Consider the following 57,017-nt stretch of genomic DNA (forward strand, 5'->3'; position numbering starts at 1 on the left):
GGGGGGTGGGGGGGCGCGGGGGGGGGGGGGGGGGGGGGGGGGGGGGCGGCCGCCCCCCCCCCCCCCCCCCCCCCCCCCCACGTCCGCACCCCCGGTCGGGCGTAACCCGGCCCGCCCCGGCCCGTCATGCACGGTGTGTGCACCACCCTTCCGCCCGTCCCCTCCGCCGAGGACGTCTTCCTCGCCGAACGCCGCCGCCGCGTGGTCCGCGAGACCGTGGCCGGCCTGCCGGGCCGCTGCCCCGAGCTGGTCGCCGCCCTCGCCGAGGACCCGCCGCCGACCTACCGGGAGCTCTCCGAACGCCTCGGCATGCCGCGCGGCTCGATCGGGCCCACCCGCTCCCGCTGCCTCGCCTGCCTACGGGTCCTCCTCCACGCCGAGCGGTACCCGTGAGCAGGCGGTGAAGCTCCCCGCACCGATCACCCCGGTGGCGGCTCCGCCCGGGTGACGCTCCTCACGCCCGGCCGCCGCCACCCGCCCCCGTCCCCGCCCGCGCCCCCGCGTGACCCTCGCCACGTCGAACCCCCCGAAGGTTGAGAGCAGCTGACACGCGGGTAGAGCGCTGGCGAACGTAGCTCTTGACGGTGCCGCGATCGCTCGGATACTGAGCGTGAGCGCGTCGCCGTCGACCCGGTCACTTCCGGGCCGCGCGGCTGGTACGTTCGTGCGCCACCCCCGGTCAGGGCAGATCCCCGGCCGGGACATCTCCGGCAGGGCATCCGGTGCGGCACCCTCACGTTTGCGCGCCGGGCACGACGATGGGGAGGCCCCAGCACATGGGCATGAGCGTGATCATCTCGGCGGCGGACGCCGAGGACGCGGAGCAGATCCTCAAGCTCCAGTACCTCGGTTACCAGCCCGAGGCGGAGCTGTACGGCGACTGGGCGATCGAGCCCCTGACGCAGACCCTGGAGAGCCTGCGCGCCGAACTGTCCGGGCAGTACGTGCTGGTCGCCCGCCTGGGCGACGAGGTGGTCGGCACCATCCGAGGTCACGTCGACGCCGAGGGCGTCGGCCGGATAGGGCGCCTGGTCGTCCACCCGAGGATGCAGCGGCACGGCCTGGGCGGCCGGCTGCTGGACGCGCTGGAGCGCCGCCTCGCCGAGGACGGCCGCCCGGTGACCTCCTACCGCCTGTTCACCGGCCACCGCAGCCTCGGCAACCTGCGCCTGTACACCCGCCTGGGCTACCGGCAGTCCGCGGTCGAGCCGGTCAGCGACCGACTCAGCCTGGTGCACCTGGAGAAGCCCGCCGTGGTGTCGCTCGCCGCGACCGCCTGAGCACCCCGCCCGTTTCGGCCCGTACGGCGCCGCCACCATCCGGACATCCGGTGGCGGCGCCGAACCGTATCGTCGCTGGTGGCGGCGTCGGATGTCCGCATTGCGGACATCACATCCAAGTAATTGGGTCCAAATCGACCCATCTGATTTACTGGCTCCCATGACTGCGACGACGAAATGGACCCCCACCGGCACCCTGCCGGCAGGTGAGCGCGCCATGTGCCGTCGAATGTGTCACCGCTGAGGGCCACCGCCCCCGGCACCCGGTTGAGGGTGCCCCCACCTCGCGCCCCGAAGCGAGACCCGGCGTCGTTCCCGTCCGTGCGAGCGCGCCCAGCCTGCCACACCCCTTCTCCCCGCCTGCCCCCCGTGGGCGGGTGGTCGTCCACGACGATTCGTGCCCGTGACTCGTGCCCGATGAACTCGTAAGGGCCACGCCGTCGCGCGGCCCGGTCGCCCAGCGGCCACGATCAAGAGGTGGCAGGTCCGGATCCCCCTGGCGAAGCGCCGTGCACGTCGCCGACCGCAACCCGGTCGGGCGGCCGCCCGCCGCCCGCCCCCGACCCACGGAAGCAGCTGTGATCACCACCACGGACCTCTCGAAGGTCTACCGCTCCCGAGGCCGCGAGGTGACCGCCCTCGCCGGCGTCGACCTGCACGTCCGTCCGGGCGAGGTCTACGGAGTCGTCGGCACCAGCGGCGCCGGCAAGTCCACCCTGATCCGTTGCGTGAACATGCTGGAGCGTCCGACCTCCGGCACCGTCACGGTGGACGGGGTCGAGCTGACCGCGCTGTCCGGCGGCGAGAACCGGGCCGGCCGGGAACTGCGGGAGGCGCGGCGCCGGATCGGCATGGTCTTCCAGCACTTCAACCTGCTCTCCTCGCGGACCGTCCAGCAGAACGTCGAGCTCCCGCTGGAGATCATCGGCCTGGACCGCACCCAGCGCCGCCGCAAGGCCGCCGAACTGCTCGACCTGGTCGGCCTCGGCGACAAGGCCCGCAGCTACCCCAACCAGCTCTCCGGCGGCCAGAAGCAGCGCGTCGGCATCGCCCGCGCCCTGGCCGGCGACCCCAAGGTGCTGCTCTCCGACGAGGCCACCTCGGCGCTCGACCCGGAGACCACCCGCTCGATCCTCAAGCTGCTGCGCGACCTGAACCAGCAGCTCGGCCTCACCGTCCTGCTGATCACCCACGAGATGGACGTCATCAAGTCCGTCTGCGACTCCGCGGCCCTGATGCGCGGCGGCCGGGTGGTCGAGTCCGGCGAGCTGACCGACCTGCTGGCCAAGCCCGGCTCCGAGCTGGCCCGCGAGCTGTTCCCGCTCAGCGAGTTCGGCACCGGCCACCCCGGCTCGACCGTGCTGGAGATCACCTTCCAGGGCGACACCTCGGCCCAGCCCTTCGTCTCCCAGCTGGCCCGCACCTACCAGATCGACATCAACATCCTCGGCGCCGCGGTGGAGACCATCGCCGGCCGGATGGTCGGCCGGATGCGGGTCGAGCTGTCCGGCGGCCACCAGGACAACGTGGTGCCGATCGGCTACCTGCGGGAGCAGGGCCTACAGGTGGACGTACTGGGCGCGGCGGACGGAGCGGTGGCATGACCTGGGACCAGATGTGGGCCCTGATGGGGCCCGCCACGCAGGAGACCTTCCAGATGGTCGGCGTCTCCACGGCCGTCACCGTGCTGCTCGGCCTGCCGCTGGGCATCCTGCTGGTGCTCACCGACAAGGGCGGGCTGCTGGCCAACCGGGCCGTCAACAAGTCGATCGCCTTCGTGGTGAACATCGCCCGCTCGGTGCCGTTCATCATCCTGATGATCGCGCTGATCTCCTTCACCCGCTGGCTGGTCGGCACCTCCATCGGCTGGCAGGCGGCGACCGTGCCGCTCACCATCGGCGCCATCCCGTTCTTCGCCCGCCTGGTCGAGACCTCCGTCCGCGAGGTCGACCGCGGCCTGGTCGAGGCCGTCCAGGCGATGGGCGGCAGCACCTGGACGATCGTCCGCAAGACGCTGCTCCCGGAGGCGCTGCCCGGCATCGCCGCCTCGGTGACCACCACGATCATCACGCTGATCAGCTACTCCGCGATGGCCGGCACGGTCGGCGGCGGCGGCCTCGGCACGCTCGCCGTCAACTACGGCTACCAGCGCTTCGAGACCGCCTTCATGTGGGTCATCGTGGCCGAGCTGGTGATCCTGGTCACCGCCGTCCAGCTGATCGGCGACTTCGCCGTCCGGCGCCTCGCCAACCGCGGCGGCACCGGTGGCCGGACCCGGCTGCTGGGCCGCACCCCGGCCGGACCGGTCGCCCCCGACGAGGACCTCGTCGCCCCCTAGACCTCCCGGGTCCGACACCGGACCACGGCTCCCCGCATCACGCAGAAAGGCACTTTTCGTGCGCAACGCCCTGAAGTTCACCAGCATCCTCGCCACCGCCGGCATCGCCCTCTCGCTGGCCGCGTGCGGCAGCTCCGGGTCCTCCTCCTCGGACCCGAACGCGCCGCTCAAGGTCATCGCCAGCCCCACCCCGCACGGGCAGATCCTCAAGTTCGTCCAGGACAACCTCGCGGCCAAGGCGGGCCTCAAGCTCGACATCAAGGAGGTCACCGACTACGTGACCCCCAACACGGCGGTGCAGGACGGTTCGGCCGACGCCAACTACTTCCAGCACGTCCCGTACCTGGAGGACTTCAACAAGAAGCACGGCAGCGACATCGTCTCGGTCGAGCCCGTGCACCTGGAGCCGCTCGGCGTCTACTCCAAGAAGGTCAAGTCGATCGCCGACCTGCCGAACGGCGCCACCGTCGGCCTGCCCAACGACGCCACCAACGAGGGCCGCGCGCTCAAGCTGCTCGCCGACAACAAGCTCATCACGCTCAAGGACGGCGTCACCACCGCCGCCACCCCGGCCGACGTGACGGGCAACCCGAAGAACCTCAAGTGGAAGGAGCTGGAGGCCGCCCAGCTGCCCCGCTCCATCGCCGACCTCGACGCCGCCGTCATCAACGGCAACTACGCGCTCGACTCCGGCCTGAAGCCCGCCACCGACGCGCTGGTGCTGGAGAAGGCCGAGGGCAACCCGTACGCCAACATCCTCGCCGTGAAGAAGGGCAAGGAGAACGACCCGCGCGTGAAGAAGCTGGCCGAGCTGCTGCACTCCGACGAGGTCAAGAAGTACATCGACGACACCTTCCAGGGCTCGGTCATCCCGGCCTTCTGAGCCGCGGTCCGATCCACGCCCTGATCCCGACCGGGCCCCCGCCGCACCTCGGCAGGGGCCCGGTCCGGCAGTATGCACCCGGGACGCCCTGGCCGGCCGCGTTCTGACGTACCGTCGTGCGGGCAGCGCACCGCGTGACACCCGGGGCACGGCGGGGGCGTACGGTGTTGTGTTCACGACCCGGCGAGGAGAGACGGCATGGCAGCGAGCTTCCCCGAGACCGCCATCAGCACCGAACGGCTTCTGCTGCGGCCCCTTGCGGAGGACGACGCGCCCGGCCTGGCCGCGATGATGACGGACGAACTCGTCCTGGCCTGGACCGATCTGCCGCACCCCTTCACCGAGGCGTACGCGGCCGAGCTCGCCCGCACCCTCGCCCCCGCCCACCGGGCCGCCGGCCGCGGCATCGTCTTCGCCGTCACCGAGCACCTCACCCAGCGCCTGGTCGGCCTGGTCGAACTGCGCAACACCGACTGGCGGCTGCGCAGCACCGAGATCTCCTACGTCACCGCCTCCTGGGCCCGCGGCGAGGGCTACGCGCCGGAGGCCGTCCTCGGCGTCGGCCAGTGGCTGTTCGAGGACCGCGACTTCCTGCGCCTGGAGATGCGCACCGCCGCCGGGAACACCGCCGCCCAGCAGGTCGCCCAGAAGATCGGCGGCATCAGCGAGGGCGTGCTGCGCAGCGCCTGGATAGTCCGGGGTGAGTCCGGCGAGGTCGTCGTGGAGAGCCGCAGCGACCTCATCCTCTGGAGCCTGCTCCCGGAGGACATGGAGGCGCCCGAGCCGGAGCCGACCGGCTGGCACGGCGACCACCGCTACGTGCTGCGCGACTGAGCCTCCTCAACCGCTTGAGCCGCCCGAGCCGCTTGAGCCGCCCGAGCCGCTTGAGCCGCCTGAGCCGCCGCTCCGACACCGGCTCGTCACGGACATGTGTACGAGATGTCGGCGCCGAGGGGATCACACCCGGTAGCCTCTGCACCGGCGCCGCAGACCGGCGTGGTTTGTCGGCGTACCGAGCCGCACACCGGGTGACACCGCAGGGACACACCGGGTCGCAGGCCGGGTCGCGCACCGAGTCGAGGGAGAACGGCCGCAGATGGCTGACCGGATCACGGTCATCGGGTGGGACGGCACGCCGCTGACCGAGGCCGCCGGTGCGGCCCTCGCCGCAGCGACCCTGGTGGCCGGCGCCCCCTACCAACTGAGCGCCCTCCCGGTGCCGGACGCCGCCGAGCGGATCACCCTCGGCAACGTCCAGCAGGCCGCCCGGCGGATCGCCGAGCACCGGGGCGCCGCCGTCGTGGTCGCCGAGGGCGACCCGGGATTCTTCGGCGTCGTGCGCTCGCTGCGCCGCCCCGAGTACGGCCTCGAACTGGAGGTCCTGCCCGCCGTCTCCTCGGTCGCCGCCGCCTTCGCCCGGGCCGGCATGCCCTGGGAGGACGCCCAGGTGGTCAGCGCCCACGGCGGACGGCTGCGCCGCGCGGCCAACATCTGCCGGGCCCACCCCAAGGTCGCGGTGCTGACCGCGCCGGGCGCCGGCCCGAGCGAACTGGCCCTCATGCTGCGCGGGGTGCACCGGACGTTCGTGGTCTGCGAGGCCCTCGGTACCCCGGACGAGGACGTCACCGTCCTCACCTCCGACCGGATCGCCGACCACGTGTGGCGCGACCCCAACGTGGTGCTGGTGATCGGCGGCAACGGCGGCCCCCAGGCCGGCGGGGTCGACACGGCGGCCGGTTGGCTGGCCGGGCGCCCGGTCGGCTTCCCCGGCGCGGACCGCGGCTGGGCGCTCCCCGGTGACGCCTACGCGGGCGCCGGGCGCACGGGGGACGAGCCCGGCGCGTCGGACGCGCTCCCCGCGCACGTGCGCGCCCTGGTGCTGGCCCGTCTGGGTGCTCGTCCCGGGGACCTGGTCTGGTCGGTCGGCGCGGGCAGCGGCGCCCTCGCGGTGGAGGCGGCCCGCTTCGGCGCCGCCGTGGTCGCGGTCGAGGCGTCCCGCTCGGCCTGCGCCCGGCTGGCGGTGAACGCGCGCCGGTACGGCGTCGAGGTGGAGACCGTGCACGGCCAGGGCCCCGAGGTGCTGGGCGGCCTGCCGGAGCCGGACGTGGCGGTGGTGGAGTCCGCCGGTCTCGACGTGGTGCGCGCGGTGCTGGCCCGCCGTCCGGAGCGGTTCGTCGCGGTGCCCCGGACCCTCGCCGAGGCGGAGCAGGTCCACCGGGCGATGGCCGAGGCCGGCTACCGGGCGGACGGCGCGTTGCTGCAGTCCACTCCGCTGTCGGCCGCCGGTGGCGCCGGTGGCGGGCTGGGTCTGGGGGCGGGCGAAACCGGCGTGCTGCTGCTCTGGGGTGAGCAGATCGCGTGAAGGCCTGGGGTGCTTCCTGTGGATTCGGCCTGATTCGCCGGACACATCCCGGGCCCGTGCTGTGCTGCTGAGGGGTCGTCGTGGGGCCGGGCGGTGATCCAGGTCGCATCCGGACACCGATTCGAGAGGTGACCGTGCTGGGCCGGTAGTGTGGCGTCCTGGGCGGCTGCGGCGGTCGGCGACCCACCCGATTCGGTCGGTTTGTCGCCTTTTTGACGCGGTGCAATCCGGTTGTGCTCGGAGTGTGGGCAATTCGACGGGCCGCGTGCCGGACCTGGAGAATGCCGTAGGGTCCGGTGCGGTCGTGCCGGTTGCTCCGGGTTGTCGTTGTTTCAGATGGTGCGCCGCCGCCCGGTGTGGGCGGCGCGCAGGCCGGGGTGCCGCAGCGCGCCGGAAGGACTTGGGCCGCAGCGCCTCGGCGCGGCGGCCGCGTGTGGTTGAGGGGCGGGTCGGTGCAGGCCCGGCCCGTGCGGATGGGCGCTGCGGTCGGTGATCGTGTCGCCAAGGGCGCGGCAGCGGCCTGGAAGGAGCGTTTGACAATGACCGATGGCGGCCACGTCCCGGGCTCGGGACTGCCGGAGCACCTGAACGCCGGGCCGGACCCGCTCGGCGGACCGGAGGGCGTCGCGGGCGTTGCACCCCTGCAGGGCGTCGCGACGGACGGCGGCGTGATCCCGCACCCGACGGCGCCGGGCCACGGCCTGGCCGGTGCGGTGCCCCCCGGCGCGGGTGTCATCCCGCAGCAGGGCCAGCCGCTGGGCGCGTCCGGCTTCGCCGTACCGGCCCCCGGCCTGTCGGCTCCCGGCGCACCGGCTCCCGGTGTGCCCGGCGAGGGCTGGGGCGTCGACCCGGGCGCCCCGCGTCCGGCCTTCCACTTCCTCGACCAGGAGGACGAGGACGACGTCCTGCTGATGCCCGGCCCGCAGGGCTCCTGGGGCGAGCCGCTGGCTCCCCTCCCGACCGAGCAGACGCCGTTCGCACCGCAGCAGGACGGCCTGCCGGTCGAGCCCTCGTGGCCGCCGCTGGACCCGCCGGTGCTCGGCGCCGAGCAGGTGCAGCAGCCGTTCCAGGCCGCCCCGGCGCACCCGCAGACCCCGGAGGCGATGACGGCCGCTCAGCCGCCGCGCCGCCCGCTGCACGCCGGCCCGCCGATCCCGGACCCGTCGCTGATGACCGGCCAGGTCCCGGTGCGCTCGCTCGCCGATCGCGGCCCGTCGCAGGGCGGCACGCCCGCGCACGGCATCCCGGTGGTCGGCCGGCCGCCGATGGCCGAGGCCGCCGCCCCGGTGTCGGCCGCCGTGCCGCAGGCCGTTCCGGTGGCGCCCGCGCCGTCGGCGGCTCCCGTCGCTTCCGTGGCTTCCACGGTGGAGACCCAGGAGTTCCAGCAGGTGCCGCTGGCCTCGCAGCCGGTCGAGGCGCTGGTGGCCGTCGAGACGGTCGGGGCGATCGAGGTGATCGAGGTCGTCGAGCTGCCGGAGGCCCTCGCCGTCGCCGAGGCCGTGGCGGACGCGTCGCAGGCCGCCGTGGCCGAGCCGGTCCCGGCGGAGGCCGGCCAGCCGGTCGTCGACCCGACCGGCACGCCTCTCGCCGGGTCCGTCGTGCCGGCCTCCGTCGAGGCGCCGGTCGAGGTCGCCGTCGAGCCCGTCGCCGAGGCTGGTGCCGAGGCCGCCGCGCAGGCCGCGCCCGCGGAGCAGCCAGAGGCACCCGCCCCGGCCGGCCAGCCGCGGCGCATCTCCGCATTCCTCGCCGCGCCCACCCCGCACGGTCTGCCTCCGGTCGCGGCGGCCGCGCAGGCTCCGGTGGCCGAGGAGGCAGCCCCGCAGCAGCCCGCTCCCATAGCGGTCGATGAGCCGGCCCAGGCTGCCCCGCTCGCCGAGGCGGTCGAGACCGTCGCGGAGGCCGTGGCGCCCGCGCCGGAGGCCGTCGCCGAACCCGTCGCCGAACCCGTCGTCGAGGCGGTCGCCGAGACCGCCGCCGGGACGGGCGAGATGCCCTCCGGCCAGGCCGTCGGAGAGCCCGTCGCCGAGGCCGCTGTCGAGCCTGCCGCCGAGCCCGCCGAGGGTGAGCAGCCCCAGGAGGCCGTGCCGGTCGTGGACCAGGCCGTCGAGGCCCCGGTCGAGCCCGTCGTCGAGCCTGAGACCGAGGCCGCCGCGCCGGAGGCTGCGCCGCAGCCGGTCGCGGACGCCACCCCGGTCACCGAGCCCGCCGCCGCACCCGCCGAGCCCGCCGCCGCACCCGCCGAGCCCGTCGCCGAGGCCGTCGAGGCCGTCGAGCCCCCCAGGGCCCTGGAGGACCAGGCCCAGCCCGTCACCGAGCCGGGTGCCGTCGCCGAGCCCACCGAGCAGGCCCCGGCCGCCGTCGAGCCGGCTGCTGCCGAGCCCGTGGCCGGCGAGTCCGCCGCCGAGTCCGTCGCCGTGGAGGCCACTGCGCCGGAGGCCCCCGCCGCCGACCAAGCCGCCGAGGCCCCCGAGGCCCCCGCCGCCGAGGAGCAGCCGGCCGCATCGGCCGTCGAGCCGTTGGCGGAGGAGCCCGCGGAGAGCTTGGCGGAGGACCTGGCGGAGCAGCCGGCCGAGGAAGCGCCGGCCGAGGAGCCGGCCGAGCCGCGCGGCCCGGCCGCGCCGGGCTTCGACGAGGTCGGCCGCGACGCCGTCCACCAGGTGATCCGCGAGCGCCGCGACATCCGCAACGGCTTCCGCCCGGACCCGATCCCGCACGAGGTGCTGATCCGCGTCCTGGAGGCCGCCCACACCGCGCCCAGCGTCGGCTACTCCCAGCCCTGGGACTTCGTGGTGATCCGCTCGGCCAAGACCCGCCGACGGATGCACGCCCTGGCCGAGCGCCAGCGTGAGGTGTACGCGGACTCGCTGCCCAAGGGCCGGGCCAAGCAGTTCAAGGAAATCAAGATCGAGGCCATCCTCGAAACGCCGGTCAACATCGTGGTGACCGCCGACCGCACCCGCGGCGGCCGGCACACGCTGGGCCGGCACACCCAGCCCCAGATGGCCCCGTACTCGGCCGCCCTGGCGGTCGAGAACCTCTGGCTGGCGGCCCGCGCCGAGGGCCTGGGCGTCGGCTGGGTGAGCTTCTTCGACGACGAGGAGCTGGTCCGCGAACTCGGCCTGCCCGAGCACCTGGAGGTCGTCGCCTACCTGTGCGTCGGCTTCGTCGACTCCTTCCCGGACGAGCCCGAGCTGGAGCAGCAGGGCTGGGCCAAGAAGCGCCCGCTGTCCTGGGTCGTCCACGAGGAGCAGTACGGCAACCGCGCGCTGCCCGGCGAGGAGCCGCAGAGCCTGCTCGCCGAGACCCTGCGCGGCATCCGCCCGCTGGACGCCAAGGCGCTCGGCGAGGCCTGGGACCGGCAGAAGCGGATGACCAAGCCGGCCGGCTCGCTCGGCATGCTGGAGATCATCTCCGCCCAGCTGTGCGGCCTGTCCCGCAAGTGCCCGCCGCCGATCCCGGAGCCCGCCTGCGTGGCGATCTTCGCGGGTGACCACGGTGTGCACGCGCAGGGCGTCAGCCCGTGGCCGCAGGAGGTGACCGCCCAGATGGTCGGCAACTTCCTGGCCGGGGGAGCGGTGATCAACTCCTTCGCCAAGCAGATCGGCACCGAGGTCTGCGTGGTCGACGTCGGCGTCGCCGCCGAACTGCCGGACGCCATCCAGCAGGGCCGCACCACCGGCCTGCTGCCGCGCAAGGTCAAGCCCGGCACCGCCGACATGACCCAGGGCCCGGCGATGACCCGCGAGGAGGCCCTCAAGGCCATCGAGGTCGGCATCGAGACCGCCCGCGACCTCGTCGCGGCCGGCAACAAGGCGCTGGTCACCGGCGACATGGGGATCGCCAACACCACCGCCTCGGCCGCCCTGATCTCGGTGTTCACCGGCCTCGACCCGGCCGAGGTCACCGGCCGCGGCACCGGTATCGACGACGAGACGCACGCCCGCAAGATCGAGGTCATCCGGGCCGCGCTGGCCCTGCACCGGCCCGACCCGGCCGACCCGATCGGCGTCCTCGCCGCCGTCGGCGGCCTGGAGCACGCTGCCCTGGCCGGCTTCCTGCTGGGCGCGGCCTCGCTGCGCACCCCGGTGGTCCTGGACGGCGTCATCGCGGGTTCGGCCGCGCTGGCGGCCAAGGCGATCGCCCCCGAGGTGCTGGCCGCCTGCATCGCCGGCCACCGCTCCGCCGAGCCCGGCCACCAGGCCGCGCTGGCGAAGCTGGGTCTGCGTCCGCTGATCGACCTGGACCTGCGGCTCGGCGAGGGCACCGGTGCCCTGCTGGCCCTGCCGCTGGTGCAGAGCGCGGCCCGGGCGATGCACGATGTAGCCACCTTCGACTCCGCCGGGGTCACCGAGAAGGGCTGACGTTCGCCGTCACCACCCCGCGGACCGGCCCGAGGGCGCGCCGGTCCGCGGAGCGGCGTCACGCCGCACCCGCACCCCCTACCCCACCCCCGATCTGGAGCACCGCCGATGACCGCGCCCACCCCGCACCCCAGCACCGAAGGCCGTACCCCGTACCCGGTCGGCCTGCTGCTCGCCGGCCGCCGCGTGGTCGTGGTCGGCGGCGGTCAGGTCGCGCAGCGCCGGCTCCCGGCGCTGATCGCCACCGGTGCGGAGTTGCACCTGATCTCGCCGACCACCACCCCGGCCGTGCAGGCGATGGCCGACGCGGGCGAGCTCACCTGGCACGCCCGCCCGTACCAGGACGGCGACCTGGCCGGTGCCTGGTACGCCCTGGTCGCCACCGACGACCCGGCGGTCAACGGTGCGGTCAGCGCCGAGGCCGAGCGCGAGCGGGTGTTCTGCGCCCGCAGCGACGACGCCTCCGCCGCCTCGGCCTGGACGCCGGCCAGCGGCCGCGACGCGGGCGCCACCGTCGCGGTCCTCACCGGTGACCCGCGCCACTCCGCGGCCCTGCGCGACGCCATCGTGGACGGCCTGCGGGACGGCTCGCTGGCCGTCCGCCAGTTCCGCTCGCACGGCGTCGGGGGCGCCTCGGGGCAGCCGGGCCAGGGGAGTGTCGCCCTGGTCGGCGGCGGTCCGGGCGACCCGGACCTGATCACCGTGCGCGGCCGCCGCCTGCTCGCCGACGCCGACGTGGTGGTCGCCGACCGCCTCGCCCCGCGCGAGCTGCTCGCCGAACTGCCCGAGCACGTCGAGGTGATCGACGCGTCCAAGATCCCCTACGGCCGGTTCATGGCCCAGGAGGCGATCAACCGGACGCTGATCGAGCACGCCAAGGCCGGCAAGTTCGTGGTCCGGCTCAAGGGCGGCGACCCGTACGTCTTCGGGCGCGGCGGCGAGGAACTGCTCGCCTGCGCCGAGGCCGGACTACCGGTCACCGTCGTCCCGGGCATCTCCAGCTCGATCAGCGTCCCGGCGGCCGTCGGCGTCCCGGTCACCCACCGGGGCATGACGCACGAGTTCACCGTGATCTCCGGTCACGTCGGCCCGGACGACGAGCGCTCGCTCACCGACTGGGAGGCCGCCGCGAAGATGCGCGGCACCCTGGTGCTGCTGATGGCCGTGGACAAGATCGGCGCGATCGCGGCGAAGCTCGTCGAGCACGGCCGCCCGGGCGACACCCCGGTGGCGATCGTCCAGGAGGGCACCACCGCCGCCCAGCGCCGGGTGGACGCCACCCTGGCCACCGTCGCCGCGACCGTCGAGGCCGAGCGGATCAGGCCGCCGGCCGTGATCGTCGTCGGCGACGTGGTCAACGTCCTGGCGGCCGCCTTCCAGCGCTGATCCGACGCGAATCGCCGGACCCGCCCGGAGTGGGACGTCGGCCGGTCCGATGTCCCACTCCGGGCGGCTACTCCAGCGGCTGCTCCGTCCAGATCACTTTCCCCGTCGCCGTGTAGCGCGTCCCCCAGCGGTCCGCGAACTGCGCGACCAGGAACAGTCCGCGCCCGCCCTCGTCCGTGGTCGCCGCGTACTTCAGGTGCGGCGAGGTGCTGCTGCCGTCCGACACCTCGCAGATCAGCGCCTGGTCCCGCACCAGCCGCACCCGGATCGGCCCGGAGCCGTAGCGGATCGCGTTGGTCACCAGTTCGCTCAGGATCAGCTCGGTGGCGAACGCCGCCTCCTCCAGTCCCCACGCCGCCAGCCGCTCCGCGACCGCGGCCCGGACCGCGCCCACCGCCGCCGGGTCGGCCGGCACGTCCCACCCCGCCACCTGGTCCGGCGCCAGCACCCTGGTCTGTGCCACCAGCAGCGCGATGTCGTCCAGCTGGCGCTCCGGCAGCATCGCCCCGAGCACGTCCGCGCAGGTCTGCTCCGACGTGCGCGGCGGCCCGGTCAGCGCCGCCCGCAGCAGTTCGAGCCCCTCGCCGATGTCCCGCTCGCGGTCCTCCACCAGCCCGTCGGTGTACAGCACCAGGCGGCTGCCCTCCGCGAGGTCCAGCTCGACGTTCTCGAACGGCAGCACCGCCAGCCCCAGCGGCGGCCCGGTCGCCAGCTCAGGGAACACCACCCGTCCGTCCGGGTCCACCACGGCGGGCGGCGGATGCCCGGCGCTGGCCAGCGTGCACCGCCCCGACACCGGGTCGTAGATCGCGTACAGGCAGGTCGCCCCGGTCAGGGCCGCGCCCTCGCCGCTCGTGCCCTCGCCGCTCGCGGCCTCGTCCTGGTCGATCCGGTTCACCAGGTCGTCCAGGTGCCCCAGCAGCTCGTCCGGCGGCAGGTCCAGCGTCGAGAAGTTGTGGATCGCCGTCCGCAGCCGCCCCATCGTCGCCGCCGCGTACAGCCCGTGCCCCACCACGTCCCCGACCACCAGGGCCACCCGCGCGCCCGGCAGCGGGATCACGTCGAACCAGTCCCCGCCCACCCCGGCCTGGGCCGGCAGGTAGCGGTGCGCGACGTCCAACGCGCTCTGCGGCGGCAGGTTGCGCGGCAGCAGGCTGTGCTGCAGCGTCACCGCCATCGCGTGCTCCCGGGTGTAGCGGCGCGCGTTGTCGATGCACACCGCCGCGTGCGCCACCAGTTCCTCGGCCAGCGCCAGGTCGTCCGCCTCGAACGGCTCCGGGCGGTCCGCCCGCCAGAACCGGGCCACCCCCAGCAGTACCCCGCGCGCCCGCAGCGGCACCCGCACCAGCGAGTGCACCCCGTACGCCAGCACCCGGGCCGACCGCTCCGGATCCTGCTCCCGCCACCCCGGGGCCTCGGCCAGCCGGGGTTCCAACCCCGGCTCCCCGCTGTGCAGCGCCCCGGCCAGCGGGGCGTTCGGCACCACGTCCAGCACCGTGTCCACCGGGTAGAACGGCGCGTCGTCCCGGATCCCGGCGAACGCCGCGCGCCGCATCCGCCCCAGCGAGGTGCCCGGCGGCGGCTCCTCGCCCGTCAGCACCTGGTCCGCCAGGTCCACCGTGACGAAGTCCGCGAACCGGGGCACCGCGACCTGCGCCAGCTCCTCCGCCGTCCGGGTGACGTCCAGCGAGCTGCCCACCGTCACCCCGGCGTCGTACAGCAGCCGCAGCCGCCGCTGCGCGCCCTCGGCCCGGCCGGACAGCGCCATCAGCTCGGTGGAGTCGCGCAGCGTGGCGACGCAGCCCGGCGGGCCGCCCGCCTGGTCGGTGAGCCGGACGTTCACCGCCAGCAGCCGCTCCCCGGCCAGCACCACCTCGTCGGTCACCGGGCGGTCGCCGGTCAGCAGGGCCAGTGGCGCGGGTTCCAGCCCCAACTCGGCCACCGGCCGGCCCTCGGCGTCCGCTGGCAGGTCCAGCAGGCGCCGTGCCTCGTCGTTGCAGAGCAGCAGCCGACCGTCCGCGCCGACGATCATGACGCCCTCGCGCACCGCGTGCAGCACGGCCGCGTGGTGCTCGTACATCCGGGTCATCTCCGCCGGGCCCAGACCGTGGGTCTGACGCCGCAGCCGACGGCTGATCAACGCCGTGCCGAGGGTGGCCAGCCCGACCGCGCCCGCGGCCGTGCCCAGCACCACCGGCAGCTGCCGCTCGCCCGCGCTGCTCACCTTCGCCACCGTGATGCCCGCCGAGACCAGGCCGGGCACCGAGCCGTCCGGCGCGTACACCGGTACCACCGCCTGGATCCCCGGGCCGAGTGAGCCGGTGCTCCGCTCGATCACCACCTGCCCGTGCAGCGCGGGCAGGTAGCTGCCGATGAACTTCTGGCCGATCTGGGACGGGTCGGGGTGGGTGTAGCGGATGCCGTCGTCGTTCAGCACGACGATGAAGTCGACGCCGGACCCGGCCCGCGCGGCCTCCGCCTTGGGTTGCAGGATCGCGGCCGGATCGGGGGAGCGCAGGGCCTCGACGATGCCGGGCGAGTTGGCGAAGGTCTGCGCGACCGCCACCGACCGGTTGCGGGCCTCGCGCTCGGCTTCACTGCGCGACTGCACCACCAGCGCCACCGCGGCCGCCGCCACCAGCAGCAGCACGATGAGGATCTGCAGCCCGAAGACCTGTCCGGCTACCGAACGGCGCATCACGGACCACGGCCGCTTCGCGCGCGGCAGCTGTTGCCGACCATGTGGGCGCCCGCCGGAGGAGCCGGCGGAACCATTAGCACCAGAGGCCGACGGAGCCCAGGATCGGCCCGGAAAGCGGGCCATACGGTCATGTTTGCACCATGGCTGGCACAGGGCCAAGGGCAGCCCACCCCACGGCTTGGGCCGTTTGGCCTTCCCCACCCCGCCTTGGCAAGATCGCAGGGTGTCCGAACCCAGCACCATCACCGACCCCGCCGACCCCCGCCTCGGCGACTACACCGGCCTCACCGACGTCGAACTGCGCCGTCGGCGCGAACCCGCCGAAGGCCTGTTCATCGCCGAGGGGGAGAAGGTCATCCGCCGCGCCCTCGCCGCCGGCTACCGGATGCGGTCGATGCTGCTGACCTCCAAGTGGCTGGACGTGATGGCCGACGTCATCACCGAGGCGGACGCCCCCGTGCACGTCGTCGAACCAGGGCTCGCCGAAGCCGTCACCGGCTACCACGTCCACCGCGGCGCGCTCGCCTCGATGGAACGCAAGCCGCTGCCGCAGGCCGCGGACCTGCTCGCCGGGGCCCGCCGGGTCGCCGTCCTGGAAGGCCTGGTCGACCACACCAACCTCGGCGCGATCTTCCGCAGCGCCGCCGCCCTCGGCATGGACGCCGTCCTGCTCTCGCCCGACTGCGCCGACCCGCTCTACCGGCGCGCCGTCAAGGTCTCCATGGGCGCCGTCTTCGCGGTGCCCTACGCCCGCCTCGACCCCTGGCCGGCCGCCCTGGAGACCGTTCGCACCGCCGGATTCACCCTCCTGGCCCTCACCCCCGCGGACGCCGCCGTCGACCTCGCCACCCTCGCCCCGCACCGCCTCCCCAAGGCGGCCCTGATGCTCGGCGCCGAAGGCGACGGCCTCACCGGCCCCGCCCTCGCCGCCGCCGATCACCCCGTCCGCATCCCCATGGCCCACGGCATCGACTCCCTCAACGTCGGCGCTGCCGCCGCCGTCGCCTTCTACGCCGTCACCGCCCCCACCGCCTGACCCGGAAGTCGACCCACCCGACTTCTCACACGTCGCCGCATCGCCAGAAGCACCTCCGCCACGGCCGCAGCCCTCGCACACAGGAAGTCGACCCACCCGACTTCTCATCTCGCACCCGCGCCTCACCGAAGAAGCCGACCCGCACCTCCCAGGGCGGGAGTCTTCGCGCGGGAAGTCGACTCGGCCGACTTCCCGCGCCGCGCCTTCCCGTGCGGTGATCCCGCCGACTTCGTCCGCGGAGCAGGTCGGCGGAGCAGGCGGCCTGGCCGGCTCCTCACCGCCGCGGGTACCGGAAGTCGGCCGGGCCGACTTCCCGTGCTCAGCCCGCCGGGGCGGTGGGCGGGGCCGGGGCGGCGGCGGGGGGCGGAGTGACGGGACCGGAGGAGGAGGCGCCGGGCCAGGACTCGTCCAGGGTGCCGTCGGCGCGGACGGTGTAGCGGGTGGAGGTGATGGCGCCGGTCGCGGCGGCCCGCTCCTCGCGGACGACCGTTCCGCCGTCGAGCCGCCAGGTGGCCGTCGCCTGGGGGTCGGCCGCCGAGGTGCGGGAGGCGGCGGCGACCGGGGTGTCCCCGGTGAAGGTGAAGAGCTGGACGAGGTCGACCGGCACCGAGCCCTCGGCCCGCCGCAGGACGACGACCGCTGCCGGGGCGCCCTTGTACCGGGCGGGCAGCACGGTACTCAGCACGACCTGCGGGCCGGCCCCGACGGACCGGCCGTCCCGGAGCGCGATGCCGGGCCCGCCGGTCCCGTCGGGGTAGCTGCGGTTGGGCCAGTCGACCACCGGCCCCGGTCCCTGCGGGGGCGCCAACGGGCTGTCGCCCGCGCCGCCGTGCGCGGCCGCGGCCGCCGCGAGCGGGGTGGCCGGGGGTTGGGCGGTCGGGGGTTGGGCAGCGGGGGATGCGGCGGCCCCGTCCACCGAAGTCCCCGCCACGGCCTGCGCGCCGCCCGTGGCGGGCGCACTGGCGGTCGACCCGCCGGAGGGCCGCAGGCCCTGGTTGCCGCGGTTCTCGCACCCCTGGGCGGCCGCGATGGCCAGCGCGACGCCGACCGTCACGGTGACGAAGACCACGAGCCGCTGCCGCAGCAGCCGCTGCCGCGCGTTGCCGGGCCGCCCGCCGGGGGCGGGGGTGTGCTGGCGGTCCCGGGGGTGTCCGCGGTCGCGGGTGCCGGGTCGGCCGGGGGGCGGGGTGTGCGGCCGCTCCCGCAGCGGGCGGGTCACCGGTGTGGCCTCGGGCCGGGGGAGCGGCGCGGTGGCCGCCTGCGAGCGCCGGGCCGCGGCGGCCCGGGACTGTGCCGCGGCGGCGGGTTCGGGGGAGCGTCCGGGCGCGGGCACGCCGTGCCGGGCGCCGTCGGGGGCGGGCGGGGCCGCCGGGGCGGGTGCCGCGGCCCGCCCGTGGCCGGGCCGCGCGGTTCGGGTGCCGGTGCCGGCCGCCGCGCCGCGCGCCGCGAGTTCGCTGAGGCGCTCGTGCAGTGCGGCCGCGCCGGGCCGTTCGGCGGGTTCCTTGGCGAGGCAGGCGCGGATGAGCGGTGCCAGCGGCGGGGGTACGGCCGACAGGTCGGGTTCCTCGTGGACGACCCGGTAGAGCATGACTTCGGAGGAGGCTCCGGACCCGAAGGGGGTGTCCCCGGTGAGCGCGTAGGCGAGGGTGGCCCCGAAGGCGAACACGTCGGTGGCGGGGGTGACGGCGGCGCCGCGGACCTGTTCGGGCGCGAGGAAACCGGGGGAGCCGACGGCGGTGCCGACGTGGGTGAGTGTGCTGGCGCCGCGCGACCAGGCGATGCCGAAGTCGATGATGCGCGGGCCCCGGGGCGAGAGCAGGATGTTGGAGGGCTTGAGGTCGCGGTGGACGACCCCGGCCTCGTGCACCTTGACCAGCCCGTCGGCGAGTGCGGCGCCGATCCGGGCGGCCTCGGGCCAGCTCAACGGACCTTCGTCGCCGACCTGCTTGTAGAGCGAGGGCCCGGGCACGTACGCGGTGGCGAGCCAGGGGCGGTCGGCCTCGATGTCGGAGCCGACGACGCGGGCGGTGCAGCCGCCCCGGATGCGGGAGGCGGCGGCGATCTCACGGGCGAAGCGGGTGCGGAACTCCTGGTCCTCGGCGAGTTCGGCGCGGATCAGCTTGAGGGCGACGCGCTGTCCGCGGCGGTCGGAGCCGAGGTAGACCACACCCATGCCGCCGGCGCCCAGTCGCCGGTGCAGGCGGTACGGCCCGACGATGCGGGGGTCCTCACGCCTCAGCCGCATCATCGCCATGTTTCGTTCCCCGTCAGCCTGTGGGTGAGGCCCCGTCGGTTGGGGCATCGTCAGTTCCTGTCTGGCACAGCTTACGGACTGCCCCCTGCGGTGTGCTGATACGCAACACCTCAAGCAGCCGTGTGATTGTCGGATCGTGCGCTGACCTGCAGGTCATGGGGGTGCCGAATCGTTTCTCGGGGTTGCCCCTCAGGGTTCCCCCGGGGGCGCGGCCAAGGCTTCCTCCCCCTGCGGTAGTACGCCTGAAGTCTGAGCGTCATCCTCCGGGATGCCCGAGGAACAGTACGACGGCATGACGTCCGGAGGGCCCCCTGAGCAATAGCGTTGTGTTCAGCGGTGGACGGGGAGCTCGTCCCCCGAGGTAAGCCGTCCACCGCGCCAACTCGACCGGACCACAGGAGTAAGGGCATGGCACCGCAGCTCAGGGGAAACCCCCGCCGTCGGTCGGCCGTCGTCCAGTCCCGGTCGGCCGAGCAGCCCACCAGGCACCCGGCCGTGGCGCTGGCCATGGCCCTGCCGTGCGCGGTGCTGTTGGTGATGCTGTTCGGCGGTTGGGATCAGATGGCGAACCAGGCGCAGGCCGTCGCCGATCTGATCGGCCGCTGAGATCACGCCGGCCCCGACGGGGTCGGCCACAGAACGGGCACTGGTCCCCTGGGGACGGGGAGCAGTGCCGCCGGGGAGGCCGCGGCCGCGATGACTCGCGGACGGGCGAGAGCGGTGCGCAGAGCGCCCCGGCAGGCGGAGACGCCGCGTACGGACGTCGGTGAGGGCGACCGTACGCGGCTCTTCTCTTTTCCCTGACGGCTTTTCCCTGACAGCCCGACAGTCCGACAGCCCGGCCCCGCGGTGACCGAACCACCACCAAGGCCAACGCCAAAAGGCCGGGGCCGCGATCCTGACGGATCGCGGCCCCGGCCGTTACTGTGCGCGATACTGGGATTGAACCAGTGACCCCTACCGTGTCAAGGTAGTGCTCTCCCGCTGAGCTAATCGCGCCTGGTGTGGCGGTCTTGCAGCAGACCCCGAAGGGCCCGACGTGCGCGATACTGGGATTGAACCAGTGACCCCTACCGTGTCAAGGTAGTGCTCTCCCGCTGAGCTAATCGCGCCTGGTGTGGCGGTCTTGCAGCAGACCCCGAAGGGCCCGACGTGCGCGATACTGGGATTGAACCAGTGACCCCTACCGTGTCAAGGTAGTGCTCTCCCGCTGAGCTAATCGCGCGGGGAGGTCTTCCGGCCGGAACCGGTCGAACCTCTCGGAGGTGGAGACGGGATTTGAACCCGTGTACACGGCTTTGCAGGCCGTTGCCTCGCCTCTCGGCCACTCCACCAGGCAACACACGAAGAACGATCTTACACTGTTCTCCATCGAGCGGACGACGAGATTCGAACTCGCGACCCTCACCTTGGCAAGGTGATGCTCTACCAACTGAGCCACGTCCGCCTGTCTCCCGGGACCCTCACCGCTTTTCTTCGGCTGCGCTCCCTGGCGACGTGTTGAACTCTAGCGGATTACCGGGCCAGCTAAAAATCCGTTCCCGCAGCGTGCCGAAGGGATGCCCGCCGAGCGCGTCCCCGCCGACCCCCGGAGCCGGCCACCGGCCGCCACCTGCGGCGCTTCCGGACGATCATCCGCAGGCCACCCGGCGCACACCCGCGCGACGCCCGGCGCTGCTCACACCCCCGCGCCGGGCCCGCACCCCCGACCTACACTTCAGGCACCGCCGCCCAGCACCACCGCGCAGGAGAACCGTGTCCGGCCCCACCGCTCCCAGCACCCCGCTCGCCCGCTTCGGCGGCCGCCTGGCCACCGGTCTGCGCGACGTCACCTCGGACCCGGCCGCCCTGGACTCCACCGGCTACTGGGCCGTCGCCTACGACTTCGAGGGCCGGCTGACCTGCGCCCGCTTCGACGACGTCCGCCCCGCCCCCGCGCCGCCCTCGGGCGCCGGCTGGCGCGGACCGGAGGCCGGCGACTGGCACAGCTCCCTGGACCGCGACGCCTACACCGCGGGCGTGCGCCGCATCCGCGAACACATAGCCGCCGGCGAGGTCTACCAGGCGAACCTCTGCCGCGTGCTGTCCGCGCCGCTGCCCGACCCGGGACGCTGCGACGTCGACGCCCTCACCGGCCTCCTCGCCCACGGCAACCCCGCCCCCTACGCCGGCACCATCCGCCTGCCCGGGCACGGCGTCGAGATCGCCACCGCCTCGCCCGAGCTGTACCTGCGCCGCACCGGCCGCACCGTCACCTCCGGCCCGATCAAGGGCACCGGCCGCACCGAGGACGACCTCCTCGACAAGGACCACGCCGAGAACGTGATGATCGTGGACCTGGTCCGCAACGACCTCGGGCAGGTCTGCGCGACCGGCAGCGTCACCGTCCCCGACCTGTGCGCCGTCGAGAAGCACCCCGGCCTGGTCCACCTGGTGTCCACCGTCGAGGGCACCCTGTGCGAGGGCGCCGGCTGGCCCGAACTGCTGGCCGCCACCTTCCCGCCCGGCTCCGTCACCGGCGCCCCCAAGTCCAGCGCCCTGCGGATCATCGACGCCCTGGAGACCGCCCCGCGCGGCCCGTACTGCGGCGCCGTCGGCTGGGTCGACGCCGACCGCGGCGAGGGCGAACTCGCCGTCGGCATCCGCACCTTCTGGTTCGACCGGACCGACCCCGCGGCGCCCGTGCTGCGCTTCGGCACCGGCGCTGGCATCACCTGGGGCTCCGACCCCGACCGCGAGTGGGCGGAAACCGAACTGAAGGCCGCCCGCCTGGTCGCGATAGCGTCGGGCAGCGACACCGACCCGACGGGGGCATGAGCCGTACCGTCCCCCACCCCGCCCTAGGAGCAGCCCGCGATGCAGAACCCGACCACGAGCTGGGTCAACGGGACGCTCGTCGACTCCGCCGACGCCGCCGTCTCGGTCCTCGACCACGGACTCACCACCGGCGACGGGGTGTTCGAGACCATGAAGGCCACCGACGGCCGGGCCTTCGCGGTCACCCGGCACCTCGACCGGCTCACCCGCTCCGCCCGCGGCCTCGGCCTGGCCGACCCGGACCACGACCTGGTCCGCGAGGCCTGCGCCCAGGTCCTCGCCGCCAACCCGGTCCCGCTCGGCCGCCTGCGCGTCACCTACACCGGCGGCACCTCCCCGCTCGGCTCCGAGCGCGGCACCGCCGGCCCCACCCTCGTCGTCGCCCTCGGTGCGATCAACCGCCGCCCCGACGAGACCGCCGCCGCCGTCGTCCCGTGGCGCCGCAACGAGCACAGCGCCGTCGCCGGCCTCAAGACCACCTCGTACGCCGAGAACGTCGTCGCCCTGGCCGCCGCCCACCGAGCCGGCGCCTCGGAGGCCCTGTTCGCCAACACCGCCGGACTGCTGTGCGAGGGCACCGGCTCCAACGTCTTCGTCGTCCTCGGCGGCCGCCTGCTCACCCCCACCCTCGCCTCCGGCTGCCTGGCCGGCATCACCCGGCGACTGGTCATCGACTGGTGCGGCGCCGAGGAGACCGACCTGCCGCTCAGCGCCCTCCAGGACGCCGACGAGGTCTTCCTGACCTCCACGACCCGTGACGTCCAGGCCGTGACCCGGGTGGACGACCGCGAACTGCCCGGCGTCGGCCCCGTCACCGCCAAGGCCATGGCCGTCTTCGCCGAGCGCAGCGGCGACGACCTCGACCCGTGATCCCCGTCCGCCGACGACCCTGACCCGTGTTTTCCGTCCGCCGACGACCCCGACCTGTGATTTCCGTCCGCCGACGGAGGTGGCCGCCGCACCGACGGCGCGCAGCGGCAACCAGGGCATAGGCACCCGGGCGCGGGGAAGGGACCACCACATGACCACGACGCTGCGCCCCGAGGGCCCGGAGACACCCACCGACGCCGGCGGCCGCACCAGGCACTGGCAGATCTGCACCAACGGCCGCCAGGTCGGCGCGCTGCGCACCACCGCCGTCCCGCACGGCAGCCAACTCTGGGGTGAGATATCGGAGTTGGAGGTCAGAGAAGGCCGCGGGCGGGGCCGCGGCACGTTCGGCGCACTGGCCGCGGAGGAGGTGCTGCGCGGTTGGGGCTGCACCCGGGTGGACGTCAACATCCCCGAGACGGCGCGGATCGCCCGGGCGCTCGCCACCACCCTCGGCTACACCGAGCGGATGCGGAAGCTGGCCAAGCGGCTGACCACGGCCCCCGCCCTGCCCGCCAGCATCACCGCCGACCGGATCGAGCCCTCGGAGTTCCAGGCCTGGCTCGACCAGGCCGCACAGGGCTACGTCCGCTCGCTCGTGGAGTCCGGACTCAGCGAGGAGCAGGCCCGCGCCAGATCGCACCTGGACCACCTGCGCCAGCTCCCGCAGGGTGCCGACAGCCCCGGCGTCGCCCTGCGCCGCCTGTATGCGGAGGGCGGGTCCGAGCCGCTCGGCTCGCTCTGGGTGGACTTCCACCTGCGCGACCTGCCGGACGGCGGGCCGCTCGCCTGGGTGATGACCGTCGAAGTGTCCCCGGCCCACCGGGGCCGGGGACACGGCCGCACCCTGATGCTGCTCGCCGAGCGCGAGTGTCTGGCCGCCGGAGTGCGCGACCTCGGCCTCAACGTCTTCGCCGACAACGAGGTCGCGATCCGGCTCTACGCCTCGCTCGGCTACCGGGTCACCAACCGCATCTACGGAAAGCCGCTGTGACCCGGCATGGCGTCAGGAAGCCCTCGCCGCCTCGATGGCGGCCACGATCCGGTCCCGCAGGCCGTCCTGGCTCTGGCCGCCGTCCAGCCGCTGCCGGCCGATCACGTACGTCGGCGTGCCGGTGACCCCGATCGCCCGGCCCTCGGCCTGGTCGGCGTCCACGGTGAGCATGTGCCGGCCGTCGATCAGCGCGGTGTCGACCTCCTCGGCGTCCACCCCGACCGCCCGGGCCACTTCCAGCAGCACCTGTTGCCCGCGGGCGTCCAGGTCCTCGACCCGGGCCAGCAGCGCCTCCACGAACGGCCAGCCCAGCCCCTGCGCGAACGCCTCCTCGGCCGCCTCCGCGGCCGGGTAGGCGTGCTTGTGCTTCTCCAGCGGGAAGTGGCGGACCTCGACGGGCAGTGCGTCGCCGTACTGCGCGCGCAGCGCCCGTACGTCGTCCAGCGCGGTGCGGCAGTCCGGACACTGGAGGTCGCACCAGAACTCGAGCCGGGGGAGGGAACCATCGATCATTCCCCCAGTGTTTCACTAGTGGGCGCCCGCTCCGGCCGACGGTGCGCCCCTGCGAAGGCCGACAGGGAGGCAGTGATGACCAGGACGACCGCAAGCGAAGGAGTACTGCCGTGCTGACCGCGGCGATCAGCTTCGCGCTCACGGCGGGCGGGGTGGCCGTGGCCGGCCTGCGGGCCTACCGGCGGCGGTTCCTGTCCGCGACCCGCTGGTTCGCGGTGGCCCTCGTGCCCGCCGGGCTCTACCTGACCGGCCTGTTCCCGGTGGCCCGGACGATCGGCAGCGAGTTCGCCGACTGGGCGACGAAGCTGGTGTTCGACCCCCGGGTCTGGACCGGCATCGTGCTGCTCGGCCTCTCCGCGCTGCTGCTGGTGACCACCCGCTGGCTGGGCCGCCGGGGCGCCGTGGACGCCGCGCCGGACCGCCCGGCGGCCGCCGCTGCCGCACCCGAGCGCCCGGCGGTGGCCGCTACGCCGCCCAAGAAGCCGGCGACGGGCAAGCCCGCGGCGGGCAAGCGGGACGACGGCCTCGGCGACTTCTCCGACATCGAGGAGATCCTCCGCAAGCGCGGCATCTGAGCGGCATCCGAACCCCGCGGGGGCCGGCGTCAGGCGGAGGGCACGGCCTCCGCCGAGCGCTGCCGTGCCCGGTAGGCGGCGACGTGCAGCCGGTTGCCGCAGGTGCGGCTGTCGCAGTAGCGCCGGGAGCGGTTGCGGGAGAGGTCCACGAAGACCCGGGCGCAGTCCGGGGCCTCGCACCGGCGCAGCCGCTCCCGCTCGCCCGCCATGAGGATGAAGGCCAGCGCCATGCCCAGTTCGGCGGCGAGGTGGTCGCCGAGTGCGGCGTGCGGGGCGAAGTAGTGGATGTGCCAGTCGTGGTGGTCGTGGTTGGTCAGCCGCGGCGTCGTCCCGGCGGCGGCGACGATCCGGTTGACCAGTTCGGCGGCCTCGGCGGTGGACTCCGTGCCGAACACCTCGCGCAGCCGGGTGCGCAGCTCGTGCACCTTGCGCAGGTCGTTCTCGGTCAGCGAGTCGATCTCGCTGATCTCCTGGCCGACCACGAAGGCGTCCAGTGCGGCCACGTCCGGCAGCCGCTCGGTGCCGCACACCTCGGGCGCGGTGTTGAGCAGCTCGACGAGGATGCCCAGTGCGCACTCGGTGTCATGGGTGATCAGCACGTTGGGGACTCCTCGCGCAGGGGGACTCCGGAACCCCGCGTCCACGGTTACCCCAGACCATACCGGGCCGTGCGGCGGAAGGGCGGCGGGTTCTTTCGAAGGCGTGTACGGATTCCGTCAGAGTGCCGTGAACCGGGCGGCGCCCGGGCGGACCGGCCCGCGAAGGACCCCCCGAAATGCCGACGGCGCCCGGCAGCGAGGCCGGCCACCCGTATGGATGGCCGACCTCGTTGCCGGGCGCCCGCGGTGTCGCGGACCCGCTCCGACGGGAACGGGCCGTCCACCGGCCCCGAGACCGCGTCGTGCGCGGCTGAGTTGCTGCCGTGCCCCCGAGTAGGACGGCTGCGGTGACGGCAGGAGGTACCACCCCGCCGATGGCGGGGCGTGACCGCCTCCGGGCGGGGTCAGCTTTCAGCGAGGATGTGGGACAGCTCCCGGTCAAGGTCGAAGTGGCGGTGTTCGGTGCCGGGTGGCACCGCGGCGTCCGTCCGCTTGAGGAAAGACTCAAGCGCCCGGGCCGGGGCTTCCAGCAGGGCTTCTCCTTCCGGAGAGCTCAGCGCGATGCAGACCACCCCTTGCCCGTGGCTGCGGGACGGCCACACCCGGACGTCGCCGGTACCGGTCGGTCGGTGCAGCCCCTCCGCGAGGAGATCTCGGGCGAACACCCACTCCACGGTCTCGTCGGCGCCCGTGTGGAACGTGGCGTGCACGGCGTAGGGGTCGGCGGTGTCGTAGCGCAGACCCGCGGGGACGGGCAGTGAGGACTCGCTGGACACGATGAGGCGCAGGTGCAGCTCGCAGCTGACCGTGGTGTTCATAAGCGCCATGGCCTTTCGCTCAGTGTGCGCTCGGGGAATCGCACGTCGGCGAACGGACCATCCCACCCCCAAGCCCGATGTAAACCCCTCTGTCCCGATTCGGGCGCGAGTCGTACCCCTTACGGCGCATTGCGGAATCATCCCGGAACGGCCCGGTCGGGCATTACCGGGCCGCTTCTTGGTTAGTTTCCTGGCATGACTGTGCGAAACGACAAGACGGCCAAGAACACGGGATCGGGTGAAGCGGTCACGCCGGATGACACGGCCGGTTCCGCGACCGTCGACGGCGGCCGGGCGGTCGGCTCCCGCGCCCCGGCGTTCGTCCGCCGCTCGCGGCCGCTGCACCTCACCTGGCAGGTGGCGATCTTCCTGGCCGGCCTCGCCGTGGTCGTCCTCGGCGTGATCATGCTGCCGCTGCCCGGCCCCGGCTGGGTGGTGATCTTCCTGGGCATGGGGGTCTGGGCCACCGAGTTCGCCTGGGCCCAGCTGGCGCTGCGCTGGAGCCGCCGCAAGGTCGCCGAGGCCGCCCAGCGCGCCCTGGACCCGCGGGTGCGCCGCCGCAACCTCACCGTCACCGCGATCGGCCTCGCCGCGGTCGTCGGGATCGGCGGCTGGTACTTCTCCTGCTACGGCCTGGTCGTCCCCTGGAAGGCGGGCGAGAGCTGAGCGGCCCGGGGGTGGGGGCCGCCGTGACGGGGGTGTTCGGACCACCCTCCGGGATGCGGTAATGTTTTCCCTGCACCCGGGCGATTAGCTCAGCGGGAGAGCACTTCGTTCACACCGAAGGGGTCACTGGTTCGATCCCAGTATCGCCCACCGGAATGCATTGTGATACGTGAGGCCCAGCCGATTATCGGCTGGGCCTCACGTGTATTTCCGGAATCCATCCGAAGAACCGCCCGGAATGCGACTGAGGCTCAGTCATCTTCCGCATGGAGTGCGAGTTCTGTGGATGCGCCAGCAGTACCCGGAACAGACGAGTTGTACGACGACCGCCAAATGGTGCTACAGTTCTTCTCGTTGCCCGGGCGATTAGCTCAGCGGGAGAGCACTTCGTTCACACCGAAGGGGTCACTGGTTCGATCCCAGTATCGCCCACCGGACAGCACGCAGGCCCTGACCAGGAAACCGGTCAGGGCCTGCGGCGCGTTCGGGGCCGGCACCGGTCGGCCGCCGCTACGCCGCCGCCTCGCAGCCGTGCTCGGGCTCCAGTCGACGGCCGCAGCCGCAGCGGGCCGGCCGCAGCGGCCAGGACGGGTCCACCCGCTCCGGTGTCCCCGACCGGTCGAACCAGTTCTGCAGCCCCCGCGCCTGCGCCGCGTGCCAGACCGCCTGCCGCAGGTGCAGCTCCGCCGCCGTCAGCCCGCCCAGGGCCGCCGGGTAGCGGGCACCTATCCGCCGGGTCAGTGCCAGCGCCGCCGTCGCGTCCGCCGCCGCGTCGTGCGCCCCGGCCAACTCCACGCCGTAGTGCGCGCACAGGTCGGTCAGCGTCCGACGGCCCTTGCGGTAGCGGTCCACGTGCTTGTCCAGCACCCGCGGATCCAGCACCACCAGCCCGGCCGTGCCCACCCCGCCGGTTAGCGTCAGCCCGTGATGGCGGCGCAACTCCCGGTCCAGCAGCGTCAGGTCGTACGGCGCGTTCATCACCACCACCGGACGCCCGGCCCGCGCCTGGTCCGCCAGCGCGCGGGTGACCTCCGCGACCACCGCGCCGACCGGGCGGCCGTGCGTCCGGGCGTGCTCGTCGGTGATGCCGTGCACCGCCCGGGCGCCGTCCGGGATCGGGACGCCCGGATCGGCGAGCCAGGTGGTGGTCTGCACCGGTCGACCCGGGGCGAGTTGGACGACCAGGGCGGCCGAGACGATCCGATCGGTCTCGACGTCCACGCCGGTGGTCTCGGTGTCGAAGGAGGCGAGTGGGCCGGTGTACCAGTGCTGCTGCATGACTGCCCCTCAGGCGAGCGTTCCGCGCGCCCGGTTGATACCCGGTCCTGACACCTGTTCAACCGTTTGGCGCAAGCCCGGCCGGGGATCCTGCCCTTGGGCCCGCCGTTCCGATCCGGACGGGCCCGGAGCAGGGGGAGGCCACGGGGCGATGGCACTGACGCAGCCGCAGCCTGAGGAGGCGGCGGCCGTTCTCCGGGGGAACCTGGCGGTCACCGCCTGCATGGAGACGCTGCAGGTCGGCTACCTGCACGCGGTCGCCGCCGCAGCCGGCTGCTCGCTCTCCCAGCCGTTCCCGGACAACGGGATCGACTGGCAGGTCAGCCACGGCTCCCGGGCGCACGAGGTGGACGACGAGGTCACCATCAAGATCCAACTGAAGGCCACCCAGCAGATCGCGCCCGACCCGGCCGGGCCGTTCTTCAGCTTCACCCTCGACAACGACCACCTGCGCAAGCTCGCCCGGGCGCGGGTCGCCGTGCCGCGCATCCTGGTCGTGATGCTGCTGCCACGGCGGGTCGACCGCTGGCTGCACGCCCGCCCGGACGCGCTGGAGCTGCGGCACTGCTGCTACTGGGTCAACCTGGCCGGCCACCCGGTCACCGGGCAGCGGCGCACCAACGTGCGGGTGCCCACCGGCAAGGTCTTCGACGACCGCGCGCTCTGCGACATCATGGCCCGGGTCGGCGCGGGTGGCAGCCCGTGACCGCCCGGCTCGACCCCGGCCCCCGGCAGCGAGGAGCAGCACCCATGACACCGCCGCACGCACCCGGCGAGCCGGTCCAGGCCCTGCCCGACCCCGCGGCCGTCGACCCGGCGGTGCTCGCCACCCTGCTCGCCCGGCACGGCTGGGTCCGGCGCGGCGGCCCCGCCGCCCGCTACGGCCGTTGGACGCCGCCCGACGACGAGTCCGGCACCAGCGTCCTCGTCCCCGCCGGGGACGGCTTCGACGACGCCGTCGACCTCCTCGCCGACGCCGTCACCGCGCTGTCCCGCTCCTCCACCCCGTCCGCCCGCGCCATCCTGCTGGCGCTCGCCGTCCCCGGCGACGAACTGCGCTGGCACCGGGAGCCGGCCGGCCCGGCCGAGGCCGCCACCTGGGACGACGCCGAGCGGCTCCAGCGGGCGGCCCGGGCGATGCTCGCCGCCGGGGCCAAGGCCGGCCGGGCCACGGCCGCCTACTTCGGGGCCCGGTTGGACGCCCACGCCGGGGACTTCCTGGACCGCGTCCTGGTCGTCGAGCAGGGCGCCGCCCTCACCGCCTACACCCCCGCGCCCGAGGGCCGGGCCGCCGTCACCACCCTGGTCCGCGCCCTGGAGGCACTGCGCGACGCCGTCGACTACCGGCGGGTCAGCGGGGGGCCCGAGGCGTTCGAGAACGCCGTCCAGGCCGGAGTCAGCCGGGAGCTCGTCCAGTCCGTGGAGGACCTGGTCCGCGGCGCGACGGCGGCCCGGCTGACGGTCGCCTGGTCCGTCGCCGCCGGGACCCCGGGCGGCTTCGGGGACCGCCGGGTCGTCCTCGACTTCTCGCCCGGCGACCTGCCCGCCTTGGCCGAGGCCGCCGAACTGCTGGAGCGGATCGAACCCGCCGTCGCCGTCACCGTCGTCGGCGTGGTCGTCCGGCTCAAGCGCGCCGATCCGGCCGGACCGGGCTCGGTACGGCTGCGCGTCCTCGGCGGCGCCGAGGTCCGCGAACTCAAGCTGCGCCTGCCCGACCCCGACTACCGGCTCGCCGCCGAGGCCCACCTCGCGGGCCTGCCGGTCCGGGTCGCCGGCCGGCTGGAGAGCCGCGGCGGCTTCCGCCGGCTCACCCGGCCGCAGGGCCTGGAACTGTGCGGCTGGGAGGACGCCGACCGCGAGCGACTGCTGAAGTCCCTCGGCGAGGGACTCGGGGAAGAGCTCGACGGAGGCCTCGGGGAAGGGGGGGAGGGGGCGTAGGTGCGCGGCCGGGTCGACGCGCTCGGTACCATCGTCACGCGCAGCGCAGTGTTGCGTCCTCTGAATCCAGCACGTCAGGAGAGACCGGTGACGGACGTCCGGGTAATCATCAACCGCGAACCCGATCGGGAAGAGCGCGTGGTGACCACGGGCACTACGGCCGCCGAGCTCTTCGCCGACGACCGCTCGATCATCGCCGCCCGCGTCGGCGGCCAGCTCAAGGACCTCGCGTACGCCGTCCAGGACGGCGACGAGGTCGAGCCGGTCGCGATCGGCAGCAAGGACGGCCTGGACATCCTGCGCCACTCCACCGCGCACGTCATGGCGCAGGCCGTGCAGCAGCTCTACCCCGAGGCCAAGCTCGGCATCGGCCCGCCGGTCAAGGACGGCTTCTACTACGACTTCGACGTCGAGAAGCCCTTCCACCCCGATGACCTCAAGGCCATCGAGAAGCGGATGCAGGAGATCATCAAGCGCGGGCAGAGGTTCTCCCGCCGCGTGGTCACCGACGAGTCCGCCCGCGAGGAGCTGGCCGCCGAGCCGTACAAGCTGGAGCTGATCGGCCTCAAGGGCTCCGCCGCCACCGCCGGCGAGGGCGCCGACGTCGAGGTCGGCGCCGGCGAGCTCACCATCTACGACAACCTGGACGCCAAGACCGGCGAGCAGTGCTGGGGCGACCTCTGCCGCGGCCCGCACCTGCCCAGCACCCGGTACATCCCGGCGTTCAAGCTGATGCGCAACGCGGCCGCCTACTGGCGCGGCAGCGAGAAGAACCCGATGCTGCAGCGCATCTACGGGACCGCCTGGCCCACCAAGGACGAGCTCAAGGCCCACCTCGACTTCCTGGTCGAGGCCGAGAAGCGCGACCACCGCAAGCTCGGCAACGAGCTCGACCTCTTCTCCATCCCCGAGGAGATCGGCTCCGGCCTCGCCGTCTTCCACCCCAAGGGCGGCATCATCCGCCGGGCGATGGAGGACTACTCGCGCAAGCGGCACGAGGAGGAGGGCTACGAGTTCGTCTACACCCCGCACGCCACCAAGGGGAAGCTCTTCGAGAAGAGCGGCCACCTCGACTGGTACGCGGACGGTATGTACCCGCCCATGCAGCTCGACGAGGGCGTGGACTACTACCTCAAGCCGATGAACTGCCCGATGCACAACCTGATCTTCGACGCGCGCGGCCGCTCGTACCGTGAACTGCCGCTGCGCCTCTTCGAGTTCGGGACGGTGTACCGGTACGAGAAGTCCGGCGTGGTGCACGGCCTGACCCGCGCCCGCGGCTTCACCCAGGACGACGCGCACATCTACTGCACCCGCGAGCAGATGGCGGAGGAGCTCGACTCGACGCTGACCTTCGTGCTCAACCTGCTCCGCGACTACGGTCTGACCGACTTCTACCTGGAGCTGTCGACCAAGGACCCGGTGAAGTACGTCGGCTCGGACGAGACCTGGGAGGAGGCCACCGCCGTCCTCGCCAGCGTGGCCGAGAAGCAGGGCCTGCCGCTGGTGCCGGACCCGGGTGGCGCGGCCTTCTACGGCCCGAAGATCTCGGTCCAGGCGAAGGACGCGATCGGTCGGACCTGGCAGATGTCGACGATCCAGCTCGACTTCAACCTCCCCGAGCGTTTCGATCTCGAGTACACGGCGGCGGACGGCTCGCGTCAGCGGCCGGTCATGATCCACCGGGCGCTGTTCGGCAGCATCGAGCGGTTCTTCGCGGTGCTGCTGGAGCACTACGCCGGTGCCATGCCCCCGTGGCTGGCCCCGGTCACCGTGACCGGCATCCCGATCACCGACGAGCACGTGCCGTACCTGCTGGAGGTCGCGGCCGAGCTGAAGAAGCACGGGATCCGGGTCGAGGTGGACACCTCGGACGACCGCATGCAGAAGAAGATCAGGAACGCCCAGAAGACCAAGGTCCCGTTCATGCTGATCGCCGGCAACGACGACGTCGAGGCGGGCGCGGTGTCCTTCCGCTACCGCAACGGAGAGCAGAAGAACGGCGTGCCGGTGGCGGATGCCGTCGCCGAGATCGTGGACGCGGTGAAGAACCGCATTCAGGTGTGACGTCGTCGGACCACCACGCGCGGGGCGGGCTCTTCATGAGTCCGCCCCGCGCGGCTTTGCAAGCAGCGTTGGGCGAATATGCTGATCAGCATGACGACTGAGCCGGAACTGCAGCGGGGCGTCGGGGAGCCGGACGGCTTCCGCCGCCTGTGGACCCCCCATCGGATGGCCTACATCCAGGGTGAGAACAAGCCCACCGGTCCGGCTCCGGACGACGGTTGTCCGTTCTGCTCGATCCCCTCGTTGAGCGACGAGGACGGGCTGGTCATCGCCCGGGGCGGTGCCGTGTTCGCGGTGCTGAACCTGTACCCGTACAACGGCGGCCACTTGATGGTGGTCCCGTACCGGCACGTGGCGGACTACACCGACCTGGACGAGGTGGAGACGGCCGAGCTGGCCGACTTCACCAAGCGGGCGATGACCGCGCTGCGGGCGGCCTCGGGGGCGCACGGGTTCAACATCGGGATGAACCAGGGCACGGCGGCCGGTGCCGGGATCGCGGCGCACCTGCACCAGCACGTGGTGCCGCGCTGGGGCGGGGACACCAACTTCATGCCGGTGGTCGGCCACACCAAGGTGCTGCCGCAACTGCTGGCGGACACCCGGAAGATGCTGGCCGAGGCCTGGCCGCAGGACTGAGCGGGAACGCCGGAGGGGCCCGTCACCGCTGAGTCGGTGGCGGGCCCCTCCGGCGTGCGCGGGCGGGTTACTCGAACTGGTCGACCTTGTACGGGCGGGTGCCCTGGGCCTCGGACTTGATGATCGAGGCGCGGTTCTTGAAGCGGTCGGTGTCCAGGTCGTGCTCCTCCAGGAACTCCAGGGTGGCGGCGTGCACGGCGCCGAGGACCGGGACGGAGGCGTTGAGCGCGTTGTCGGTCATGAACCGGCTGCCCCACGGCGGGCTCGCCCAGGCGTGCCGGAAGCCGAACGGCTCGGGCAGGCCCAGGCCGCCGCCGAGCCAGGAGAGCAGCCCGGGGGCGCGGGTGAGCGGCGCACGAAGGGCCTGGCGGACCACCTCGTCGTTGTCGATCAGGGGGAGCTGGACGGTGCGCTCCTCCCAGAACTTGCCGGTCTTCTGGACGGTCTTCTCCTTGGGCGAGGGCTTGTCGGAGAAGACGCCGTTGACCGGGCCGAGCGCGTAGCCGGCGACGGTGACGGTGAGGGTGTTGGCGAGCAGGGTGACGGTGACGGTGAAGGTGATGATCAGCTTGCCGTCGAAGGTGATGAACTGGGTGGCGAGGTAGTGCCGGGGCCCGCCGCCGGCGAAGGTCTGCTTGTCGGCGATGGTCTGGAGGGCGAAGTCGCGCATCCGGTCGCCGTCCATGTCGGCGTTGCCGGGGCGGGAGATCTCGTCGGCGTTCTCACCGATTTCGAGGACTGCCCACTGCTTGACCGTGATGTTGGTCATCCCGCTGTTGGCGACCTCGCTGACGGCGAGACCCTTGAGGTGCGAGGAGATCTTCCGGACGAGGTCCCAGGGGTGGAAGGCGCGGAAGTCGGAGTGGCCCGCGGCGGGGCGCATCACGTCGACCAGGCGCCATTCGCCCCAGCGCTTGCCGACGCCGAGGATGCCCTTGGGGCCGGCGTAGTGCTGGACGTTGGTCTCCTGCTCGGACTCCATGCGGGCGAGCTTGTCGCGCAGGTCGACGGCCTTCTTGTCGAGGTCGTCGCGGGGGACGGCCTTGGCGACGGTGGCGGCGACGGAGCTGCCCTCGGCGAGGGCGAGCCAGCGCTCGCGGAGCTCCTTGGTGGAGCGCAGCACGATGCGCCGGGCGAGGATCCCGCCGATGATCGGCGGGATCATGGCGACGCGCAGGTAGACGCCGAGCGGGCCGTGGACGGGGGGTTTGACGAGGAACAGGACGGAGACCACCGCCGCGGCCAGGAGGGCGAGGCTGCCGTAGAGCTCGTCCTGGAGGGCCTTGCCCTTCATGAGGTAGATGCGCAGGTAGAACGCGCCGATCCAGATCAGGGTGCCGGGCAGGGCGAGCAGGCCGAAGAGCACGGTGACCACGGTGAGCTTGCGGTCCCGTGCGGCCCGCAACTCCTGTGCGGCCAGGCAGTGTTCCACGATCTGGCGGGTGTCGGTGCCGAACGAGGGCACGATCGGCTTGCGCCCGGCGCCGACGGTGCGGGAGATGACGGCGGCGCTGAACGCCTCGCCGAGGTTGGCCTCGAAGAGCTTGAACCGGGGCTTCTTGTGGGTCGCGGTGGTGACCTTGCCGACGAAGTCCTCGATCTTGCCGTCGCGGTACGCGACCGAGGAGAGCGCCGGGGTGACTCCGGTTTGCGGCCCGGTGTCGGTCCGGGGTATCTGCGCACCCGGAGTCATGTCGAGTGTGGTCACGGTGGCGTCCCCTCCTCCCCTTGTCAGCGGCAGGTTATCGTGCCGTGGTGTCACCGCGCGCATGATCGTCTGAAGTGCCGTCACGATCGGGCCGCGCCCGGGCTTGAGAGGCATGATGCCCAGCTTCGGGCTGGTCGATACCCGGTCGGCGGCGGGTCGTCGGGGTGGGGCACGATGGTGGTGACGGCGAGGAAGGGAGCCCAGGCGATGGACCCGGTGCTGGTGTTCGACGGGGACTGCTCGTTCTGTTCGTCCTGCGTGCGGTGGGCGGAGCGCCATCCGCGGCAGACGCTGGCCTCGGGGGGCTGGGAGGCGGTGCCGTTCCAGTTCGCGGACCTGGCGGCGCTGGACGCGCGCGCGGGCGGGCGGGGCGAGGTGACCGCGGAGCGGGCGGAGCGCGAGGTGCTCTGGGTGACGCCGGCGGGCCGGGTGTACGGGGGAGCGCAGGCGGTGGCGCGGCTGCTGATGCGTTCGGGCGGCGCGTGGGCGTACCTGGGGGCGGTGCTGGCGCTGGCGCCGGTGCGGCCGGTGGCGGGCCTGGCGTACCGCTGGGTGGCGCGCAACCGGCACCGGATGCCGGGGGGTACGGCGGCGTGCGCGCTGCCGCAGCGGTAGCGGGTGCTCAGTCGGTGTAGCGGTTGGCCAGGGCGGTCGGCATGGGTTCGTGGCGCAGGTAGGCGCGGGAGAACTCGGCGGTGCCGTGGGTGAGCGAGCGCAGGTCGACCGGGTAGCGGACGAGTTCGAGTTCGGGGACCTCGGCGCGCAGCAGGGTCAGGCCGGGGTCGCCGGTCTCGGTGCCGAGGACGCGGCCGCGGCGGGCGGAGAGGTCGCCGAGGACGGCGCCGAGGTAGTCGTCGGGCAGCAGGACGGTGACGGCGGCGACGGGTTCGAGCAGCCGGATGACGGCATGTTCGGCGGCGTCGCGCAGGGCGAGGGCGGCGGCGGCCTGGAAGGACGCGTCGGAGGAGTCCACGGAGTGGGCCTTGCCGTCGGTGAGGGTGACCCGGACGTCGACGAGCGGGTGGCCGGTGGCGACGCCCTTGGCGAGCTGGGCGCGCAGGCCCTTCTCGACGGAGGGGATGAAGTGCCTGGGGACGGCGCCGCCGACGACGTGCTCCTGGAACTCGAAGCCGGAGCCGGCCGGGAGGGGTTCGACCTCCAGGTCGCAGATGGCGTACTGGCCGTGGCCGCCGGACTGCTTGACGAGCCGGCCGTGGCCGGCGGCGGCGGTGCCGAAGGTCTCGCGGAGGGCGACCTTGGGTTCGACGGTGTCGACGTGGACGCCGTGCCGGGTGCGCAGGCGGTCGAGGACGACGTCGGCGTGGGCCTCGCCGGTGCACCAGAGGACGAGCTGGTGGGTGTCGGGGTTCTGTTCGAGGCGTAGTGCCGGGTCCTCGGCGGTGAGGCGGGCGAGGGCCTGGGAGAGCTTGTCGTCGTCGGCCTTGCTGTGGGCTTCGACGGCGATCGGGAGCAGGGGTTCGGGGAAGCTCCAGCCGTCGAGGTCGACGGGGTGGCCGGGGTCGTGGACGGTGTCGCCGGGGTGGGCGGTGGTGAGCTTGGCGGCGCAGACGAGGTCGCCGGCGACGGCGTGCGGGACGGGCCGCTGGAGCTTGCCGAAGGGGCTGGTGAGGGCGGTGATGCGTTCGTCGCCGTTCTGGACGGCGCTGTGGGCGGGGCCGGTGAGGTGGATGCGGGAGTCGGGGCGCAGGGTGCCGGCGTACAGGCGCAGCAGGCTGATCCGGCCGACGTAGGTGTCACCGGTGACGCGGACGACCTGGGCGGCGAGCGGGGCGTCGGGGTCGCAGTCGGGGCCGGGGCGGGTGCGTTCGGTGGGGTCGGGGAAGGTGTGGACGACGAGGTCGAGGAGTTCGGTGGCGCCGAGGCCGTTGTCGCTGGTGGGGACGGCGGGGTGGAGGGCGCAGCCGAGGACTTCGCGGCGCAGGCCGGCTTCGAGGGCGTCGGTGTCGAGGGTGTCGCCGGAGAGGTAGCGCTCCATGAGGGTGTCGTCCTGGCCGGAGATGGCTTCGACGAGGCTGTCGTGGGCGGGGCCGGTGTCGGGCAGCGGGGCGGCCCGGCCGTAGGTGTCGCCGGTGAGCAGGTCGACGCTGCCGTCGGGGCGGCCGTCGTGGAGGACGGGCAGGAAGAGCGGGCGGAGGGTGTCGGGGCCCAGGTCGAAGGCGTCGTGGCAGGCGCGGAGGATGTCGTCGAATCCGGTGCGGGCGAGGTCGAGTTTGGCGACGGCGATGGCGCGCGGGATGCCTTCGGCGGCGCACTCGCGCCAGAGTGCGCGGGTGGGGGCGGTGACCGGGTCGGTGGCGGAGACGACGAAGACGGCGGCGTCGGCGGCGTGCAGGGCGGCGCGCAGGTCGGCGGTGAAGTCGGGGTGGCCGGGCGGGTCGATCAGGTTGATCTTGACGCCCTTCCATTCCAGCGGGAGCAGCGAGAGCTGGACGGAGCGCTGCTGCTGGTGCTCGATGTCCTCGTGGTCGGAGACGGTGGTGCCGTCGGTGACGCGCCCGGCCCGGCCGGTGGCACCGGCGGCGAGGGCGAGGGATTCGGCGAGGGTGGTCTTGCCCACACCGCTGGAGCCGATGAGGACGACGTTGCGCAGGTCCCGGGGGCCGGTGACGGCGGGTGCCTGGGCGGCTCGTGCCGTGCTGCGGTCGGGCATCGGGGTCTCCTCCCGTCGCGCCGGGGCTGTCCTTCGAAAGTGTAGGTGCCGGTGCTGCGGCGGCGCGTGTCGTACGGGTGGGTGGTGACCGTCCGTGTGTGCGACGTCGTCGGTGTGTCGTCGGGCGGTGCGTGCGACGGAGGGTGTCCCCGGCCTGGCTACGATGGGTGGGCCAGGCGGGCTGATCCGTCCGGTCGTCTGCCGCGCGTGTTGCGCCAGGCGGGTACCAGGGAGATCGGAGCGGTCGGGAAGGCCATGCTCAACAAATACGCGCGTGCCTTCTTCACACGTGTTCTGACCCCGTTCGCCGCGTTCCTGATCCGGCTGGGCGTGAGCCCGGACGCCGTGACGCTGATCGGTACGGCCGGTTCGGTGGCCGGTGCGCTGGTGTTCTTCCCGCGCGGGGAGTTCTTCTGGGGCACCATCACGATCACGCTGTTCATCTTCTCGGACCTGGTGGACGGGAACATGGCCCGCCAGCTGGGCCGGAGCACCAAGTGGGGGGCGTTCCTGGACTCCACGCTGGATCGGGTCGCGGACGCGGCGATCTTCGGTGGTCTGGCGATGTGGTACGCGGGCAAGGGCGACGACAACCTGCTGTGCGCGGTGGCGATCTGCTGCCTGGCGAGCGGGCTGGTCGTGTCGTACACCAAGGCGCGGGCGCAGAGCCAGGGGCTGCCGTGCGACGTGTCGGGGCTGGTGGAGCGGGCCGAGCGGCTGGTGGCCAGCCTGGTGGCGGCCGGGGTCGCGGGTCTGCACAAGTTCGGGGTGCCGTACGTGGAGTGGCTGCTGCCGGTGGCGCTGTGGCTGGTGGCCGTGGGCAGCCTGGTGACGGTGTTCCAGCGCATGCTGACCGTGCGCCGGGAGGCGTTCGAGGCCGACCGAGCGGCGGCCGGGAGCTGATGGGGGGCGTCCTGCGGTGACGGACCGACTGGTGTACTGGGCGTACGCGCTGGGCTGGGCGGTGCTGAAGCACCTGCCGGAGCGGGTGGCGCGGGGCCTGTTCGACCGGCTGGCGGACCACGCCTGGCGGCGGCGCGGCAAGCGGGTGCTGCAGTTGGAGGCGAACCTGCGCCGGGTCCGTCCGGGACTGGACGAGGCGGGGGTGCGGGCGCTGTCCCGGGCCGGGATGCGCTCGTACCTGCGGTACTGGATGGAGTCGTTCCGGCTGCCGGTCTGGAGCCGGGCCCGGGTGGCCCGGGACGTCCGGTCGGAGGGCCTGGAGAACCTGCGGGCGCCGATCGAGGCCGGTCGGGGCGCGGTGATCGCGCTGCCGCACATGGGCAACTGGGACCTGGCGGGCACCTGGGTGGCGCAGCAGGGCTTCCCGTTCACCACGGTCGCGGAGCGGTTGAAGCCGGAGCGGCTGTTCGACCGGTTCGTGGAGTTCCGGGAGGGCCAGGGCATGGAGGTCCTGGCGTTGACCGGCGGTGGGGTGAACGTGATCGGCACGCTGGCGCGACGGCTGCGCGAGGGCCGGCTGGTCTGCCTGGTGGGGGACCGGGACCTCTCGGAGGCGGGCGTGGAGGTGTCGTTCTTCGGGGAGGCGACCCGGATGCCGGCCGGTCCGGCGGCGCTGTGCCAGCGGACCGGGGCGGCGCTGCTGCCGGTGACGCTCTGGTACGACGGCCCGGTGATGCGGGCGCGGATCCACCCCGAGGTGCCGGTGCCGCAGGAGGGCGACCGCAAGGAGCGGACGCAGGCGATGACGCAGGCGCTGGCGCAGGTGTGGGAGCAGGCGATCTGCGAGCACCCCGAGGACTGGCACATGCTGCAGCGGTTCTGGCTGGCCGACCTCCCGGTCCGTGAGACGGTGGGGGAGGCGGCCGCGCCGCGCCCCGAGGCGGCCCGGGCGGCCGTGCCGGAGCCGGCCGGCGAGCCGGCGGCCGAGGCCTCCGGGGCCTGATCCCGGCCAGCAGGAGTACCCGAAGGAGCATGAGGAACCCGTGAAGATCGGCATCGTCTGCCCGTACGACTGGGACGTCCCCGGCGGGGTGCAGTTCCACATCCGGGACCTGGCCGAGCACCTGATCGGTCTGGGCCACGAGGTCTCGGTGCTGTCGCCGGCCGAGGACGAGGAGGCGCTGCCGTCGTACGTGGTCGGGGCCGGGCGGGCGGTGGCGGTGCCGTACAACGGGTCGGTGGCGCGGCTGAGCTTCGGAGTCCTGTCGGCGGCGCGGACGCGGCGGTGGCTGCACGAGGGGCGGTTCGACATCCTGCACGTGCACGAGCCGGCCGCGCCGAGCGTGTCGATGCTGGCCGCCTGGTCGGCGTCCGGGCCGATGGTGGGGACGTTCCACACCTCCAACCCGCGCTCGCGGGCGATGATCGCGGCCTCGCCGATCCTGCAGCCCGGTCTGGAGAAGATGCGGGCCCGGATCGCGGTGTCGGAGTACGCCCGGCGGACGCTGGTGGAGCACCTGGGCGGCGACGCGGTGGTGATCCCGAACGGCGTGGACGTCGGCTTCTTCGCGGACGCCGAGCCGGACGAGCGCTGGCGCGGCGGCGCGGCGGCCGGGCAGCCGGGCACGATCGGCTTCGTCGGCCGCATCAACGAGCCGCGCAAGGGCCTGCCGACGCTGCTGGCGGCGCTGCCGAAGATCCTGGCCGAGCGGCCGGGCGTGCGGCTGCTGGTGGCGGGCAAGGGCGACGAGGAGGAGGCCGTCGCGGGCCTGGCGCCGGAGGTCCGCCGGCAGGTGGAGTTCCTCGGCATGGTGAGCGACCGCGACAAGGCCCGGTTGCTGCGCAGCGTGGACCTGTACGTGGCGCCGAACACCGGTGGCGAGAGCTTCGGGATCATCCTGGTCGAGGCGATGTCGGCGGGCGCCCCGGTGCTGGCCAGCGACCTGGACGCGTTCAAGCAGGTGCTGGACGGCGGGGACGCGGGCGAGCTGTTCCCGGTGGAGGACGCGGACGCGCTGGCCGGGGCGGCGCTGCGGCTGCTGGGCGACCCGGGGCGGCTGGAGGAGCTGAGCAAGGCCGCCTCGCGGTACGTGCGGCGGTTCGACTGGTCGACGGTCGGCGCGGACATCCTGGCGGTGTACGAGACGGTGGCGGCGGGGGCCGCGGCGGTGGTCGAGGAGGACGTGCGCAGCGGCCGGCGCGGCCGGTTCGGGCTGGCCCGGGACTGAGACCGGGGGGACGCGAGCGGGGACCGGGGGCCGGAACCGGGGGACGGGACTTTCCGGGGTGTCGGCGGCGTTAGGGTCGGTCGACCGTATCCGGGCGTGACACATGGGGGCACCGATGCCGCAGATCTCCGTCGACTACTCGCCGAGCCTGGCCGGCTCCTTCGACCGCCGGGCGCTGGGCGTGGCGATCAACCGCCTCGCGGTGGGGACGATCGACGCGAAGCCGGAGGCGTGCAAGACGCTGTTCCGGCAGAACGACGACTTCGTGGTGGGGGAGGGCGAGGGGGCCGCCGCGCAGGTGTACGTCGAGTTCCAGATCTTCCCGGGCCGTACGCCGGAGGCGAAGGCGGCGCTCAGCGAGGGCGTGCTGGCGCTGCTGGCGGAGCACGTCGCGCCGGCGCCGGGCACCCGGCTGCACACCGCGGTGAACGTCTCCGACATCGACCGCGGGTCCTACCGGAGCGCGAGCGCGGAGGGCTGAGCCGGTGACACCCGGTAGCGTTGCGCCCCGTGACTACCTGGATCTGGGCCGGCGTGGCCGTGGTGCTCTTCGGCATGTACCTGAGTTGGACGGCCGGTCGGTTGGACCGGCTGCACGCCAGGATCGACGCGGCGCGGGCCGCGTTGGACGCGCAGCTGGTCCGTCGGGCCTCGGTGGCGATGGAGCTGGCCACGTCCTCGCTGCTGGACCCGGCGGCCTCGCTGCTGCTGCTGGACGCGGCGCACGCGGCCCGGCAGGCCGATGACGAGCAGCGTGAGGTGGCGGAGAGCCAGCTGAGCCTGGCGCTGCGGGCGGTCTTCGCCGAGCCGGAGCAGGTGGCGGCGCTGGTGGCGGAGCCGGGCGGCGAGGACGCGGTGCGCGACCTGACGGCGGCGGTGCGCCGGGCGCCGATGGCGCGCCGGTTCCACAACGACGCGGTGCGGGCGGCGCGGGCGGTGCGCGAGCACCGTCTGGTGCGGTACTTCCGGTTGGCGGGGAAGGCGCCGTTCCCGCTGGCGTTCGAGATGGACGATGCTCCGCCGCCCGCGCTCACGCCCGAAGGGGCACCCGCCTAGGCTGTGCTCGGATACGGCCCGTTTGTCGCATCCCGTCGTCCGGGCTGGACTTGGTGGCGCATGGTTGGGTCACCCGTTCCGCCTACCATAGGGCGATAGCACTGGTTCATCTTCGAGTGAGGTCTCACGTGTCCACCACCCCCACCACCGCAGACCAGCCGCAGATCGGTACCGCCCGGGTGAAGCGCGGCATGGCCGAGCAGCTCAAGGGCGGTGTGATCATGGACGTGGTCAACGCCGAACAGGCCAAGATCGCCGAAGACGCCGGCGCGGTGGCCGTCATGGCGCTGGAGCGGGTTCCGGCCGACATCCGCAAGGACGGCGGCGTGGCCCGGATGTCCGACCCGAACATGATCGAGGAGATCATCGAGGCGGTCTCCATCCCGGTGATGGCCAAGTCGCGGATCGGCCACTTCGTCGAGGCCCAGGTCCTCCAGTCGCTCGGTGTCGACTACATCGACGAGTCCGAGGTGCTGACCCCGGCCGACGAGGTGAACCACTCCGACAAGTGGGCCTTCACCACCCCCTTCGTCTGTGGCGCCACCAACCTGGGCGAGGCCCTGCGCCGCATCGCCGAGGGCGCGGCCATGATCCGCTCGAAGGGCGAGGCCGGCACCGGCAACGTCGTCGAGGCCGTCCGCCACCTGCGCCAGATCAAGAACGAGATCGCCAAGCTGCGCGGCTTCGACAACAACGAGCTGTACGCCGCCGCCAAGGAACTGCGCGCTCCGTACGAGCTGGTCAAGGAGGTCGCCGAGCTCGGCAAGCTGCCGGTCGTGCTGTTCTCCGCCGGTGGCGTGGCCACCCCGGCCGACGCCGCGCTGATGCGCCAGCTGGGCGCCGAGGGCGTCTTCGTCGGCTCCGGCATCTTCAAGTCGGGCGACCCGGCCAAGCGTGCCGCCGCCATCGTGAAGGCCACCACCTTCTTCGACGACCCGAAGATCATCGCGGACGCCTCCCGCAACCTCGGCGAGGCCATGGTCGGCATCAACTGCGACACCCTGCCGGAGACCGAGCGCTACGCCAACCGCGGCTGGTAGTCACCCGTACCTGCGAGGGCCGACAGGCCCTGGGCCCGCCGCAGCGCCTTCGCGCGCGGCGGGCCGCGCCACGTACATCCGTAGAACGATCGAACGAGGTTGAAGACCGTGAGCACTCCAGTCATCGGCGTCCTCGCCCTTCAGGGTGACGTCCGCGAGCACCTGGTCGCGCTGGCCGAGGCCGACGCGCTCGCCCGTCCGGTGCGCCGTGCCGAGGAGCTGGCCGAGGTCGACGCGCTGGTGATCCCCGGCGGGGAGTCCACCACCATGTCCAAGCTGGCGCTGCTGTTCGGCGTGATGGACCCGCTGCGCGAGCGGGTCGCCGCAGGGATGCCGGTGTACGGCACCTGCGCGGGCATGATCATGCTGGCCGACAAGATCCTCGACGGCCGGGACGACCAGGAGACCGTCGGCGGCATCGACATGACGGTGCGCCGCAACGCCTTCGGCCGCCAGAACGAGTCCTTCGAGTCCGGTGTCGCCTTCAAGGGCCTGGCCGACGCACCGGTGCACGGCGTCTTCATCCGCGCCCCCTGGGTCGAGGGCGTCGGCGCGGGCGTCGAGGTGCTGGCCGAGCTGCCCGCCGCGGACGGCCCGGAGAGCCGGATCGTGGCGGTGCGCCAGGGCAACCTGCTGGCGACCTCCTTCCACCCGGAGCTCACCGGCGACCACCGCGTGCACGCCTACTTCGTCGCGATGGTCGAGGAGCACCTGGGACAGCGCTGACCGTGTGCGCCTTTCCGGTGACGACACCGGTAAGATCTCATCTGTTTCATTTCCCTTTGGCGACGTAAAGGAGCTGGCGAATGTCCGGCCACTCTAAGTGGGCTACCACCAAGCACAAGAAGGCCGTGATCGACGCCAAGCGCGGCAAGCTCTTCGCCAAGATGATCAAGAACATCGAGGTGGCGGCGCGCACCGGCGGTCCCGACCCGGCCGGCAACCCGACCCTCTACGACGCCATCCAGAAGGCGAAGAAGAGTTCGGTCCCGATCGACAACATCAACCGCGCCGTCAAGCGCGGTGGCGGTCTGGAGGCCGGCGGCGCCGACTACCAGACCATCATGTACGAGGGCTACGGCCCGAACGGCGTCGCCGTCCTGATCGAGTGCCTCACCGACAACCGCAACCGCGCCGCCTCCGACGTGCGCGTCGCGATGACCCGCAACGGCGGCTCGATGGCCGACCCGGGCTCGGTGTCGTACCTGTTCACCCGCAAGGGCGTCGTGATCGTCCCCAAGGGTGACGGCGTGGACGAGGACAAGCTCTTCGAGGTCGTCCTCGACCAGGAGCCCGAGGAGATCAACGACCTCGGCGACTCGTTCGAGATCGTCTCCGAGGCCGCCAAGATGGTCGCCGTGCGCACCGCGCTGGTGGACGCCGGCGTCGACTACGACTCGGCCGAGGCCAACTTCCTCCCGAGCATGCAGGTCGAGCTGGACGTCGACGGCGCCCGCAAGATCCTCAAGCTGATCGACGCGCTGGAGGACAGCGACGACGTGCAGAACGTCTTCGCCAACTTCGACATCTCCGACGAGGTCGGTGCGCAGCTCGACGCCGAGTGATCGTTCTCACTCCCCGGCCCGGCGGTCTCCCGACCGCCGGGCCGGTGTCTTTGCGGGCCCTGTCGGACCCGGACGGTAGCCTTCGCAGGTCGCCCGCCGTGAGCCGAAGGGCGTGTCGGCACCGGGCCGGAGCGCCCGGGGGCGAGCGGCGATCAACGAGAGGCGGGGCTGTGGTACGGGTACTGGGCGTGGACCCGGGGCTGACCAGGTGCGGGATCGGCGTGGTCGAGGGTGCGCCGGGGCGGCCGCTGCGGATGGTCGGGGTCGGCGTGGTGCGCACTCCCGCCGAGGACGAGATCGGGCGGCGGCTGCTGCTGGTGGAGCAGGGCATGGAGGCCTGGCTCGACGAGCACGAGCCGGAGCTGGTCGCCGTCGAGCGGGTGTTCGCCCAGCACAACGTCCGGACGGTGATGGGCACCGCCCAGGCCAGCGCGGTCGCGATGCTCTGCGCCACCCGGCGCGGAATCCCGGTCACCCTGCACACCCCGAGCGAGGTCAAGGCCGCCGTCACCGGCTCGGGCCGGGCCGACAAGACGCAGGTCACGGCCATGGTGCAGCGCCTGCTGCGGCTGGACGCCCCGCCCAAGCCGGCCGACGCCGCCGACGCGCTGGCGCTGGCCATCTGCCACATCTGGCGCGGCGGGGCGACCAACCGCCTGGAGGCCGCGGTACGGGCGGCCCGCGCCACCCCCCTGAAAGGAAGCAGCCGGTGATCGCCTTCGTGCAAGGGCCCGTGGCGGCCATCTCCTCCGGACTCGCCGTGGTCGAGGTCGGCGGGGTCGGCATGGCCGTGCAGTGCACGCCGAACACGCTGGCCGGGCTCCGGCTGGGTGAGCCCGCCCGGCTCGCGACCTCGCTGGTGGTCCGGGAGGACTCGCTGACCCTGTTCGGCTTCGCGGACGACGACGAGCGCGCCGTCTTCGAGATCCTCCAGGCCGCACCGGGCGTCGGCCCGAAGCTGGCGCAGGCGATCCTCGGCGTGCACAGCCCCGACGCACTGCGGGCCGCGGTGGCCGGCGGCGACGAGAAGGCGCTGGTGGCCGTGCCCGGCATCGGGAAGGCGAAGGCCGCCAAGCTGCTGCTGGAGTACAAGGACAAGCTGGGCGCCCCGCACGGCTCGGTGCCGGCGCAGAAGCCGATCGCGGCCGGCCCGGCCCCCTGGAGCGAGCAGCTGCACGCGGCGCTGACCGGCCTCGGCTACGCTCCGCGCGAGGCGGACGAGGCGGTCGTGGCCGTCACCCCCGAGGCGGAGGCCCAGCAGGCGCCGGACGTCGGCGCACTGCTCCGGCTCGCCCTGCGCGGCCTCAACCGATCCCGCTAAAGCCATCTGGCGATCTGTCCTCTTGTCGACTTTGGAGCATGTGCTGATGAGTCCGTACGACTCGGACCCGGGCGACCGGCTGGTGACGGCCGCCGCCGACGGGGAGGACCAGGCGGTCGAGGCGGCGCTGCGCCCCAAGCTGCTGGACGAGTTCATCGGTCAGGAGCGGGTGCGCGAGCAGCTGTCCCTGGTGCTCCAGGCGGCCCGCAAGCGCGGCAGCGCGCCCGACCACGTGCTGCTCAGCGGGCCGCCCGGGCTGGGCAAGACCACCCTGTCGATGATCATCGCCGCCGAGCTGGGCGCCCCGATCCGGATCACCTCCGGCCCGGCGATCCAGCACGCGGGGGACCTCGCGGCGATCCTCTCCTCGCTCGCCGAGGGCGAGGTGCTCTTCCTCGACGAGATCCACCGGATGTCCCGTCCGGCCGAGGAGATGCTCTACATGGCGATGGAGGACTTCCGGGTCGACGTGATCGTCGGCAAGGGCCCGGGCGCCACCGCCATCCCGCTGGAGCTGCCGCCCTTCACCCTGGTCGGCGCCACCACCCGGGCCGGTCTGCTGCCGCCCCCGCTGCGCGACCGCTTCGGCTTCACCGGGCACATGGAGTTCTACGCCCCGGCCGAGCTCGAACGGGTGGTGCGCCGCTCGGCCACCCTGCTGGACGTGGAGATCGACCCGGTCGGCGCCGCCGAGATCGCCGGCCGCTCGCGGGGGACGCCGCGCATCGCCAACCGGCTGCTGCGCCGGGTCCGGGACTTCTCGCAGGTGCGGCACGACGGCCTGGTCACCGCCGAGATCGCCGCCCGGGCGCTGGACGTCTACGAGGTGGACGCCCGCGGCCTGGACCGGCTGGACCGCGCGGTGCTGAACGCGCTGCTGCGGCTGTTCGGCGGCGGACCGGTCGGTTTGTCGACTCTCGCGGTCGCGGTGGGGGAGGAGTCCGAGACGGTCGAGGAGGTGGCGGAGCCCTTCCTGGTCCGCGAGGGCCTGCTCGCCCGGACGCCGCGCGGGCGGATCGCCACCGCCGCGGCCTGGCAGCACCTCGGGTTGACCCCGCCGGTCCAGGCCGCTCGGGGTGCCGTGCCGGCCCAGTCCGAACTCTTCCCGGCCGACGAGGGCTGAACGGGTGATGGGCGCCCGCCGGTTCCCGGGAGGCGCCCGATCCGTCACCCCGGTGAGTGGTCCGGGCGCAGGCCTGGGGCGGATCCCGGGGAAACTGTGCAGGCGGAGGCTCGCCACTTTCGGCGGCAGGATGCGATGCTTGGCGTTGTCCGATCAGTTCGGGGTCGCCTAGACTCCGCCGGACCGCCCCGCTCACCTGACGGGCCGACCAATACCACACAGGCCGCCGGTCGGCGGCCCGTAAAGGACCCTGGCTGCAGTGAACTTCATCATCCTTCTCCTCCCGATCATCGCGATCGTGCTCATGTTCCGGTCGCAGAAGAAGCGCCAGTCGCAGATGCAGCAGATGCAGACGTCGCTGGAGCCAGGGGCGGGGGTGCGCACCATCGGCGGCCTGTACGCCCAGGTGAAGGCGGTCAACGAGGAGACCATCGAGCTGGAGATCGCGCCCGGCGTGGTCACCCACTTCACCAAGAGCGCGATCGCCGCCGTCCTGGACCCCCAGGAGTACGACGCGATCATCAACGGTCGCCCCGCCGATGACGAGCTGCCCGAGCCGGAGGCCGAGGACGCCGACGCCGAGCCGGTCGAGGACAAGCCGCTGACGCTCACCAAGGACGGCGCCGCCAAGGGCGACGTCGAGGGCGGGGCTCCCGCGAGCAAGTAGTACGGTCGGGCACCAGCCCGGCCGCGCGGCGCAGTGCCGCGAGCCCACAGGACCTCAGGGCCGCAGAACCGCCATGCCCCCGTCCCGCCACAAGCCGGACGGGGGTCCGGTCGGGGGAGTGGCATGGACAGGGAGAAACGAGCAAGGTGGCAACACCCAAGTCGCGCCCGCGCGACGGCTACCCAGGGCGGGCGCTGGCCCTCATCCTGGTCGTCACCGTCGGACTGGTCGCCCTCATGTTCGGGACGGGCCACACCAAGCCCCGGCTCGGAATCGACCTCGCCGGTGGCACCAGCATCACGCTGACCGCGAAGTCGACCGATCCCAAGGCGATCAACAAGTCCAACATGGACATCGCCACCGGGATCATCGAGCGCCGCGTCAACGGCATGGGTGTCTCCGAGGCGGAGGTGCAGACCCAGGGCGACAACACGATCATCGTGAACATCCCCAAGGGCGGCAACCAGCAGAACGCGGCGGACCAGGTGGGTACCACCGCCAAGCTGTTCTTCCGCCCGGTCCTCGCGGTGGCGCCCAGCGGCTTCACGCCGCCGGCGCCCACCGGCTCCCCCTCGGCCGGTGCCACCGGCACCCCGAGCACGACCCCGTCCGCCGGCTCCACCGCCTCGGCCGGCGCGAGCGCCACCGGTACGCCGAGCGCGCCCGGCACCAAGCAGGGCCGCCCGGCCGGTGAGGCGCTGGCCGCCGACGCCAGCCCGACCACCGCCGCCACGGGCGCGAGCACCGCCACCGGCACGCCGTCCGCACCGGCCACCCCGCCCAGCGCCGCGGACGTCAGCGCCGCGATGACCCAGGGCACCGTGCCGCCGGAGCTGTCCGCGGCCTTCGCCGCCCTGGACTGCTCCAAGCCGGAGGTCCGCGCGGCCCAGACCGGCGCCGAGGACAAGGCCGTCGTCGCCTGCTCGCAGAAGCCCGAGAACGGTTACTACGAGAAGCTCGCCCTCGGCCCCGTCGCCGTGAAGGGCGCGGACGTCTCCAAGGCCCAGCCGAGCCTCGACACCCAGACGGGTGCCGGCTGGCAGGTCCAGCTGCAGTTCAACGGCAACGGCACCGACGCCTTCGCCAAGGTCACCGGCCAGCTCGCCACCCAGACCCCGCCGAACAACCAGTTCGCGATCGTGCTGGACAACCAGGTCGTCTCGCACCCGCAGGTCAACGGCCCGATCCCCGGCGGCAGCGCCGTGATCACCGGCCGCTTCACCCAGGCCGAGGCGCAGGACCTGTCCAACGTGCTGAGCTACGGCGCCCTGCCGCTGGAATTCAGCAAGGGCGAGATCACCACCGTCTCCCCGGCGCTCGGCGGCGACCAGCTCATGGCCGGCCTGGTCGCCGGCGCGATCGGCATGCTGCTGGTGGTCCTCTACTCGCTGGTCTACTACCGCGGCCTCGGCCTGGTCTCGATCGCCGGTCTGCTCGTCTCGGCGGCCCTGACCTACTCGATCATGAGCCTGCTCGGCGCCGGGATCGGCTTCGCGCTGAACCTGCCGGCGGTCTGCGGTGCGATCGTCGCGATCGGCATCACCGCCGACTCCTTCATCGTCTACTTCGAGCGCATCCGCGACGAGGTCCGCGAGGGCGCCCCGCTGCGGCCGGCGGTCCAGCGGGCCTGGCCGCGCGCCCGGCGCACCATCCTGGTCTCGGACTTCGTGTCCTTCCTCTGTGCCGCCGTCCTCTACGTGGTCTCGGTCGGCAAGGTCCAGGGCTTCGCGTTCACCCTGGGGCTGACCACCGCGCTGGACGTCGTGGTGATCTTCCTCTTCACCAAGCCGGTGATCACGCTGCTGGCCCGGCGGAAGTTCTTCGCCGACGGTCACCCGTGGTCCGGCCTGGACCCGAAGCGGCTGGGCGCCCGCCCGCCGCTGCGCAGCAGCCGTCGCCGTAGCCCCTCCTCTGCCGCCGTGAAGGAGGCCTGACACCGTGTCACGCTTCTCCAATCTGGGACACCGGCTCTACCAGGGCGAGGTCAGCTTCGACTTCGTCGGGCGCCGCAAGCTCTGGTACTCCATCTCCGGCGTGATCGTGCTGATCGCGGCGATCGGTCTGGCGATGGGCCTGCACCTGGGCATCGAGTTCAAGGGCGGCTCGGTCTACACCGTGGCCAAGCCGGGCCTCACCGTCTCGCAGGCGCAGGAGACGGCCGACAAGATCGTCTCCTCGCACCCGCTGGTGCAGTCGACCGACAACGGCAAGATCCGCATCCAGGTCAGCACCGAGGAGCCGAAGAGCTCGGACGAGATCCGCGCTCAGCTCTCCGAGAAGCTGGCCGTGCCGCTGGACACCGTCGAGGCCCAGGTGATCGGCCCCAGCTGGGGCAAGCAGATCTCCTCGAAGGCCCTCACCGGCCTGATCATCTTCATGGTCCTGGTGACGGTCTACCTGGCGATCGCCTTCGAGTGGCGGATGGCGGTGGCCGCCCTGGTCGCCCTCATCCACGACCTCCTGATCACCATCGGCGTGTACGCCCTGGTGGGCTTCGAGGTCACCCCCGGTACGGTGATCGGCTTCCTGACCATCCTCGGGTACTCGCTCTACGACACGGTGGTCGTCTTCGACACCGTGAAGGAGAACACCAAGGACCTCACCAAGCAGAACAAGCTCACCTACAGCGAGGCGGCCAACGCGGGCCTCAACCAGACCCTGGTGCGTTCGCTCAACACCACCGTGGTCGCCCTGCTCCCGGTCGCCGCGCTGCTGTTCATCGGTGGCGGCCTCCTGGGCGCCGGCACGCTGAACGACATCTCGCTGGCGCTGTTCATCGGCCTCGCGGCCGGTGCCTACTCCTCGATCTGCGTCGCCACCCCGCTGCTGGCGCAGCTCAAGGAGGAGCAGCCCGAGATGAAGGCGCTGCGCAAGCGCGTCCTGCAGCACCGGGCCGCCGCGGCGGCCAAGGCGGCCGAGGGCGGGACGCCGGAGGGCGAGGAGATCGCGGACGAGGACCTGCCTGCGGGTATGGTCGGTCAGCGCGGTCGGGCGGCCGGCACCACGCGTGCCAAGGGCCGTCCGTCCACCAAGCGCTGAACCGACCCGACCGTAAGGACACGCCGTGACCACCGCCGACACCGCACTGGCCGAGCTGTTGAACAGCCGGATCCGGGACGTCCCGGACTACCCGAAGCCGGGTGTGCTGTTCAAGGACATCGCGCCGCTGCTGGCCGACGCCGAGGCCTTCGGCGCCCTCACCAGGGCGCTGGCGGACCGGGCGCGGGAGCTCGGGGCGACCAAGGTGGTGGGCCTGGAGGCGCGCGGCTTCGTGCTGGCGGCCCCGGCGGCCTTCGCGGCCGGGCTCGGCTTCGTGCCGATCCGCAAGCAGGGCAAGCTGCCCGGCGAGGTGTTCCGGCGTTCGTACGAGCTGGAGTACGGCTCGGCGACGCTGGAGGTGCAGTGCGACGCCTTCGCGCCCGGTGAGCGGGTGCTGGTGGTGGACGACGTGCTGGCCACCGGTGGCACCATCGGTGCCTCGCTGGACCTGGTGAAGGAGGCCGGCGCCGAGTTGGTGGGCGTCGTGGTGCTGATGGAGCTGGGCTTCCTGGACGGCCGGGAGCGGCTGGCCGGGCACCTGAACGGCGCCCCGCTGGAGACCCTGGTCACGGTCTGAGGGACCTGAGCGAAGGGCGGCGGTCGGATCATCCGACCGCCGCCCTTCCGTTTCCGCCCGGGCGGATGAACACCGGGGCGCCCGGCTCGGTACCATGAAGATTCACCCCCTCCCGGTTGCGCCCGACCGTACGGGCCGCGGCAGGGGTCGGCCCCGGTGCCCCGAGGAGAGTCCTTGCCCGACGAGGTTGTGCCCACGGCCGAAGCGGCCGCCCCCGACAGCCGTCCCACGCCCTCGGGGGCCACCCCGGCACGCCCGGCGCCGACCTCCTCGCGACCCACCGCCCCCACCGGCCGCGGCTCCTCCTCGGGCGGCATGCGCGCCCGCCTGGCCCGCCTCGGCGGCCAGCGCTCCAGCGTGCTCAACCCCGTGCTGGAACCGCTGTTCCGGTCGATCCGGGCGAACGACCCGAAGGCCGACCCGGCGCTGCTGCGCGACATCGAGCGGGCCTACGCCGTCGCCGAGAAGTGGCACCGCGGGCAGAAGCGCAAGAGCGGCGACCCGTACATCACCCACCCGCTGGCGGTGGCCACCATCCTGGCCGAGCTGGGGATGGACGCCGCGACCCTGATGGCCGGGCTGCTGCACGACACCGTCGAGGACACCGACTACGGCCTGGAGACCCTGCGCAAGGACTTCGGCGACTCGGTGGCGCTGCTGGTGGACGGCGTCACCAAGCTCGACCGGGTCAAGTTCGGCGAGGCCGCGCAGGCCGAGACCGTCCGCAAGATGGTCGTCGCGATGGCCAAGGACCCGAGGGTCCTGGTGATCAAGCTGGCCGACCGCCTGCACAACATGCGCACGATGCGCTACCTCAAGCGGGAGAAGCAGGAGAAGAAGGCCCGCGAGACGCTGGAGATCTACGCCCCGCTGGCGCACCGGCTGGGCATGAACACCATCAAGTGGGAGCTGGAGGACCTCGCCTTCGCGATCCTCTACCCCAAGATGTACGACGAGATCGTCCGGCTGGTCGCCGAGCGCGCCCCCAAGCGGGACGAGTACCTGGCGACCGTCATCGACCAGGTCCAGGGGGACCTGCGCGGCGCCCGGATCACCGCCTCCGTCACCGGTCGGCCGAAGCACTACTACTCGGTCTACCAGAAGATGATCGTCCGGGGCCGGGACTTCGCCGAGATCTACGACCTGGTGGGCATCCGGGTCCTGGTCGACACCGTCCGCGACTGCTACGCGGCGCTGGGCACCATCCACGCGCGGTGGAACCCGGTGCCGGGGCGGTTCAAGGACTACATCGCGATGCCCAAGTTCAACATGTACCAGTCGCTGCACACGACGGTGATCGGCCCCGGCGGCAAGCCCGTCGAACTCCAGATCCGCACCTTCGACATGCACCGCCGGGCCGAGTACGGCATCGCCGCGCACTGGAAGTACAAGCAGCGCGCGGTGGCCGGCGCGTCCAAGGTCCGCACCGACACCCCGACCCAGGTCCGCAAGGACGACAAGGCCGGCGCCGTCAACGAGATGGCCTGGCTGCGGCAGCTGCTGGACTGGCAGAAGGAGACCGCCGACCCGGGCGAGTTCCTGGAGTCGCTGCGCTTCGACCTGGCCAGCAACGAGGTCTTCGTCTTCACGCCCAAGGGCGACGTGATAGCCCTGCCGGCCGGTGCGACCCCGGTCGACTTCGCCTTCGCGGTGCACACCGAGGTGGGCTACCGGACGATAGGGGCCCGGGTCAACGGGCGGCTGGTGCCGCTGGAGTCGACGCTGGAGAACGGCGACGCCGTCGAGGTGTTCACCTCCAAGGCGGAGAACGCCGGCCCGTCCCGGGACTGGCTGGGCTTCGTCAAGTCGCCGCGCGCCCGCAACAAGATCCGCGCCTGGTTCTCCAAGGAGCGCCGCGAGGAGGCGATCGAGCACGGCAAGGAGGCGATCGTCCGGGCGATGCGCAAGCAGGGCCTGCCGATCCAGCGGATCCTGACCGGCGACTCGCTGGTCACCCTGGCCCACGAGATGCGCTACCCCGACATCTCCTCGCTCTACGCCGCGATCGGCGAGGGCCACGTCACCGCGCAGAACATCGTGCAGAAGCTGGTCCAGGCGCTCGGCGGCGAGGAGGGCGCCACCGAGGACCTCGCCGAGACGGCGACCCCGACGCACGACAACCGCCGGGCGGTGCGCCGCCGGGCCAAGGGCGACCCGGGCGTGATCGTCAAGGGCGTCGAGGACGTCTGGGTCAAGCTGTCCCGCTGCTGCACGCCGGTGCCGGGCGATCCGATCGTCGGCTTCGTGACCCGCGGCAACGGCGTCTCGGTGCACCGCGCCGACTGCGTCAACGTGGAGTCGCTGAGCCAGCAGCCCGAGCGGATGATCGACGTCGAGTGGGCCGCCACCCAGTCCTCGGTGTTCCTGGTGGCCATCCAGGTCGAGGCGCTGGACCGCTCCCGGCTGCTCTCGGACGTCACCCGGGTGCTCTCCGACCAGCACGTCAACATCCTGTCGGCGGCGGTGCAGACCTCCCGCGACCGGGTCGCGATGAGCCGCTTCACCTTCGAGATGGGCGACCCGAAGCACCTCGGCCACGTGCTCAAGGCCGTGCGCGGCGTCGAGGGCGTGTACGACGTCTACCGCGTCACCTCGGCCCGCAAGTAGCGCCCCGCGCGCGAGTAGCGCCCCGCGCACGAGAGAGGGCCCCGGGATCTCCCAGGGCCCTCTCTCGTGCGTTCGGCGGATCAGCCGCTGAACTCCTCCTGGCTCCGGTGCGCCTGCTCCAGCAGGGTTTGCACGCCGGCCAGCTCGTTCTCCAGCTTGGCGATCCGGCCGGCGTTCCCGGCGGCGCGGGCCTTGTTCAGGTCGGTCTGGATCTTGTCGGCCTTCGCCTGGAACAGGCCGACCATGCCGGCGGCGCGTGCCTTGGCCTCCGGGTTGGAGCGCTTCCACTCGCTGTCCTCGGCCTCGCGGATGGCCCGCTCGACCGCGTTCAGCCGGCCGTCCAGCTTCGGACGGGCGTCGCGCGGCACGTGCCCGATCGCCTCCCAGCGCTCGTTGACCTCGCGCAGCGCCGCCTTGGCGGCCTTCAGGTCGGTGATCGGCAGGATCGCCTCGGCCTCGACGGCCAGCGCCTCCTTGAGCTTCTGGTTGGCCACCTGCTCGGCGTCGCGCTCGCTGAACACCGCGGAACGGGCCTGGAAGAAGACGTCCTGCGCGCCGCGGAACCGCGCCCACAGCTCGTCCTCGACGTCCCGCTGGGCCCGGCCGGCGGACTTCCAGCGCGCCATCAGGTCCCGGTAGGCGGCCGCGGTGTCGCCCCACTCGGTGGACGAGGACAGCGCCTCGGCCTCGGCGACCAGCTCCTCCTTGGTCTGCCGCGCCTGCTCGCGCTCGGCGTCCAGGGTCGCGAAGTGCGCCTTGCGGTGCTTGGAGAAGACCGAGCGGGCGTGCGAGAAGCGGTGCCACAGCTCGTCGTCGCTCTTGCGGTCCAGCCGGGGCAGGCCCTTCCAGATGTCCACCAGGGCGCGCAGCCGGTCCCCGGCCTCCCGCCACTGGGTGGACTCGGCGAGCTGCTCGGCCTCGGAGACCAGTGCCTCCTTGGCGGTGCGGGTCTCGTCCTGGGCCTTGGCACGGGCGGCCTTGCGCTCCTCGCGCCGGCTCTCGATCTCGCCGGCGAGCGTGTCCAGCCGCTTGGCCAGGGCGTCCAGGTCACCGACCGCGTGCCCCTCGGTCACCTGGGCGCGCAGGTGGTCCAGCGCGGCCTGGGCGTCCTTGGCGGCCAGGTCGGTGGTGCGCACCCGCTTCTCCAGCAGGCCGATCTCCACCTCGATGCCCTGGTACTTGCGCTCGAAGTAGGCGAGGGCCTCCTCGGGCGAGCCGGCCTGCCAGGAACCCACGACGCGTTCGCCGTCGGTCGTCCTGACGTAGACCGTGCCCTGCTCGTCGACACGGCCCCACGGGTCGCTGCTCATAGCGCGTCCTCCACATGACGTCGCGCCCGCGCCGGGGCGGCGCGCGTCCGTCGTCCACAGTTGATGTGCGGCGGACCGATGAGTCCGCCGTCCCCGTCCGCCGTGACTTGCTGCCGAGGGTGACGGCCAGGCGGGTGCGGGCACCCTAATACAACGCCAACATAGGCGACCAGCCCCGGTGCTGTCCGCATCCGGGCCGGGCGATTTCGGGCCGGGGCCGCGCCGAGGCGCTTCGGGCGCCTCGTGCGGGGCGGCCCCGGGAGGTGTCAACTCTTCGTCGTGGTCACTGAGTTGAAGGTGACGTCGGCCATCGGGTGGCCGTCCGGGGCGCCTTCCAGGGTGCCTGCGGCGGCGATCTTCTGCACCGCGTCCAGGCCCCCGGTGATCTTGCCGAAGGGGGTGTAGTTCGGGGGCAGCTGGGTGTCCTTGTAGACCAGGAAGAACTGGCTCCCGTTCGTGCCGGGGCCGGAGTTGGCCATCGCCACGGTGCCCGCCGGGTAGGTCGCGCCGGTCAGGTTCTCGTCCGCGAACTTGTAGCCGGGGCCGCCGGTGCCGCCCGGGACGGTCGCGCTGGCGGTCGGGTCGCCGCACTGGAGCACGAAGATGCCGTCGGTGGTGAGGCGGTGGCACTTGGTGTGGTCGAAGTACTTCTCACCGGCCAGGAAGACGAAGGAGTTCACCGTGTGCGGGGCCTTGGCCGCGTCGAGCGCGAGCGTCACCTTGCCGCAGTTGGTGTCCAGCGTCGCGGTGTACGAGCCGCCCGCGTCGATCGCCATGGCCGGCTCGGCCTGCCACTGCTTGCCGTTCGGCGCGCCCGGCGCCGGATCGGCGCAGCCCTCGACCGGCTTGCGGGTCGGGGCGGTCGGCTCGCCGGTCTGGGACGGCGCGGCCTGGGGGGAGGAGGCGGCCGAGGCCGACTTGTCCTTGTCCGAGCTGAACGCCCCGGTGCCGACCAGCGCACCGCCGCCGGCCAGCACCACGACGGCGAGCGCGGCGCCCAGGATCGTGTTGCGGCGCCTGCGTGCGGCCCGCACGGCGACCCGCCGCTCCATCTGGCGCTCGTACTTCTCGCGGGCGAGCTGCCGCCGCCGCTGTTCGCTGCTGACCACCGGCCGTGTCTCCTACGGATGTGCTGGGAAAGTGGATGGGTACCGAAGCGGATCATCGCATCCATCGGCGGCCAAGTGTAGGGACCGGGCCTGTAAGAACGCGGTGAACCTGTCAGCGCGAACCGCGCCCGCCACCCCTATCTGGTTCGCAACCGGACCCGCACCGCCGGTAGGCTGCCTTTACCTCACTGGTGAGCTGCACGGCTGGTGGCTGCATCCGACCCGGCAGCCGTGACCGTAGCCGCCACTGCCGACCGCATCACGAAGGACGCGCGTGTTCATCGCCGGATTCCCCGCTGGAGCCTGGGGCACCAACTGCTACCTGGTCGCCCCGGCGGCGGGCGAGGAGTGCGTCATCGTCGATCCCGGCCACCAGGCGGCGCGCGGCGTCGAGGAGATGGTCCGCGAGCACGGGCTCAAGCCCGTCGCCGTGCTGCTCACGCACGGCCACATCGACCACGTGGCCTCGGTGGTCCCGGTCTGCGGCGCCCGCGGCGTCCCGGCCTGGATCCACCCCGAGGACCGGTACATGATGTCCGACCCGGAGAAGGCCCTCGGCCGCGCCCTGGGCACCCAGCTGATGGGCGAACTCACCGTCGGCGAGCCCGACGACGTGCGCGAGCTCACCGACGGCGCCGTGCTGGAGCTCGCCGGCCTGCAGCTCACCGTGGACCACGCCCCGGGCCATACCGGGGGGTCGGTGACCTTCCGGACGCCCGGTGCCGAGGACCTCCCCCCGGTGCTGTTCTCGGGCGACCTGCTGTTCGCCGGCTCCATCGGGCGTACCGACCTCCCGGGCGGGGACAGCGAGGCGATCCTGCGGTCGCTGGCCCGGGTGTGCCTGCCCCTCGACGACACCACCGTGGTCCTCTCCGGCCACGGCGGACAGACCACCATCGGCCACGAGCGCGCCACCAACCCCTACCTCCGACAGGCAGCAGGGGCGGCCGGCGCCCAGGCTTTCCCGCGACGAGGAATGTGACGGAAGAGAAGTTGAGCACCTTCACCGCCCCCAAGGGCACCTACGACCTGCTGCCCCCCAGCTCCGCGACCTTCCTGGCGATCCGCGAGCGCATCGCCGCGCCCGCCCGCCGGGCCGGCTACGGCTACGTCGAGACCCCGGTCTTCGAGGACGTGAAGCTCTTCTCCCGCGGCGTCGGCGAGTCCACCGACATCGTCAGCAAGGAGATGTACAACCTCACCACCCGCGGCGGCGACGAGCTCGCGCTGCGCCCGGAGGGCACCGCCTCGGTGCTGCGGGCCGCCCTCCAGGCCAACCTGCACAAGCAGGGCAACCTGCCGGTCAAGCTCTGGTACTCCGGCTCGTACTACCGCTACGAGCGCGCCCAGAAGGGCCGCTACCGCCAGTTCTCCCAGGTCGGCGCCGAGGCGATCGGGGCCGAGGACCCGGCCCTGGACGCCGAGCTGATCATCCTCGCCGACGACGCCTTCCGCTCGCTGGGCGTGCGTGACTACTCGCTGCTGCTCAACAGCCTCGGCGACAAGCAGTGCCGCCCGGTCTACCGCGCCGCCCTGGTCGAGTTCCTCGCCGGCCTGGACCTGGACGAGGAGACCCGCCGCCGCGCCGAGATCAACCCGCTGCGCGTCCTGGACGACAAGCGCGAGTCGGTGCAGGCCCAGCTGGTCGACGCGCCCAAGCTCCGCGACTACCTGTGCGAGGAGTGCAAGGCGTACGACGAGAAGGTCCGCGAGCTGCT

At 73.0% G+C, this 57,017-nt stretch carries 48 protein-coding genes, 7 tRNA genes and 1 pseudogene (1 of these 56 running past the window's edge); 41 read left to right on the forward strand and 15 right to left on the reverse strand.

Annotation, left to right across the window (positions count from 1 at the left end; genetic code table 11):
• Window positions 1-135 precede the first annotated feature (135 nt).
• The 9 genes from ACIPLC_RS25980 (at window position 136) to cobA (ending at window position 12,610) form a co-directional block, all read left to right on the forward strand.
• Window positions 136-393, forward strand: a complete 258-nt coding sequence (locus ACIPLC_RS25980) for a hypothetical protein (RefSeq protein WP_400475428.1) — start codon at window positions 136-138, stop codon at window positions 391-393.
• A 383-nt stretch (window positions 394-776) separates the two neighbouring features.
• Entirely contained in the window at window positions 777-1,280 is a 504-nt protein-coding gene (locus ACIPLC_RS25985) for a GNAT family N-acetyltransferase (protein ID WP_400475429.1), read from the forward strand.
• A gap of 578 nt (window positions 1,281-1,858) precedes the next feature.
• Entirely contained in the window at window positions 1,859-2,884 is a 1,026-nt protein-coding gene (locus ACIPLC_RS25990) for a methionine ABC transporter ATP-binding protein (RefSeq protein ID WP_400475430.1), read from the forward strand.
• Window positions 2,881-3,618 (forward strand): methionine ABC transporter permease, encoded by a 738-nt coding sequence (locus ACIPLC_RS25995; protein WP_400475431.1) that lies wholly within the window; start codon window positions 2,881-2,883, stop codon window positions 3,616-3,618. The genes ACIPLC_RS25990 and ACIPLC_RS25995 overlap by 4 nt, the downstream gene beginning before the upstream one ends.
• Before the next feature lie 58 nt (window positions 3,619-3,676).
• Window positions 3,677-4,501 (forward strand): MetQ/NlpA family ABC transporter substrate-binding protein, encoded by an 825-nt coding sequence (locus ACIPLC_RS26000; RefSeq protein WP_400475432.1) that lies wholly within the window; start codon window positions 3,677-3,679, stop codon window positions 4,499-4,501.
• Window positions 4,502-4,699: 198 nt separating this feature from the next.
• Complete coding sequence (locus ACIPLC_RS26005) at window positions 4,700-5,335, forward strand: GNAT family N-acetyltransferase (protein WP_400475433.1); 636 nt, start codon at window positions 4,700-4,702, stop codon at window positions 5,333-5,335.
• A gap of 262 nt (window positions 5,336-5,597) precedes the next feature.
• Window positions 5,598-6,863, forward strand: a complete 1,266-nt coding sequence (gene cbiE / locus ACIPLC_RS26010) for a precorrin-6y C5,15-methyltransferase (decarboxylating) subunit CbiE (protein WP_400475434.1) — start codon at window positions 5,598-5,600, stop codon at window positions 6,861-6,863.
• Between the two features lie 539 nt (window positions 6,864-7,402).
• Complete coding sequence (cobT, locus tag ACIPLC_RS26015) at window positions 7,403-11,224, forward strand: nicotinate-nucleotide--dimethylbenzimidazole phosphoribosyltransferase (RefSeq protein ID WP_400475435.1); 3,822 nt, start codon at window positions 7,403-7,405, stop codon at window positions 11,222-11,224.
• 108 nt (window positions 11,225-11,332) lie between these two features.
• The gene (cobA, locus tag ACIPLC_RS26020; protein ID WP_400475436.1) at window positions 11,333-12,610 is read left to right on the forward strand and encodes a uroporphyrinogen-III C-methyltransferase; all 1,278 of its coding nucleotides are present in this window, start codon (window positions 11,333-11,335) and stop codon (window positions 12,608-12,610) included.
• A gap of 67 nt (window positions 12,611-12,677) precedes the next feature.
• Here the strand turns inward: cobA and ACIPLC_RS26025 are convergent, their stop codons facing one another.
• Window positions 12,678-15,308: a SpoIIE family protein phosphatase gene (locus ACIPLC_RS26025; RefSeq protein WP_400475437.1), complete on the reverse strand. Its 2,631-nt coding sequence runs from the start codon at window positions 15,306-15,308 to the stop codon at window positions 12,678-12,680.
• Between the two features lie 226 nt (window positions 15,309-15,534).
• On the opposite strand from ACIPLC_RS26025, the gene ACIPLC_RS26030 reads away from it, so the two are divergent.
• Window positions 15,535-16,347 carry a TrmH family RNA methyltransferase gene (locus tag ACIPLC_RS26030; RefSeq protein WP_400475438.1) on the forward strand — a complete coding sequence of 271 codons (813 nt, stop codon included), beginning with the start codon at window positions 15,535-15,537 and terminating at the stop codon, window positions 16,345-16,347.
• Between the two features lie 1,009 nt (window positions 16,348-17,356).
• Here the strand turns inward: ACIPLC_RS26030 and ACIPLC_RS26035 are convergent.
• Window positions 17,357-18,601: pseudogene (locus ACIPLC_RS26035) on the reverse strand (serine/threonine-protein kinase); the annotation flags it as partial.
• 408 nt (window positions 18,602-19,009) lie between these two features.
• Between ACIPLC_RS26035 and ACIPLC_RS26040 the strand changes: the two are divergent.
• Window positions 19,010-19,207: a hypothetical protein gene (locus ACIPLC_RS26040; RefSeq protein WP_400475439.1), complete on the forward strand. Its 198-nt coding sequence runs from the start codon at window positions 19,010-19,012 to the stop codon at window positions 19,205-19,207.
• Between the two features lie 321 nt (window positions 19,208-19,528).
• Here the strand turns inward: ACIPLC_RS26040 and ACIPLC_RS26045 are convergent.
• From ACIPLC_RS26045 to ACIPLC_RS26065, 5 genes are all read right to left on the reverse strand, one after another.
• A tRNA-Val gene (locus tag ACIPLC_RS26045) sits at window positions 19,529-19,600 on the reverse strand.
• 41 nt (window positions 19,601-19,641) lie between these two features.
• A tRNA-Val gene (locus ACIPLC_RS26050) sits at window positions 19,642-19,713 on the reverse strand.
• A 41-nt stretch (window positions 19,714-19,754) separates the two neighbouring features.
• Window positions 19,755-19,826 (reverse strand) — tRNA-Val (locus ACIPLC_RS26055).
• Window positions 19,827-19,864: 38 nt separating this feature from the next.
• Window positions 19,865-19,935, reverse strand: a tRNA-Cys gene (locus ACIPLC_RS26060).
• 40 nt (window positions 19,936-19,975) lie between these two features.
• Window positions 19,976-20,048: transfer RNA gene (locus ACIPLC_RS26065), tRNA-Gly, on the reverse strand.
• 308 nt (window positions 20,049-20,356) lie between these two features.
• Here ACIPLC_RS26065 and ACIPLC_RS26070 point away from each other — a divergent pair.
• The 3 genes from ACIPLC_RS26070 (at window position 20,357) to ACIPLC_RS26080 (ending at window position 23,282) form a co-directional block, all read left to right on the forward strand.
• On the forward strand, window positions 20,357-21,418 hold the full coding sequence (locus ACIPLC_RS26070) for a chorismate-binding protein (RefSeq protein ID WP_400475440.1): 1,062 nt from the start codon (window positions 20,357-20,359) through the stop codon (window positions 21,416-21,418).
• A 39-nt stretch (window positions 21,419-21,457) separates the two neighbouring features.
• On the forward strand, window positions 21,458-22,288 hold the full coding sequence (locus tag ACIPLC_RS26075; RefSeq protein ID WP_400475441.1) for an aminotransferase class IV: 831 nt from the start codon (window positions 21,458-21,460) through the stop codon (window positions 22,286-22,288).
• A 151-nt stretch (window positions 22,289-22,439) separates the two neighbouring features.
• A complete protein-coding gene (locus tag ACIPLC_RS26080; RefSeq protein WP_400475442.1) occupies window positions 22,440-23,282 on the forward strand; it encodes a GNAT family N-acetyltransferase in 843 nt (280 codons plus the stop codon).
• A gap of 12 nt (window positions 23,283-23,294) precedes the next feature.
• On the opposite strand, the gene ACIPLC_RS26085 is transcribed toward ACIPLC_RS26080, so the two are convergent.
• Window positions 23,295-23,795 carry a DsbA family protein gene (locus ACIPLC_RS26085; protein WP_400475443.1) on the reverse strand — a complete coding sequence of 167 codons (501 nt, stop codon included), beginning with the start codon at window positions 23,793-23,795 and terminating at the stop codon, window positions 23,295-23,297.
• Window positions 23,796-23,905: 110 nt separating this feature from the next.
• On the opposite strand from ACIPLC_RS26085, the gene ACIPLC_RS26090 reads away from it, so the two are divergent.
• Complete coding sequence (locus ACIPLC_RS26090; RefSeq protein WP_400475444.1) at window positions 23,906-24,370, forward strand: hypothetical protein; 465 nt, start codon at window positions 23,906-23,908, stop codon at window positions 24,368-24,370.
• 29 nt (window positions 24,371-24,399) lie between these two features.
• Here ACIPLC_RS26090 and ACIPLC_RS26095 read toward each other — a convergent pair whose 3' ends face one another.
• The gene (locus tag ACIPLC_RS26095; RefSeq protein ID WP_400475445.1) at window positions 24,400-24,969 is read right to left on the reverse strand and encodes a CGNR zinc finger domain-containing protein; all 570 of its coding nucleotides are present in this window, start codon (window positions 24,967-24,969) and stop codon (window positions 24,400-24,402) included.
• Between the two features lie 404 nt (window positions 24,970-25,373).
• Entirely contained in the window at window positions 25,374-25,787 is a 414-nt protein-coding gene (locus ACIPLC_RS26100; RefSeq protein ID WP_030056266.1) for an SsgA family sporulation/cell division regulator, read from the reverse strand.
• 195 nt (window positions 25,788-25,982) lie between these two features.
• On the opposite strand from ACIPLC_RS26100, the gene ACIPLC_RS26105 reads away from it, so the two are divergent.
• From ACIPLC_RS26105 to ACIPLC_RS26115, 3 genes are all read left to right on the forward strand, one after another.
• Complete coding sequence (locus ACIPLC_RS26105) at window positions 25,983-26,453, forward strand: TIGR02611 family protein (protein WP_400475446.1); 471 nt, start codon at window positions 25,983-25,985, stop codon at window positions 26,451-26,453.
• Window positions 26,454-26,531: 78 nt separating this feature from the next.
• Window positions 26,532-26,603: transfer RNA gene (locus ACIPLC_RS26110), tRNA-Val, on the forward strand.
• A 210-nt stretch (window positions 26,604-26,813) separates the two neighbouring features.
• Window positions 26,814-26,885, forward strand: a tRNA-Val gene (locus ACIPLC_RS26115).
• A 78-nt stretch (window positions 26,886-26,963) separates the two neighbouring features.
• Here the strand turns inward: ACIPLC_RS26115 and ACIPLC_RS26120 are convergent.
• Window positions 26,964-27,731, reverse strand: a complete 768-nt coding sequence (locus tag ACIPLC_RS26120) for an exonuclease domain-containing protein (RefSeq protein WP_400475447.1) — start codon at window positions 27,729-27,731, stop codon at window positions 26,964-26,966.
• Between the two features lie 151 nt (window positions 27,732-27,882).
• Here ACIPLC_RS26120 and ACIPLC_RS26125 point away from each other — a divergent pair, with 151 nt between their 5' ends.
• The 4 genes from ACIPLC_RS26125 to ACIPLC_RS26140 all read left to right on the forward strand — a co-directional run bounded on the left by ACIPLC_RS26125 (window position 27,883) and on the right by ACIPLC_RS26140 (window position 32,375).
• The gene (locus ACIPLC_RS26125) at window positions 27,883-28,437 is read left to right on the forward strand and encodes a DUF4365 domain-containing protein (RefSeq protein WP_400475448.1); all 555 of its coding nucleotides are present in this window, start codon (window positions 27,883-27,885) and stop codon (window positions 28,435-28,437) included.
• Between the two features lie 44 nt (window positions 28,438-28,481).
• A complete protein-coding gene (locus tag ACIPLC_RS26130) occupies window positions 28,482-29,669 on the forward strand; it encodes a hypothetical protein (RefSeq protein WP_400475449.1) in 1,188 nt (395 codons plus the stop codon).
• An 87-nt stretch (window positions 29,670-29,756) separates the two neighbouring features.
• The gene (gene thrS, locus ACIPLC_RS26135) at window positions 29,757-31,736 is read left to right on the forward strand and encodes a threonine--tRNA ligase (protein WP_400475450.1); all 1,980 of its coding nucleotides are present in this window, start codon (window positions 29,757-29,759) and stop codon (window positions 31,734-31,736) included.
• A gap of 78 nt (window positions 31,737-31,814) precedes the next feature.
• On the forward strand, window positions 31,815-32,375 hold the full coding sequence (locus ACIPLC_RS26140) for an HIT family protein (protein WP_400475451.1): 561 nt from the start codon (window positions 31,815-31,817) through the stop codon (window positions 32,373-32,375).
• Between the two features lie 67 nt (window positions 32,376-32,442).
• Here ACIPLC_RS26140 and ACIPLC_RS26145 read toward each other — a convergent pair whose 3' ends face one another.
• Complete coding sequence (locus tag ACIPLC_RS26145) at window positions 32,443-34,083, reverse strand: hypothetical protein (RefSeq protein WP_400475452.1); 1,641 nt, start codon at window positions 34,081-34,083, stop codon at window positions 32,443-32,445.
• A gap of 207 nt (window positions 34,084-34,290) precedes the next feature.
• Here ACIPLC_RS26145 and ACIPLC_RS26150 point away from each other — a divergent pair, with 207 nt between their 5' ends.
• Complete coding sequence (locus ACIPLC_RS26150; protein WP_400475453.1) at window positions 34,291-34,698, forward strand: thiol-disulfide oxidoreductase DCC family protein; 408 nt, start codon at window positions 34,291-34,293, stop codon at window positions 34,696-34,698.
• A gap of 7 nt (window positions 34,699-34,705) precedes the next feature.
• Here the strand turns inward: ACIPLC_RS26150 and ACIPLC_RS26155 are convergent, their stop codons facing one another.
• Window positions 34,706-36,754 carry an elongation factor G-like protein EF-G2 gene (locus ACIPLC_RS26155; RefSeq protein ID WP_400475454.1) on the reverse strand — a complete coding sequence of 683 codons (2,049 nt, stop codon included), beginning with the start codon at window positions 36,752-36,754 and terminating at the stop codon, window positions 34,706-34,708.
• 255 nt (window positions 36,755-37,009) lie between these two features.
• Here ACIPLC_RS26155 and pgsA point away from each other — a divergent pair, with 255 nt between their 5' ends.
• From pgsA to ACIPLC_RS26235, 16 genes are all read left to right on the forward strand, one after another.
• Window positions 37,010-37,657 (forward strand): phosphatidylinositol phosphate synthase, encoded by a 648-nt coding sequence (gene pgsA / locus ACIPLC_RS26160; protein ID WP_400475455.1) that lies wholly within the window; start codon window positions 37,010-37,012, stop codon window positions 37,655-37,657.
• A gap of 16 nt (window positions 37,658-37,673) precedes the next feature.
• Window positions 37,674-38,660, forward strand: a complete 987-nt coding sequence (locus ACIPLC_RS26165) for a phosphatidylinositol mannoside acyltransferase (protein ID WP_400475456.1) — start codon at window positions 37,674-37,676, stop codon at window positions 38,658-38,660.
• 40 nt (window positions 38,661-38,700) lie between these two features.
• The gene (locus tag ACIPLC_RS26170) at window positions 38,701-39,885 is read left to right on the forward strand and encodes a glycosyltransferase family 4 protein (protein WP_400475457.1); all 1,185 of its coding nucleotides are present in this window, start codon (window positions 38,701-38,703) and stop codon (window positions 39,883-39,885) included.
• 115 nt (window positions 39,886-40,000) lie between these two features.
• Entirely contained in the window at window positions 40,001-40,366 is a 366-nt protein-coding gene (locus ACIPLC_RS26175; protein WP_363583066.1) for an isomerase, read from the forward strand.
• Between the two features lie 74 nt (window positions 40,367-40,440).
• Window positions 40,441-40,941 carry a hypothetical protein gene (locus ACIPLC_RS26180; RefSeq protein WP_400475511.1) on the forward strand — a complete coding sequence of 167 codons (501 nt, stop codon included), beginning with the start codon at window positions 40,441-40,443 and terminating at the stop codon, window positions 40,939-40,941.
• Window positions 40,942-41,069: 128 nt separating this feature from the next.
• The gene (gene pdxS, locus ACIPLC_RS26185; protein WP_063346811.1) at window positions 41,070-41,981 is read left to right on the forward strand and encodes a pyridoxal 5'-phosphate synthase lyase subunit PdxS; all 912 of its coding nucleotides are present in this window, start codon (window positions 41,070-41,072) and stop codon (window positions 41,979-41,981) included.
• Window positions 41,982-42,089: 108 nt separating this feature from the next.
• Complete coding sequence (gene pdxT, locus ACIPLC_RS26190) at window positions 42,090-42,707, forward strand: pyridoxal 5'-phosphate synthase glutaminase subunit PdxT (protein WP_400475458.1); 618 nt, start codon at window positions 42,090-42,092, stop codon at window positions 42,705-42,707.
• An 80-nt stretch (window positions 42,708-42,787) separates the two neighbouring features.
• A complete protein-coding gene (locus ACIPLC_RS26195) occupies window positions 42,788-43,546 on the forward strand; it encodes a YebC/PmpR family DNA-binding transcriptional regulator (RefSeq protein WP_400475459.1) in 759 nt (252 codons plus the stop codon).
• Window positions 43,547-43,716: 170 nt separating this feature from the next.
• The gene (ruvC, locus tag ACIPLC_RS26200; RefSeq protein WP_400475460.1) at window positions 43,717-44,259 is read left to right on the forward strand and encodes a crossover junction endodeoxyribonuclease RuvC; all 543 of its coding nucleotides are present in this window, start codon (window positions 43,717-43,719) and stop codon (window positions 44,257-44,259) included.
• Complete coding sequence (ruvA, locus tag ACIPLC_RS26205) at window positions 44,256-44,867, forward strand: Holliday junction branch migration protein RuvA (RefSeq protein ID WP_400475461.1); 612 nt, start codon at window positions 44,256-44,258, stop codon at window positions 44,865-44,867. The genes ruvC and ruvA overlap by 4 nt, the downstream gene beginning before the upstream one ends.
• Window positions 44,868-44,913: 46 nt before the next feature.
• A complete protein-coding gene (gene ruvB, locus ACIPLC_RS26210; RefSeq protein ID WP_400475462.1) occupies window positions 44,914-45,990 on the forward strand; it encodes a Holliday junction branch migration DNA helicase RuvB in 1,077 nt (358 codons plus the stop codon).
• A gap of 259 nt (window positions 45,991-46,249) precedes the next feature.
• Window positions 46,250-46,657 carry a preprotein translocase subunit YajC gene (gene yajC / locus ACIPLC_RS26215; RefSeq protein WP_400475463.1) on the forward strand — a complete coding sequence of 136 codons (408 nt, stop codon included), beginning with the start codon at window positions 46,250-46,252 and terminating at the stop codon, window positions 46,655-46,657.
• A gap of 146 nt (window positions 46,658-46,803) precedes the next feature.
• Window positions 46,804-48,591 carry a protein translocase subunit SecD gene (gene secD / locus ACIPLC_RS26220; RefSeq protein WP_400475464.1) on the forward strand — a complete coding sequence of 596 codons (1,788 nt, stop codon included), beginning with the start codon at window positions 46,804-46,806 and terminating at the stop codon, window positions 48,589-48,591.
• Between the two features lie 4 nt (window positions 48,592-48,595).
• Window positions 48,596-49,696: a protein translocase subunit SecF gene (gene secF / locus ACIPLC_RS26225; protein WP_400475465.1), complete on the forward strand. Its 1,101-nt coding sequence runs from the start codon at window positions 48,596-48,598 to the stop codon at window positions 49,694-49,696.
• A gap of 25 nt (window positions 49,697-49,721) precedes the next feature.
• The gene (locus ACIPLC_RS26230; protein ID WP_063346803.1) at window positions 49,722-50,273 is read left to right on the forward strand and encodes an adenine phosphoribosyltransferase; all 552 of its coding nucleotides are present in this window, start codon (window positions 49,722-49,724) and stop codon (window positions 50,271-50,273) included.
• Between the two features lie 174 nt (window positions 50,274-50,447).
• Window positions 50,448-52,880, forward strand: a complete 2,433-nt coding sequence (locus tag ACIPLC_RS26235) for a RelA/SpoT family protein (RefSeq protein WP_400475466.1) — start codon at window positions 50,448-50,450, stop codon at window positions 52,878-52,880.
• A gap of 80 nt (window positions 52,881-52,960) precedes the next feature.
• Here ACIPLC_RS26235 and ACIPLC_RS26240 read toward each other — a convergent pair whose 3' ends face one another.
• Both ACIPLC_RS26240 and ACIPLC_RS26245 read right to left on the reverse strand, forming a co-directional pair.
• Complete coding sequence (locus ACIPLC_RS26240; protein ID WP_400475467.1) at window positions 52,961-54,190, reverse strand: DUF349 domain-containing protein; 1,230 nt, start codon at window positions 54,188-54,190, stop codon at window positions 52,961-52,963.
• Window positions 54,191-54,456: 266 nt separating this feature from the next.
• Entirely contained in the window at window positions 54,457-55,299 is an 843-nt protein-coding gene (locus tag ACIPLC_RS26245; RefSeq protein ID WP_400475468.1) for a peptidylprolyl isomerase, read from the reverse strand.
• 274 nt (window positions 55,300-55,573) lie between these two features.
• On the opposite strand from ACIPLC_RS26245, the gene ACIPLC_RS26250 reads away from it, so the two are divergent.
• Both ACIPLC_RS26250 and hisS read left to right on the forward strand, forming a co-directional pair.
• Entirely contained in the window at window positions 55,574-56,281 is a 708-nt protein-coding gene (locus ACIPLC_RS26250) for an MBL fold metallo-hydrolase (protein ID WP_400475469.1), read from the forward strand.
• An 11-nt stretch (window positions 56,282-56,292) separates the two neighbouring features.
• Window positions 56,293-57,017, forward strand: the 5' portion of a protein-coding gene (gene hisS / locus ACIPLC_RS26255; RefSeq protein WP_400475470.1) for a histidine--tRNA ligase. It continues 538 nt past the right edge of the window; 725 of the gene's 1,263 nt are visible here — the first part of the coding sequence; it begins with the start codon at window positions 56,293-56,295; its stop codon lies off the right edge, out of view.

Origin of the sequence: Kitasatospora sp. NPDC086801 (assembly GCF_044745805.1) — a bacterium.
Lineage (GTDB): Bacteria > Actinomycetota > Actinomycetes > Streptomycetales > Streptomycetaceae > Kitasatospora.

What these genes read in the sequence shown, in the direction of transcription:
- ACIPLC_RS26140 (WP_400475451.1), top strand. Translation starts at nt 31,815, where the DNA reads ATGCTGATCAGCATGACGACTGAGCCGGAACTGCAGCGGGGCGTCGGG.
- ACIPLC_RS26150 (WP_400475453.1), top strand. Translation starts at nt 34,291, where the DNA reads ATGGACCCGGTGCTGGTGTTCGACGGGGACTGCTCGTTCTGTTCGTCC.
- ACIPLC_RS26005 (WP_400475433.1), top strand. Translation starts at nt 4,700, where the DNA reads ATGGCAGCGAGCTTCCCCGAGACCGCCATCAGCACCGAACGGCTTCTG.
- ACIPLC_RS26125 (WP_400475448.1), top strand. Translation starts at nt 27,883, where the DNA reads ATGGCACTGACGCAGCCGCAGCCTGAGGAGGCGGCGGCCGTTCTCCGG.
- cbiE (WP_400475434.1), top strand. Translation starts at nt 5,598, where the DNA reads ATGGCTGACCGGATCACGGTCATCGGGTGGGACGGCACGCCGCTGACC.
- ACIPLC_RS26085 (WP_400475443.1), bottom strand. Translation starts at nt 23,795, where the DNA reads ATGATCGATGGTTCCCTCCCCCGGCTCGAGTTCTGGTGCGACCTCCAG.
- ACIPLC_RS26100 (WP_030056266.1), bottom strand. Translation starts at nt 25,787, where the DNA reads ATGAACACCACGGTCAGCTGCGAGCTGCACCTGCGCCTCATCGTGTCC.
- ACIPLC_RS26155 (WP_400475454.1), bottom strand. Translation starts at nt 36,754, where the DNA reads ATGCCCGACCGCAGCACGGCACGAGCCGCCCAGGCACCCGCCGTCACC.
- ACIPLC_RS26180 (WP_400475511.1), top strand. Translation starts at nt 40,441, where the DNA reads ATGTACCTGAGTTGGACGGCCGGTCGGTTGGACCGGCTGCACGCCAGG.
- ACIPLC_RS26075 (WP_400475441.1), top strand. Translation starts at nt 21,458, where the DNA reads ATGCAGAACCCGACCACGAGCTGGGTCAACGGGACGCTCGTCGACTCC.
- pgsA (WP_400475455.1), top strand. Translation starts at nt 37,010, where the DNA reads ATGCTCAACAAATACGCGCGTGCCTTCTTCACACGTGTTCTGACCCCG.
- ruvB (WP_400475462.1), top strand. Translation starts at nt 44,914, where the DNA reads ATGAGTCCGTACGACTCGGACCCGGGCGACCGGCTGGTGACGGCCGCC.
- ACIPLC_RS26195 (WP_400475459.1), top strand. Translation starts at nt 42,788, where the DNA reads ATGTCCGGCCACTCTAAGTGGGCTACCACCAAGCACAAGAAGGCCGTG.
- ACIPLC_RS26130 (WP_400475449.1), top strand. Translation starts at nt 28,482, where the DNA reads ATGACACCGCCGCACGCACCCGGCGAGCCGGTCCAGGCCCTGCCCGAC.
- ACIPLC_RS26120 (WP_400475447.1), bottom strand. Translation starts at nt 27,731, where the DNA reads ATGCAGCAGCACTGGTACACCGGCCCACTCGCCTCCTTCGACACCGAG.
- cobA (WP_400475436.1), top strand. Translation starts at nt 11,333, where the DNA reads ATGACCGCGCCCACCCCGCACCCCAGCACCGAAGGCCGTACCCCGTAC.
- ACIPLC_RS25995 (WP_400475431.1), top strand. Translation starts at nt 2,881, where the DNA reads ATGACCTGGGACCAGATGTGGGCCCTGATGGGGCCCGCCACGCAGGAG.
- ACIPLC_RS26040 (WP_400475439.1), top strand. Translation starts at nt 19,010, where the DNA reads ATGGCACCGCAGCTCAGGGGAAACCCCCGCCGTCGGTCGGCCGTCGTC.
- ACIPLC_RS26025 (WP_400475437.1), bottom strand. Translation starts at nt 15,308, where the DNA reads ATGCGCCGTTCGGTAGCCGGACAGGTCTTCGGGCTGCAGATCCTCATC.
- ACIPLC_RS26080 (WP_400475442.1), top strand. Translation starts at nt 22,440, where the DNA reads ATGACCACGACGCTGCGCCCCGAGGGCCCGGAGACACCCACCGACGCC.
- ACIPLC_RS26175 (WP_363583066.1), top strand. Translation starts at nt 40,001, where the DNA reads ATGCCGCAGATCTCCGTCGACTACTCGCCGAGCCTGGCCGGCTCCTTC.
- ACIPLC_RS26240 (WP_400475467.1), bottom strand. Translation starts at nt 54,190, where the DNA reads ATGAGCAGCGACCCGTGGGGCCGTGTCGACGAGCAGGGCACGGTCTAC.
- cobT (WP_400475435.1), top strand. Translation starts at nt 7,403, where the DNA reads ATGACCGATGGCGGCCACGTCCCGGGCTCGGGACTGCCGGAGCACCTG.
- ACIPLC_RS25985 (WP_400475429.1), top strand. Translation starts at nt 777, where the DNA reads ATGGGCATGAGCGTGATCATCTCGGCGGCGGACGCCGAGGACGCGGAG.
- ACIPLC_RS26105 (WP_400475446.1), top strand. Translation starts at nt 25,983, where the DNA reads ATGACTGTGCGAAACGACAAGACGGCCAAGAACACGGGATCGGGTGAA.